This window comes from Bacillus sp. CPT56D-587-MTF (genome assembly GCF_058792335.1).
The window spans coordinates 4,348,221-4,405,891 of the sequence record NZ_JBYTEF010000001.1; the positions used below are offsets into that span (position 1 = coordinate 4,348,221).

Genomic DNA, 57,671 nt, shown 5'->3' on the forward strand with positions numbered 1-57,671 from the left:
ACAATATGTAGGAGAATGTGTAATCGTATGATCTGGAGTCGCTGTCAAACCAAGAGTATGTCCCTTGTGGCCCAACTGGCCACCCGTTTGACGATGAGACGGTTTGCGCAAACTTTTTGTAACGGGCTTACCCAAACCATCTGTAGAAGGTGGCTTATGACTATTTTTGGAGTTTTTTTTTGAAGCATTTTCTAGTTCTTGTATACGTTTTTCTAACTTAGAAAATGTTTCTTCAAATAAAGAAATAACAGCTTCAGGTCCTTTTTTATATGTATCTAAAATAATTTTTCGATCGACCATAAGATTCACCTCCCCTGTTTGATATACTCAGTATTTACAAATGGGAGGCATATGAAACTAGTAAAATTTAAAAAAGACACCGAAAGGTGGCTGAGTAGTTACAGTTTTTCTTTTGTTTTTTCAAAAAAATTTGCAGGAATTTGGCGTTTTACGTAGAATTTTATGTGTTAGTTGACTGACCATATATACAATGTCAACTACCAATATTTTTCTATATGAATATTTGTTAAATTTCTGTAAAATTTAAGTAGATTAAAGCATGAATTTTATCATGTAGAGTACAATGGTAGTAACGACCTTCTTTCCTGAATGGGGTCAAAAAAACTAGTAGAGGAGTGGTTTTCTCTTGAAACCTACAACTACTCGTATGCTAACACGCATTAAATCAATTTATATGTACATCAATGAAAACGGAACGGTAACGACGAAAGACCTTGTAGATGAGTTCGGGATCACACCGCGAACGATACAACGTGATCTAAATGTGTTGCAGTTTAATGAACTCGTGTATAGCCCTTGCCGCGGTAAGTGGACAACAACAGGAAAGAAAGTGAGAATGACCTCATAACGAAAAATAATTGTATGGTAAATAAATACATACCCCTTTCTAATAATTAGAAAGGGGTCTTTTCTGCGCCTATAAAGGTACTACTTTTCAGTATCTACTTGATATGTTTTTAACATTTCTACTTCTTCATCTGTTAGCTCTCGGTATTGTCCAAGTTCTAGTTCTTCATCTAATACTAACGGACCCATCTCTGTTCTCTTTAGGTAGACTACTTTTTTTCCTACCGCTTCAAACATACGCTTCACTTGATGGAATTTCCCTTCCGTAATCACAAGCTCAATTTCAGAAATATCATCGCTTTTCAATATTGTAAGTGCACCTGGCTTTGTTTCATAGCCATCGTCTAAAATAACACCTTTAGCAAATTCTTTTACATCCTCTTCTGTTACTACTCCTGCAACGTGTGCATAATATTTTTTCGGCACATGCTTTTTCGGAGATAATAATTGATGTGATAACTTCCCATCATTTGTTATCAATAAGAAGCCTTCCGTATCGATATCAAGTCGTCCAACTGGGAACGGATCAAAGATTGCATCTTCTAATTCTAATAAATCTATTACTGTTTCATGATTATCATCTTCCGTCGCTGAAATAACACCTTGTGGTTTATGCATCATTAAGTAAACAAATTCTTTGTATTCCACAACTTCACCGTGAATCATAACTTCTTGCTCTTCTACATTTACATGAACTTTCGCATCTTTTACTGGCGTTCCATCAATTTTCACAACGCCATCTTTCAATAATTTCTTTACTTCTTTTCTACTTCCATATCCCATATTTGCTAATAATTTATCTAATCTCACGTTTTTCACCTTCTTTATTTATCATAGAAAAGGGGACGTAATTACGCCCCTCTTGATTTCAACTTTATTTTAAATCTACTACCAAGTTTACGTTGAATTTTATCTAATGCTTCTCCACCAAATACTCTTTCAAGTACTCCTGTGCGAATTGCTAACAATCCGTAAACAAGACCGCCAATACCTGCACAAATCGCAACTGTTATAAGAGCACCAATACGGCCATCAGGCGAAATCATGAAGGATAGAATCCATTGTGATAGTTTTACAGCAACGACCATTATAAGTGTCAGTACTGCAATTTGGAATGTTCTTTTATATACAACACCGAATGAATAGTGTGCGTATTTTTTAATTTGTTGATTTGTGTACCAAACAGAAGCTAAGAAACCAACTGCTGTCGCTAGAATTGCTCCTACTGTACCGAAATAACGAATAAAGATTACGTTACATACAAATTTCAAAATAACGCCCATTATAAGCGCAATAATCGCATGCTTCTGCTGGTTAATACCTTGCAGGATTGCTGCTGTTACTGTAAATAAAGCGAATAACAACGCAACTGGTGCATACCACATTAATACTTGTCCACCTAGTGGATCTGAATCGTAAAACGCAGTATAAATTGGATATGCAAGTGAAGAAATACCGACAACTGCTGGCAATGTTAAAAACATATTTGCCTGGAATGTTTGTGTAATTTGTAATTTCAAATAGCGGTATTGTTTTTCAGTAAATGATTTTGTGATTGCTGGTACAAGCGTTAAACTAAACGCTGTTGCAAGTGATACAGGAATCATAATTAACTTATGCGTCCACATTGTGAAAATACCGAGAGCTCGCTCTGCGATATCACCTTGACCAATCGCCTGCATAATTGAGTTAAATGTCAATGTATCAATTTGTTGATATAAAGGAATTGTTAACCCAATTACAACGTAAGGAATCGCATATGCAAATAACTCTTTAAACAATTGAACGGTGCTTACTGTTGATTCTGGTACAGTTTGTTCAATTAAATATTGATCCAAATATTTTTTACGTTTTAGCCAGTACCAAATTAACACACCGAGTGCTCCAACCGCTGAAACGAACGCAGCAAATGTCGCTACTCCAACTGCTGTTGCAACTGTACCGCCAAGTACTTTAATAACGATAAAACTACCTGCTAATAAAAAGACGATACGAATAATTTGTTCAATAATTTGTGAAACGGTAGTTGGTCCCATAGACTGGTGACCTTGGAAATAACCACGAATTAAACTCGCTGCTGGTACAACAATAAGCGCGAAGCTTACAAGACGAATGATCGTCGTAACTTCTCCTACATTATTGTGTATACTTTGTTTACCAAGCATCGCTTCTGCAAACAATGGCGCCGTCATGTACAGCACTAGGAACGAAAGAACTCCTGTTACTATCATCATAACCATTCCCGAGCGGAACATTCTCCGGCTCGTTTTATAATCGCCAAGCGCATTATATTTGGAAACAAATTTTGAAACAGCAAGTGGCACACCTGCCGTTGCGATACTTAAAAAGATCGTATATGGAATGTATCCATATGTATAGAGCGTTCCGCCTTCTGTTCCTACTAATGCATGAAACGGAAAGACGTAAATCATGCCTAAGAACTTTACTAAAAATGTCCCTAGCGTAACAATAAGCGTTCCGCGCAGAAATTTCGAATCGGACATACAAAAATCCTCCTACATCTACATAAAGTGAAACTATAATTAGTTGGAGACTTCTCTCCTACTCCTTATTAGTTGAACCATTCGAGCATTTACAGGCTAACAGACTCCCTATTTACTTCTCCTAAATCTTGAGGTTTTAGTCTTATCGCCTACAAATGGCAGGATAGTGCTGAACTCTAACTTTTGTATTGTACCACAATTCTCTCATTAAGCAGTACTTCACTCTATTTTTCTTTTAAGGGAAAACATGCTATTCTTTTAGGCAGGAAATGTAGAAAATGAGGTCGATATATTATGCATTATGATGTTATTGTCATCGGCGGCGGTCCTTCTGGGCTAATGGCTGCAATTGGTGCTGCAGAAGAAGGCGCAAATGTCTTACTTCTTGATAAAGGAAATAAACTTGGGCGTAAACTTGCAATTTCTGGTGGCGGACGCTGTAACGTAACGAACCGTCTACCACTTGATGAAATTGTTAAACATATACCAGGAAACGGTCGCTTCTTATACAGCGCTTTTTCTATTTTTAATAATGAAGATATTATTACATTCTTCGAAAATCTCGGTGTTAAATTGAAAGAAGAAGACCACGGTCGCATGTTCCCTGTGTCAAACAAAGCACAATCTGTTGTAGACGCACTTTTAACACGATTAAAAGACTTAGGTGTAAAAATTCGTACAAATACGCCTGTTGAAACGATTGAATATGAAAATGGTCAAACAAAAGCAGTTATACTGCAAACAGGCGAAGTGTTAGAAACAAATCACGTCGTTATCGCTGTTGGCGGAAAATCAGTTCCTCAAACTGGATCTACTGGAGACGGATATGCTTGGGCTGAAAAAGCGGGTCATACAATCACAGAATTATTCCCAACAGAAGTACCTATCCTTTCAAACGAGCCGTTTATACGTGACCGCTCATTACAAGGTCTTGCTTTACGTGATATAAACTTAAGTGTATTAAATCCGAAAGGAAAAGCTATCATTTCTCACAAAATGGACATGCTCTTCACTCATTTCGGCCTATCTGGACCTGCTGCTCTTCGCTGTAGCCAATTCGTCGTGAAAGCACTGAAAAAGTTTAAAACGAATACAATACAAATGAGTATTGATGCATTGCCAGAGGAAAATAGTGAACAACTATTTCAGCGCATGCTGAAACAAATGAAAGAAGATCCGAAAAAAGGAATTAAAAACGTTTTAAAAGGTTATGTTCCTGAACGTTACTTCCTATTCTTATTAGAAAAAAATGAAATTGACGGCAGCGAACAAGCTGGACAAGTTTCTCACGAAAAGATTCGTGCACTTGTGAAAGACTTTAAAGAGTTTACTGTGAATGTAAATGGTACGCAGTCAATTGAAAAAGCATTCGTTACTGGCGGAGGTGTATCCGTGAAAGAAATTAATCCGAAAGAAATGTCTTCTAAATTTACGAACGGCTTATATTTCTGCGGAGAAGTTCTTGATATTCATGGTTATACTGGTGGCTATAATATTACATCAGCCCTTGTTACTGGTAGAATTGCCGGAACGACAGCTGGAGAAAACGCGAAAATGCAGTATTAAAAAAAGAAACAGGGATTCCTGTTTCTTTTTTTTATAGGTACATGAAATTATATGAGCGATTCCACAAATATATCAGCGATTCCGCAACTTATATCGGCTATTTTCCAAATTTATCAGCGATTCTGCAACTTATATCGGCGATTTCCCAAATATATCGACTTACCGACAAGAAACGACAAATATAGGCTCCACTTAACTTCCCATTGCTTTTTTGTTGCTTTATATACCTTAGTACCTTTATATTTTATATTGTTGAATATTTAAAAAAGGGTAAGGGGAAAACAAATGAGAAAAAAAGTCATGATGTCTTTAATGTTAATGACGTTTCTTTCTGCGGTAGAAGGAACGATTGTTAGTACAGCAATCCCTCGTATAACGAGTGATTTGTCAGGCGTCGAACTTGTTAGTTGGGTATATGCAATTTATATGCTTGCAACAGCTGTTTCGACTCCAATATACGGAAAGCTCGCTGATTTATTTGGCCGTAAAAAAGTTTTACTGATCGGAGCTACAATCTTTTTAGTCGGTTCTGCACTTTGCGGAGTCGTTACATCGATGGAACAATTAATCTTCTTCCGCGCGCTTCAAGGTATCGGTGCTGGTGCTGTTATGCCAATCACAATGACGATTATTGGAGACTTATATAGCGAAGCGAAAGACCGCGCGAAAGCACAAGGTTGGATGAGTGCCGTTTGGGGTGTATCCGGTGTTATCGGACCGTTAGTAGGTGGATTTTTAGTTGATTCCCTTTCTTGGCGTTATATTTTCTTCCTAAACGTTCCATTCGGAATTATCGCTTGCTTAATGATTGCAATTTACTACAAAGAATCTATTAAACCTGCTAAGCATCATATCGATTATCTTGGTGCAACAGTCTTCTCATTAAGTACAATCGCTCTACTATATGCATTATTAACAGGTAGCAGTAAGCAAAACTGGGGAGACATGACAATTATCGGCCTATTAATCTTTGCCGCTATTTCATTTATTATTTTCTTATTCATCGAGAAGAAATCTCCGGAACCATTAATTCCGCTAGCACTTTTCTCTAACCGTACATTATCTACGATAAATATATTAACTCTTATTGCTGGCGCAATGATTATTAGTATTACAATGTACCTTCCAATTTGGAGCCAAGGTGTATTAGGGAAAAACGCTACAGAAGCTGGACTTATTTTAATGCCAATTCCTGTTATGTGGACATTTGGCGCTATTTTCTCTGGTAACTTAGTAGGCAAATTAAAAACGAAACAAATCATTTTACTTGGAGCTAGCATTTTATCAGTCGCTACGTTCTTATTATTTACACTATCAACAAATTCACCATCGTTCCTTATTTATGTAGCAGTCGGATTATTCGGCTTAGGAATGGGGCTTGTGACACCGATTTACATGGTAACAATTCAAGCAGCTGTACCAGCTCATACACGCGGAACAGCTGTTGGTTTAAACACATTTATTAATACATTTAGTCAAACGTTAGGTGCTGCAATATTCGGTACAATCTTCAATACGATGATTCACACACGTGGTATTAAAAACCTTGATCTTGTATCTGGGGGACACGGCGGTACTACAGCAAACGTAGTAACCGAATCGCAATCTGCATTAGCATCAAGCGTACACGTCATTTATATGAGCACTTTCGTATTAGCAGTATTTACATTAATTATCGCTTGGCTCTTATTAAAGCCAGCTACACAAACAAGTGAGCAACAATAAAAGGATGACCATTTTGGTCATCCTTTTTATTCTTCATTCTCCACAATATGTTTCAGCATGGATAATTTATTATCCCAAAAACGTTCATAATACGAGAGCCATTGTTGTAATTCTTCTAATGGTTCTGGATGCAAACGATATATCTTCTCTCTTCCGCTTTTTCTTCCACTTACTAAATTCGCTTCTGAAAGAATATGAAGGTGCTTTACAACCGCAGTACGACTCATCGGAAAATGATCCGTTATTTTGGAAATCGGTAACTCTTTGTCACTTAATAACCGTATTACTTCTCGGCGGGTTGGATCAGCAATTGCTTGAAATACATCATATTTCGCTGCTGACGAGGACACTTAGCCTTCGACAACCTTTTTCAGTTTTTCATTTACAATCGCTACCCAACCACCGCTCATTCTATCGCGAATAATAGAGCTCTTCGCATTTGCTTTCGGAAGAATTTCATCAGGATGTTTCCAGCCGCCGTGAATTAACGTAAATTCTGTTTTGTTATCTCCTAAGTCTTTCAAATCAAATGAAACAACCCAGCCATCTGTATCCCATGAGAAAGATAAATGGTTTGGTTCATCAATTTCTAATACTTTACATGGTGATGGCCCAAATGGTGATTGCACATGAAATTCATGTCCTACCTCTAATACAAAATCATTTGGCATAAACCATGACGCAATCCCTTCTGCAGTTGATACTACACTCCATACCTTTTGAATAGACGCGTTAAAAACGATTGTTTGTTTAATATCATTTAATGTATTTTGTTGTTCCATTTTCATTCTCCTTTACTCGGCGTTACAACATAACACCTTTTGGTTATACTTTGATAATATAACACCTTTTAGTTTCATGTCAACGCTAATTCTTTTACTGTTGAGAAATTCTCAACATTTTTTCAACAGGACAAACACCCTCTTAGCATTTCCTCATAATATACTCACAAAGGCAATACAAAATAAAAACTTCTCTCAACATGAAACTCCATCATTCATATTGAAAGAAGCGCCTTACTTATATCATGCGTACTTCGTCTCTCCTCCTTCCCTCAGGGACAATACGCGAGATATGACAAATCAGAAGGAATATGCCCACCATTTGAGTAGGTAGTTATTTCTCTTCTCCTCAACATTTCCTTAGGAGCGAAATGACTACCGACTCACTTTTTTCAAACAAAATAAAAAGGGGTTGAACGCTATGTTCTATTGCATTAACTGCTCTGATATTCACCATGAAAAACATCCAAATGATAAAGTATTCAAAAACGGTTTTTATATTGATCCATTTTTAGGTGATCGTTATCACCTTGGTATGTGTAAAGATGCCCAAAACCATGAAACAGGGGAGCCTCTTTTAACGACAAAGAAATTAGGCACAACCCAATCTATTATGAACGTATTACCGACACATGTTGTCCCAACATAAAACATAAAAAAGAGCTGGGTGAGCCAGCTCTTTTTTATGCTTTATAAACGATCATTGCTGAAAAACAATAAATTTGGTTTTCATCGTCGTTAATAGAAACACCAACTTGATACTTAATATCTACAAAGTTGCTATCATCAATCTTTTTCAAAAACACATTCACAGCGTCTTCTAAGTCTTTTTCGTGACTTTCATCAAATACTTTCACACGAATCATGTTAACACCGTCCTAGATCGCAGCCCTCGACCGCTTGATTATTGCCACGGTGCGTATCTATGATGCGATAAAACTTTCCATTCTCATATATATATCCGTCTTCTAACACATATTCTTTATCTTCAGTATAGACATAAAACTTACCTATCATAAATTTACTCGTATATAATTCCAAATAATTTTGTCTAAATTTAGCTACAACTTTATTTGTAATATCAATTTTTATTGTGCGCCCCACCTTCTCTCCCTCCTTTGCAAAGAACGGATTTAGGTATATTGTATTAGCGCTTTTACATTTTATGCTTAAAAATAAGTGGATATGCCTTCTTTCTTCACCTGTACTATTTTTCTAAAAAAATCACGATAAATAAGGTCCCAAAAAAAAACATAAAAAAGCACTTTACCTTATTGACTCGAATATAAATATTATGTTATTATATAAAATTGACATTTTTACATACGTATACTATCATTAAAAGTGGTGACCACATATGGAGGTGGATGATTTGTTTCAAATTGGTGATAAAATCGTTTATCCAATGCACGGTGCAGGAATCATTGAAGCAATTGAAGAGAAAGAAATATTAGGTACTTCACGTCAATATTGTGTGATACGCATCATTAGTAAAGATATGCAAGTAATGCTTCCGATGGATCAATTAAAAAAATCGGGTATTCGTTATATCGTTGATCGAGGTACGTTAGATGATATACTTCTTGAATTTCAAAACGGGGAGTCAGACCCATCACTCTCATGGAAACAAAGATATACAATGAATATGGAAAAAATGAAAAACGGCAATTTACAAGATAGTGCAGAAGTTGTTCGGGATTTACTTCGCCGCAATAAAGAGAGAGCATTAAATGCGAGCGAAAAACAAATGCTAGATAATGCACGAAAAATGATGATTAGCGAAGTCGCGCTCGTACAAAATGTTACTGAACATCAAGCAACAGAATTTCTTCAAGATACAATTAATCACTAAATTTAAAATAGCTGGCCGCTATTTTTTTTGTAAAAAAAGGACGAAGAGTTTTATCTCTTCGTCCTTTTATATTACCCACGCCCAGCTTGAAACGATGGATATAACGTCATTCCACCATCTGCAAATAGCGTAATGCCCGTTACATAACTCGCCTCTGAAGAAGCGAGCCAAGTTGCTACTGCTGCAATTTCTTCAGGGTTTCCAATATAGCCCATCGGTATCATACTTTCTACGTCAGCACGTTTTTTAGGATCAGCAAACTTTTCTGCATTAATCGGCGTATTAATTGCACCTGGTCCAATATTATTTACTCGAATACCTTTTGGCGCATATTCTAGCGCTAACGTTTCTGTCATCAGTTTAATACCCCCCTTACTCGCTGCATAGTGCACAAATAGTGGCCACGGAATTTTCTCATGAACACTAGACATATTAATGACAGAACCTTTAATATCATGTTCTACAAAATATTTAATCGCTTCACGACTTCCTAAAAAAGCACCTGTTAAATTTGTATTAATTACCCTATTCCAATCTTCAAGCGGCATTTCATGCGACGGTACCGCGTTTTCTATCCCTGCATTATTAATCATAACGTCAAGCGTACCAAACTCTTTCACAGCAGATTGAATGAGATTCACAACATCTGATTCGACGGTTACATCACCTTTTACAGCAATCGCTTCGCCGCCTACCTTTTTAATTTCTTCTAACACATCATTCGCTTCTGATTCTCGTGAGCGATAATTAATAACCACTTTCGCTTTTTCCTTAGCAAACCTCACTCCCATCGCTCTTCCAAGACCAGTTGCTGATCCTGTAATAACGACAACTTTCCCTGCTAAATCACTATACATTTCCATACCTCCTTTAACTTTTGGCTATACCTAACATAATTCCGGCTGCGATAATAAAAACAATACCGACAACGATACCCGTTAATTGACGTTTCGTTTTCTTTTCACCTAATATAAGGATCCCACCAAGCGTGGAAATAATAATTCCCATTTGCGATAGCGAGAAACTTGTTGCGACTCCAACACGCGGCTGCGAAATGAATAAAAACATATTTCCAGCTGCCCAAATTAATCCTGGAATAATATTTCGGATTGCATATTTATTAAATGGATGATGTTTAAAGGTAAGCAAAATCCCACCTAACACCATACCAACTGCTTGTGGCAACAAAGCTGACCAACCATCTACGTTAAATAGTCTAATCACTACTACGTAAACTAAATAGCCGACTGTTGAAATTAATAAAATTACGATACCTCTTTTAAAGTTTGCTGCTTGCTCTGCATTCTTTTCTTCTTCACTTTGAAGCGATGTTAAAATAACACCGATAATAATACAAACGAGCGCTAAAATCCCAAGGACGACCGATATTGTCGTGGACCATTCATGAAATACGATAACGCCAAATAAAGTCGTCGCGACTAATTGAAGTCCTGTTGAAATTGGCATCGTCCTCGAAACACCCATTAAATCAATACTTTTCAATTGATTTGCCTGACCAAGCGCCCAAAATAAACCTGACACAACTCCAACTCCGATAACGGTAGGTGTTAATACTGGCTTCATAAAAATATAAACAACAATTGAGAAAATAAGTGCTCCAAACGTTGTTCCGAGCGTTTGACTATACGGTCCCCCGCCCAGTTTTACGTTAAATAGCACAATACTTCCCCAAAATATAGCTGGTAAAATCGCTAAAAATATATCCATCACTCATTACCTTTCTTTACTAAATGCATAGGTTATCACTCTAAGTCATTAGAGTGAGCTTTTATTTTTTCTTTTTCCCGTTCACAAACTTTTTCTGCAATAGCGTCAGAAACATTCTTTTCTCGCTCCACTTTCTTTATCTTTACGTGATCTAAATGGTCTTCCAAAGTAAGCGTAACTTTATCGTTCGGGGGATTATGCGCTCCTTGAAATGTAAGAAATTGTAGCTTCACTTCATACCTAGGAACAAATTCATCTTTCTTGCCGAGACGCTTTATATTTATGACTGAAGCACATTCATATTGATCTTCTGTCACTTGTCTAATAACTGAATAGTACCTATTTGATAATGCACTCTCTAAAAGCTGTTCTCTTGATTCTTTCGCGAAAGAATCACTTGGAGAAGAGAAAAAAGACGCACATAGCATTGTCATAACTACACATATTTTTTTCATAATTCCCTCCTTGTTCTATAGATTAGTGTTCTCAAAACTGCCATAAAAAAACGACTTTCCCTATATAGGAAAGTCGTTTTAATGAATCCAATATTAACCACCGCTCACTGGTGGGATTAGTGCAACAACATCACCAGATTGGACCCTGTCATCTTCATTTGCATATTCTTCATTAATCGCAACCATAATTGGCTCTGAAACTGGTACATTATATTCGTTCGCAACAACATCTTTTAACTGTGCAACCGTAATATTTTCTTTCTCTATTTGTAATTCACTTGTCCCTGCTTCTTCTTGCAAGTGCGCAAATAACAATACTCGAATCATACTTATAGCTCCTTCCCAGGCTCTCCCGCCGGATATGGTGTTTTTTCTAATTGATCACCAATCCATGAGTCACCATCTTCCCAAAACTCCTTTTTCCAAATCGGAACAATTTGTTTTATGCGTTCCATAATATATTCGTTCGCTTCATAAGCCGCTTTACGGTGTGGTGTTGAAACAGCAACAACAACCGCTATATCAGAAATTTGCAACGTACCGATGCGATGTGTAATCGCAACGTGTGTACCTGGCCATTTCTCTTTCACTTCTAATCCGATTTTCTCTAGCATCTTTTCTGCCATCGTTTTATAAGCGACATATTCTAAGTATAATGTACGACGCCCTTTCGTAAACTCTCTAACCGTTCCAATAAATGTTGTAACAGCACCGCATTCACGTCGAATTACTTTCTTCGTTACCTCTTCAATCGAGATTTCTGTATCAATTACTTCATAATATGTATTTGTCATTTCGCACTCCTAACCGTTTGTAAAAACCAGTCTATGTACAACTCTTCTTCTGTTATATGAAATACTTTATATTCTTCTCGTATATTTACTGGGACATCATACCACGTAATAACCGCCACTATATTTTCTACTTTATGTAAAAGCTCAGCATCTTCCGCAGAACGAAGTAACACTACTTTCGGGTAGTTCTCTTTTTTATAGCCCTCTATTAAAATTGTATCCACTTTAAAAAACTCATATAAGCGAATAATTTCTTGCAAGGACCATTTCTTTCTTAGTGAAGAAAGTGAAAGTAATCCAGCACCTTCTACACTACTTACGACAGCACCAGCTTTACGGTGTCTTTCGCTATCTTTTTGCGCTACTTCTGGAAAACCTCCGTGCCCGTGATGTTTAATTGTAGCAACTTTCATTTCGCTTTCGGCTAATGCATGCACAATTTTCTCTACAAGTGTCGTTTTTCCGCTATTTTGATACCCTACTATTTGTAAGATTGAAGGGGCTCCGCCCATGGCCACTCACATCCCTCAGAGTGCTCTAACAATAATACGGATACTTTCATTCCGGTCTCAAATCCTCTCGTTCCTCCGGGTAACACGATAAAAGCATTCGCATCTGCAAGTGAAGATACCGCACTCGATTTATCTAAACCAACCGGCATCGCTTGTAACGCCCCATCCACAATTGTTACGTTCGCTCTTACGAAACGAGTAAATGGATTTGGCTTCGGAAAATCTTTTTGTAAAATAGCATCCGCTCTATATACGTGAGGTTCCTTCGCATACAAATACGTTTTTATAATTGGATGCACAAATAATTCAAAGCCTACATAACAAGCAGACGGATTTCCTGATAAACCAAAGAGTAACTTTCCATCAACTTCAGCTACTGTCGTTACACTTCCGGGCCTCATGGCTATCTTATTAAAGAGTACATTTGCCTGTAATCTTTCATAAATAGCTGGTAAGTAGTCATAATCTCCTACTGATACACCGCCTGTTGTAATTAAAATGTCGACCTCATCCATCGCTGATTGAACAGCTGTAAAACATGCATCTAACTCATCCGCGAGTTGACCATAATAACGAACTTTCCCGCCAGCTTTCATAATTTGAGCTGCGATCATATACGAGTTACTATTTCTAATTTTCCCCGGTTCTAACGGCTCATGTACTTCTAATAATTCACTTCCTGTCGTTACAATACCGACAACAGGCTGTTTTACAACTTTCACCGTGCTATATCCAAACGTTGCTAGTAAGGCCGCAACACCTGGATTAATTGCAACACCTTTCTTAACGAGAACTTGATTTTGTTTTATATCTTCTCCTTTAAACGACACATTGTCACCGTTATTAAAAGGGCGTTTTAACTTCATATATGTTTTCCCGTTCTTCTCAAACCCTTCTGTCAGCTCTAGCATTACGACTGCATTGCAATCTTCTGGAATAGCTGCTCCTGTCATAATGCGAATTGCTTCAAAAGCTCCTACTTCCTCTAAAAAAACGGAACCCGCCCCGATTTCTCCTATTACTTCAAATTCAACTGGATTCTCTTGAGTTGCTTCTTTCGTATCTTCTGCTCGAATGGCGAAACCATCGTAAGGGGAACGATCAAAATGAGGAACGTCATGATCTGAGACAACATCTTCCCCGAGAATTCTCCCGTAACTTTCCGTAATAGAAATTTCTTCTACTTCACCATGCTTCGCATATTTCATTACCCGTTCTACTGCCTCAGCAACTTGAATTGGAATTCGTTTTTCTACCATCGTTTCTCACCTCATATTTGCAATTTTTTTTATCTCGATTAAACTTTATATATTCAATAGAAATTACTTCAAGGAGGAATTCCATGTCTTCATTTACACATTTCAATGACCAAGGACGCGCAAAAATGGTTGATATAAGCGACAAAAAAGCAACCGTTCGAACAGCAATTGCGTGCTCTAGCATTGTCGTTACGAAAGAAATTTACGATAAAATCTCTCACAATGAAATTGGGAAAGGTGACGTATTAGCAGTTGCGCAAATCGCAGGCATTATGGCTGCGAAACGTACTTCTGATATTATCCCAATGTGCCACCCTTTATTATTAAAAGGTGTTGACGTTTCTTTCGATTGGAAACAATCAGAAGAACAATATCGTTTACTCATTGAAGTAAAAGTTAAAACAGAAGGTAGCACCGGTGTTGAAATGGAAGCTTTAACAGCTGCTTCCGCTACCGCTCTTACTGTGTATGATATGTGTAAAGCTGTCGATAAAGGTATGATTATCGGTGAAACGTACTTACTTGAAAAAACAGGTGGAAAAAGTGGAGATTATACGAGAAATTCATAATCCTCTCTCCGTTGAGCCTAAAGGGTTTCCTTTAGGTTCAACCTATATATCTTGCATATAAACTTTTCGCTACATTCATATCATTCGTCCCATGAATGAACGCCCTGCCATCTGTAAATAAAACAAAACGATATTCTTCTACCGGAAATGATAATAAATAAGGTGTCGCCTTTATCTCTACGCTTCTTTGTAAGCGTTTTTTAATTTCTTCTAAATTAAAATTCTTCCGCACACCCGGGCGAATTTGTACTGTATTCCGCCCACATAACACTTCTGTTTTCGTTTGTCCTTCAAATGTTAAACTCGGATATGTACGTAACCTTCCGCAAGATAAACAAGTATCTTTTTTCTGCCTATTCACTTTAAATGCCATCTGTTGATTATTCCAAAGATCAAACGATAACATCGTTTCACGAAGCGCACCAAAGTCTTCTACTAATATTTTCAGCGCTTCCGTAATTTGATGCGCAACTACTAATTGTACTGCCGGTTGTATAATACCAGCTGTGTCACATGTTGCACCGCTCGCTGGATGCTCCATTAAACAGCGAAAACACGGTGTTTTCCCTGGTAAAATTGTATACGTTACTCCGTAGCTTCCGACACACCCACCATATATCCACGGAATATTATACTTTTGTGAAATATCATTAATAAGAAGACGCGTTTCAAAATTATCTGTCGCATCTAATATTAAATCTACATCATTCACTAATTCTTCCATTTCTTGCACCGTTACATCCGTCACAACCGGATTTATTTCCACCTCAGAATTAATCGCTTTTAAATGTTCTGCAGCCGCTATCGCCTTCGGTTTATACTGCTTTGCATCTTCTTCTGTATATAGTTGTTGTCTTTGTAAATTACTCCATTCTACATAATCACGGTCAGCAATCGTTACTTTTCCAACACCTGCTCTAACAATCGCTTCTGCATTTGCCGCACCGAGAGCACCAGCACCAATAATAAGCACATGCTTCTCTCTTATTTTTCTCTGTCCTTCTTCTCCAACACCAGAAAATAATATTTGTCTTGAATATCGCTCCTGCATGCGATAGCCCCCTTTCTTATCCTCCTATATAAGACATTTCGATTTTCGGACGATTTTTTGCACTTTCTTCTGTTCGTTCATCCGAATACCTATCTTTTCTATTCATCCATACATCTTGTATAACACTTAATAACTCCTCATCCGAAAGATTTCCTCTAAGAAGTTCTCTTACATCCAAACCCTCTGTCGCAAATAAGCACGTATAAAACTTTCCATCTGCCGAAATTCTCGCCCTCGTACAAGAGACACAAAATGACTCAGAAACAGATGTAATAAAACCAACTTCAACATTTGTTCCAACGTACCGATATCGCTTCGCAACTTCACCAAAGTAATGCGCTTCAGCTGGCTCAAGTGGATCCATCTTATGAATCATCTCAATCAATTCTCGTTTTGTAACGACTTGATCAAAATTCCACCCATTTGTACTACCAACATCCATAAACTCAATAAACCGAAGCGTGATTCCTTGCTCTTTAAAATACGCAGCCATCGGAAGTACTTGATGATCGTTCATCCCTTTTTTCACAACCATATTTACCTTTACTTCCAGCCCCGCCTCTTTAGCTGCTATAATTCCCTTAATTACCGGTTTCGTATTAATATTTCGACCATTAATATTCTTAAATATGTCGTCATCTATTGCATCTAAACTAACATTCACTCTATGTAATCCAGCTTCTTTTAATGCCTTCGCTTGTTTCGTTAAATGTACGGCATTTGTCGTTAACCCTATATCTATTAGCCCATCAATTTTCACAAGACGTGCAATAAGTTTTGTTAAATCTTTACGAAGTAGTGGCTCACCGCCAGTAATTCTAATTTTTCGTACACCAATGTTAACAAATAATTTTGCCAAACGCTCAATTTCATCAAAAGTTAGTAAAAACTCATCTTTCAAAAAAGCATAATCTGACCCAAATATTTCCGCTGGCATACAATATGTACATCTAAAATTGCAACGATCAATGACAGATATACGTAAATCTTGAATTGGGCGTCCAAAAAAATCTTTAACCATCTCCTGCATCGCCACCCTCCCTTTCTGCCAAATTTCTTTCTTTTCATTCTATTATAATATATTTTCGAACTGCGATGTTTTTGCTCAAGAGAATAATGTGAAACTTTAAATAATTAGAGGGGATCCACTCCCCTGGTTAACGAGGTTTACTTACAAATACAAAGATAAAAAAACCTTGAAACATAAAAGTTTCAAGGTTTTCTGCTTATTAACTTAATCTAATAATAGTTAGGGTAGCCCCTGGCGTTGCTGTAGATAATGTAGCTACTGCAACTACTCCAAATAACTGTAAGCTAACAGCGGCTCCAGCAGGCAAGTTAGCGATTATTGTTGCACTAAATGAACCAGTAGCCACTGTCGGGGCATTTATCGTTCCCGCAAGCGGACTGCCATTTACAGTTATACGAGAACTTACAAGTAAACCTGCCGTTAAATTAATTGTATAGGCTATATAATAGTTTCCTGCATTCGCAACTGTAAATACAGTATTTCCACCACTAACGGTTATTCCTGGTCCAATATTTTGATTGTTCGGTAACGGTACGTTCGTACCCCCTAATAAAACGGAAATAGCGGTTCCTGATGTATTATTCGCAAACGCATACGTTGCAGTTGTACTAACTCCAGTCGCCCCGGTCGCTCCAGTGGCTCCAGCTCCGGTTGGACCTGTATCTCCAGTTGGACCTTGTGAACCGGTTGCTCCTGTAGCCCCCGTTGGACCTTGGATTCCTTGCGGGCCTTGAATTCCTTGGGGACCTTGAATCCCTTGTGGACCTGTCGCTCCGGTTGCTCCTGTAGCTCCCGTTGGACCTTGAATTCCTTGCGGGCCTTGAATTCCTTGTGGACCTGTTGCTCCTGTAACTCCCGTTGGACCTTGAATTCCTTGCGGGCCTTGAATTCCTTGGGGACCTTGAATCCCTTGTGGACCTGTCGCTCCAGTTGCTCCTGTAGCTCCCGTTGGACCTTGAATTCCTTGCGGGCCTTGAATTCCTTGTGGGCCTTGTGGGCCGGTCGGACCTATCTCTCCTTGCGGACCTTGGATTCCCTGTGGGCCTTGTGCCCCGGTTGCCCCTGTCGCTCCTTGGATTCCTTGAGGACCTTGTGGACCTTGAATTCCTTGGGAGCCGGTTGGACCTATGTCGCCTTGTGGGCCTTGAATTCCTTGGGGACCTTGTGCTCCGGTTGCCCCCGTTACTCCTTGGATTCCTTGGGGACCTTGAATACCCTGTGGACCGGTTGGACCTATCTCTCCTTGAACACCTTGGATTCCTTGCGGGCCCTGTAAACCCGTCACTCCGGTTGCTCCCGTTGCTCCTGTTGCTCCTGTCACTCCAGTTGAGCCTGTCGCCCCGGTATCTCCTGTTACTCCTGTCGCACCTGTTGCTCCTGTCGGGCCAGGTGGTCCACCTGATGGACCTGTCACTCCTGCCGGACCTGATGGCCCCGTTGGGCCGGTCGGTCCTGCTGGTCCTCCTGACGGGCCAGTCACCCCTGTTGGACCGGTTACTCCTGTTGGACCGGTAGTTCCTTCTCCCGTCGCTCCGGTTGCCCCCGTATCTCCTGTTGCTCCCGTCGGACCTTGCACTCCTTGAATTCCTTGTGGTCCTTGCACTCCTTGTGCACCTGTTGCTCCTTGAATCCCTTGTATTCCCTGCACTCCTTGTGCGCCCATCGGACCTGTTGGACCAATCGCCCCTTGTATTCCTTGCACTCCTTGGGGCCCCTCTGGACCGGTTGCTCCTATTTCCCCTTGTATCCCTTGAATTCCAGTTGCTCCTTGTGCTCCAGTTGCTCCCGTTATCCCTTGCACACCTTGTATTCCCTGTATTCCTTGTGGACCTTGTGGGCCGGTTGCTCCTTGCACTCCTTGAATGCCTTGTATTCCCTGAGGACCCTCTGGACCCGTTGCTCCAACTGGCCCTTGAACACCTTGTATTCCTTGCGGGCCCTGCAGTCCCTCTGGGCCTTCTGGGCCGGTTGGACCTATCTCTCCTTGTATCCCTTGGATTCCAGTTGGACCTTGTGACCCAGTCGGACCTATGTCACCTTGCGGACCTTGGATTCCCTGTGGGCCTTGTGCTCCTGTTCCCCCTGTCGCTCCTTGGATTCCTTGAGAACCTTGTGGGCCTTGAATTCCTTGGGGGCCAGTTGGACCTATGTCGCCTTGTGGGCCTTGAATCCCTTGCGGACCTTGATCTCCTGTGGCCCCCGTTACTCCTTGAATTCCTTGGGGACCTTGAACACCTTGTGGCCCTGTTGGACCTATCTCTCCCTGCACACCTTGGATTCCTTGCGGACCCTGTAAACCCGTCACTCCGGTTGCTCCCGTTTCTCCTGTCGCTCCTGTCACTCCAGTTGAGCCTGTCGCCCCAGTATCTCCTGTTACTCCTGTCGCCCCGGTTGCTCCTGTCGGGCCAGGTGGTCCACCTGATGGACCAGTTACTCCCGCCGGACCTGATGGCCCCGTTGGGCCGGTCGGTCCTGCTGGTCCTCCAGACGGGCCTGTTACCCCTGTTGGACCAGTTACTCCTGTTGGGCCTGTAGTGCCTTCCCCTGTCGCCCCAGTTGCTCCCATATCTCCTGTTGCCCCCGTCGGACCTTGGATTCCTTGAATTCCTTGTGGACCTTGCACTCCTTGTGCACCCGTCGCTCCTTGAATTCCTTGTACTCCTTGCACTCCTTGTGGCCCCATCGGACCGGTTGGACCAATCGCCCCTTGAGCACCTTGCACTCCTTGTGGCCCCTCTGGACCCGTTGCTCCTATTTCCCCTTGTATCCCTTGAATTCCAGTTGCTCCTTGTACTCCTGTTGCTCCCGTTATCCCTTGCACACCTTGTATTCCCTGAATTCCTTGTGGGCCTTGTGGGCCTGTTGCTCCTACCGGTCCTTGAATGCCTTGTATCCCCTGTGGACCCTCTGGACCCGTCGCTCCAACTGGCCCTGGCACACCTTGTATTCCTTGCGGGCCCTGCAGTCCCTCTGGGCCTTCTGGACCTGTTGGTCCTATATCACCCATCGGACCTTGTATCCCTTGAACTCCCTGTGGCCCTGTTTCTCCTGATGGCCCTGGTACTCCTTGTATACCTTGTGGACCTTGATCTCCTGTGGCCCCTGTTACCCCTTGTGGCCCTATAACCCCCTGTATACCTTGTGGACCTTGATCTCCTGTTGCTCCCGTTGCCCCTTGAATACCTTGAACTCCTTGTATTCCTTGTTCACCAGTTACTCCCGTCGGACCAGGAATACCTTGAATACCCTGCGAACCTTCTGGACCTGTTGGCCCAATTGGTCCTTGAATCCCTTGGATTCCTTGCAAGCCCTGTGCTCCCGTACTTCCAGTCGGACCTGTACTTCCCGTTGCTCCTGTTACCCCTGTATTTCCTGTAGCCCCAGTATTCCCCGTTGCTCCAGTCGCACCTGTACTTCCACTCGGTCCACCACCTGGACCTGTCGCACCAGTCGGCCCCGTCGGACCAGGAGGTCCTCCAGATGGTCCAGTTATTCCAGTTGGACCTGTTATTCCAGTCGGGCCTGTTATTCCAGTCGGGCCTGTTATCCCCTGACCAGTTGCTCCAGTCGCTCCGGTTGCACCTGTATTTCCACTCGGTCCTGGTGTTCCTTGTATCCCTTGTGCTCCTTGTATTCCTTGTGGACCAGTTGCACCCGGTAACCCTTGGACGCCTTGAATTCCTTGAGATCCCTCAGGTCCCGTCGCTCCAATTGGCCCCTGTAATCCCTGTATCCCTTGTATACCTTGTGCCCCAGTCGCTCCCGTTGGACCAATCGGACCTTGTAGCCCTTGCACACCCCCCGGTCCTGTCGCTCCAGTTTCTCCTTGTGGTCCTCTCAATCCTTGTGGCCCCTGCTGTCCTTCTGGTCCAGTTGCACCTATTGGACCAACTGATCCTTGTATCCCTTGCACACCTTGAGGTCCTGTCGGGCCCATCTCCCCCATCGGACCTTGTAATCCTCTTGGTCCTTGAGGTCCTGTTGGGCCTTGTGGACCGGTTGGACCAGTAATCCCTATACCTGTAAATCCAGTTGGAACAGGGGGGAAAGTAGGCCCAATAAGTTCTGGTGGAATTCTAAAATTAGAGCTTAACGAATTTTGCTTCCGATTATTATCACGATTCTTCACACTTTCACCACCTACAAACCGTCTTTTTCATAATAAATAAGCCTCTTCTTAATCTATTTACAAAAATAATTTCCAAGACTATTTTTATTTTAAATAATAAAAACTCCCTTAATTCCTTAAGGGAGTCCTGCAATTGAATCCATATTATCTGTATTAGGGACAGCTTGTGCTATACCCGATGTATTTACACTTTGCCCCATATTTGTTCCTGTTACAGTACCAGCAGGAGTGCCTCTTGTATATGTTGTCGTCACCGAATCACCTGGCTGTAAACAAAGCTTCGTCTCCGTCCCTATTACTGTAACAACATCAACCCAAGTGCACCCCATTGAACCACTATATGATTTCGAAGCAGTAAATGAAGTATCACTCAAATTATCACCGGTAAATATATTCCCAGTGTTATTCACAATAACAAATTCTTTTATATGAGCAGGCATAATTACACTCTACCTTTCCTCTATGAACCTAATGTACGTGTACTTGTTGCTAACGGCGGAAGAAACACTGATGTTCTAATGACTGCTTCTGGCTGTCTTTTCCCATTTAAAAAAACAGCCGCACTCGACCCTCCAGCACCTGCATATACTTTTGCTACAGCTAAAGGCGAGATATCATAACAGTCGCCGACATTAACAGCTCCTGTATTATTCATAATTTTTACTTTACGCAAATTAATCCCCATTTACCCCTCCTCCTTTTTATACTGTATGCAAAAGAAAAAAACTTGAAACAGACTCGTTTCAAGTTTTTAACTATTAACTATTTCGTTTCACCTTCATATTGAAGCATACCGCCAACCATATTCACTGTTTTAAATCCTTGCTCATTTAAATAATGACATACATTTTCACTGCGCATTCCTGAACGACAAATAAAGATATATTCATTCTCTTTATTAAAGAAATCTACTTTATGTGGGATATCGCCCATTTTAATATGTACAGCTTCTGGAATCTTTCCTGCCGCTACTTCTTCATCTTCTCTTACGTCTACTAAAAATAACGTTTCTCCATTTTCTAAACGCTCTTGTACCTCTTCTGTAGTAATTGTTTTAACTTCTGTCATATGTAGTTCCTCCTTATATACAATAAAACCTTTAGTTTCTTTTTCACAAACATTCTCTACCAATTTTAGCACGCAAAAGAAAGAACGCAAAGAATCGAAAAACTATTTCTCAATTTTCTCGCAAAACTTATTCTTTACAAACATAACTCTTGCATTGTATCCTCAATATACTTGTCTTATGAAAGGAGCCAATGAAAATGACACTTTCCCTTTTCATAATGGGCATCATTTTCTTAATCGCTGCAATTATTACTCTTAGTATGAAAAATACTAAAAAAATAAAATCACCCCAAGAAATGTCATTCTTATTTCTATTGCTTAGTATCGCATTCTTCGGTATAGCAATTGCCACATATATTTTCCGTCTACAAATCATGTAAAAAAAGGTGCCTACTACAAACATTGCACCTTTTCCCCATCATTTGTCTTCTAAACAAAACTAGATACTTTCCGATTTAAAAATTCATAAACTTTCTTTTCAAATAAATGAATATCAAATGCTCCCGCCATATGCCCATTTATACTTTCTATCTCATACAATTCCGCATACTTCCCTTGTTTTTGCAAAATATCTACCATTTTATAGTTGTAACGAGACGGCTGAAGCAAATCTTGTTTACATGGAATCATAAGTACATTCGCTTCTATGTTAGAAAGAGATTCTTCTAATGAAGAAAAACCATGTGCAATATCATGCAATAAAACTGCCTTTGCAGTATACATCCATGAATTTGCATCTACTAACTCTATACTTCTATATGTCGCTTTATTTATCTCTTTTTCAAATGATGTTAGTGTAGAAAACTTTTCATAAGGTTCTATCTCTATACTATTACGAGGAAATGCCATTTCATAAAAACGCTCATCAAACGCGTTCATAAACATCATTCTATTTGCTAAATGAAGCCCCTTTATCGGCTGCTCTTCTCCATATTTTCCACCTTTCCAACTTGGATCCAGTTGAATTGCTTCAATCGCATTTTGCGCTACGTTTACTGACGTAATAATTGGATTTTGTGGGTTCGTAATAACGCCAATCATCCGCTCTACCATATGTGGATAGTGAACCGCCCATTGTTGTGCAATCATTCCCCCTGCCGACGGTCCAATTACAGCGTTTAACCTTGAAATTCCCATACCTTTTATTAACTCATATTGCATACGAGCTACATCAAGAAATGTAAAAACCGGAAAATCCATAGCATATTCTTCTCCAGTTTCTGGATTAATCGATTTCGGTCCTGTTGTAATCACATATGGATTTCTCACCTGCACATTACAAAGATTATCTGTACATATAACAAAATACTTATTTGTATCAATTGCTTTTCCAGGTCCAATGAGCCCATCCCACCAACCAGACTCCTCATCATGCACTGTATATTTTCCTGCCGCATGACTTGTTGCACTAAAATAATGACAAACCAAAATCACATTTGACCTTTCTCTATTTAACGTACCATATGTCTCGTATCCCATTTGAACAGGAATTTCCCTGCCATTTTCAAACGTAAACCCTTTTAAAACAAACTTCTCCTTTTTTACAATTTGCACAGATTCTCCCTCTTCCCGTTATAGTATGAACTGCTTACTAAAGATTTTTTTCCATGCAAACTAATCTCCTTCTTCTTTTCATAAATAAATGAATAATATACAAAATTAGCCACAAAATAGCACTATATTACAAGATTAAAGAGGGTATACACATGATTTGGAATTGGTTACGTAAGAAAAAAAAATCAAATAAACCAGAAGCAAACGAAACAGATAATCAGGAGCAGCATTCTAACAATGAAGAGGATGATAACAAAGAACAGACTAGAAGTATGAAACATAATAAAGGTAAAAATCACGAACAAAAAGATTCTTCTCAGGATAAGCAACAAAGTCCTAAACAAGAGGATTCCTCTCAGGATAAGCAACAAAACTCTAAACAGGATGATTCCTCTCAAGATAAGCAACAAAGTCCTAAACAAGAGGATTCCTCTCAGGATAAGCAACAAAGTCCTAAACAAAAAGATTCTTCTCAGGATAAGCAACAAAGTCCTAAACAAGAGGATTCCTCTCAGGATAAGCAACAAAGCGCTAAACAAGATGAACCTTCTCAGGATAAGCAACAAAACTCTAAACAGGATGATTCCTCTCAAGATAAGCAACAAAACTCTAAACAAGATGACTCTTCTCAGGATAAGCAACAAAACTCTAAGCAGGATGATTCCTCTCAAGATAAGCAACAAAGTACTAAACAAGAGGATTCCTCTCAAGATAAACAACAAGGTGCTAAACAAGGTGATTCGTCTCAAGATAAACAACAAAACGCTAAGCAAGATGAACCTTCTCAAAGTAAGCAACAGCACTCTAAAGGTAATAGTATTTATGATTTTACGAAACCAGAAAAAGACCGTATCCATTCTTTACAAAATTTAATAGAGAAGCTGAAAAAATCTAGTGATTTTGTGAATTATCATACATCCGACGATGAAACGATGCCTTATTGGATTTCTTACTATCGTCCTTCGCTTGATGGAGAGAAATTACAAAAATATTTAATGCCTACTCTTTTGGAACGACCTAATGCTTCACTAGAAGAGCTGAAAGAACATATTCCAATGAGCGGCATTACAATTACGAACGACTTACAAAAAATTGAGGATATGGTTTTAAAGGGGCATGCGATTATTCAATTGAATCAGCAAGATCAAAAATGTATGCTTGCAAACATTGCAATTGATAATTATCGTGCACCAACCCCTCCTTTAAACGAATCAACTGTTATTGGTCCGCAAGAAGGTTTCGTAGAAGATATTGATACAAACATTAATTTAGTTCGAAAACGTCTTCCTGTTTTAGATTTACAAACAAAAGAAATGATTATCGGCGAGTTTTCCAAAACAAAAGTTGTCATGATGTATTTAGACAACCTCGCTGAAAAAGATAATGTAGATTTTCTCGAGGAATCATTACGCGCTCTTGAATATGATCAAATTAATGATAGTGCTTATATACAAGAATTGATGGGTGAAAAATCGATTTTCCCTCTCTATATCAATACAGAACGCACTGATAGAGTTACAAAAGCACTAATTGATGGAAAAATCGCTATTTTCGTTGATGGTTCTCCAAGTGTTTTACTAACACCTGTATCCTATTTCGATTTTTTCATTTCACCAGAAGACTATAACGTCTCCTGGATGTACGCTACATTTTCAAGGATTTTAAGATTAATTGCCGTTCTATTTTCAATTTGCGCTACACCGTTATACGTTGCAGTTTTAAATTATCATTATGAACTTATTCCAAGTGATTTACTTGAAACTTTAATTTTATCAAGGGCACAAGTACCATTCCCACCTTTAATTGAAGCGCTCTTTTTAGAACTTGCAATTGATTTATTAAGAGAAGCCGGCGCAAGGTTACCGATGAAAGTCGGGCAAACACTTGGTATTGTAGGCGGTATCGTAATCGGGCAAGCATCTGTACAAGCTGGGTTAACGAGTAACATTTTATTAATTATCGTTGCACTATCAGCACTCGCTTCCTTTATTACACCTATTTATAAAATGGGTAATGCCGTTCGATTACTACGCTTCCCGTTTCTCATATTTGCAGAAATAGGTGGATTGTTCGGTATTTCTCTTGGATTTATCTTTTTATTTACTCATCTATTTAGACTTACTTCCTTACGTAAGCCGTACGCTTTGTTTTACCCGACAAGGCAACCATCAGTTAAAGATTCTTGGATCCGTTTTCCATTAACAATGATTGATACAAGAGATGTGCAAGCAAGACCACAACATGTAAAAAAAGCTGCGAAAGGAATTTCAACAAAACATAGATCGGATTTTGATGATTAAGAAACGAGGTGCATTGATGAGTAAAGTTCAAGAAAAATATCAAATATCTCCTATCTTTGTTTTCTTCTTAATTCACGGTGCACAGTTTGGTGCTGGAGTTCTTGGATTCGCTCGAATTATCGCAAAAGCTGCTGGATACGACGGCTGGATGGGGGTTATAATCACAGGAATTTTCATCCATATTCTTATATGGATGATGTATGTCTTATTAAAAGAAACAAATGGGAATTTAGTTGATTTACATCGGCAAACATTTGGAAAATGGCTAGGAAATGGCATTAGCATCATCTTTATGGCTTATTTTTTAATCGTCAGTATTTCGGTCATTCGAACATACGTTGAAATTATTCAAGTATGGATGTTTCCTACCGCTTCCACCTTTATGTTAACACTCTTTTTATGCTTAGTTAGTTATTACATTATTTCTTCTGGATTTCGTGTAATTACCGGTATTTGCGTCATCTCTGTTGGTGGTACATTAGGATATTTATTTCTAAGCTTATTCGTTTTGAAATATTCACATTGGGATAATTTACTACCTATATTCACACATTCTTTTTCAGACATTTTAAAATCCGCTCAACTGTCAATCTACAGTATGACCGGTTTTGAGATTTACCTCATGGTGTATCCATTTGTGAAAAAACCTATGCAATCTCATAAATTTGCTCAATACGGGGCACTATTTTCAAATCTTCTATATCTATTTAGCACCCTTTTAGCCTTTGCATTTTTTAGTGAAAAACAATTGTTAAAAACGATATGGCCCCAACTTTCTATGACCCAAGTCATTCAATTGCCATTCATAGAAAGACTCGAATATCTTGCAATTTCCGCTTATGCACTCGTTATTATTTCAAGTTTTATCCTCCCTTTATGGGCGTCAATGAGAGGAACTCATGAAATATTCCGTGTAAAACAAAGGGGTGTTTTAATTGCTTTTATCTTTATCACTCTCATTGTTTCGCAACTTTTAACAAACAGACACGATATTAATAACTTTATTAGTAATGTATCAAAAGTTAGTTTTTGGCTCATTTATGTATACATCCCAATTCTATTTATTATTGTGTGGGTGAAAAGAAAATGGAAAAAATCAAAAGCACAAGCAAATTAATACTTATTTCTTGTATAACATTATTCAGTCTAACTGGATGTTTACAAAAAAATATTATCGATGATGTACAACTTATTCAAGGAAGCGTTTTTGATGTCGCAAAAGATAATAAAGTAAAAGTGACATTCGTTTGTCCCATTCAGAAAAAAGGAAATAAAGTTCAAGTTTTTGAAGGCAGTGCAAATGCGGTAAAACAAGTAAAAGCAGACACATCTTTAGAGTCTTCTCAACCATTTGCTAGCGGACAAATGCGTGTCGCTCTATATACAATAAGACTTGCCAAAACAGGAATGTCTACTTCATTCGATACATTACTTCGAGATGTGAATATAGGGAACGCTTTATATGCTGCTTTATTAGATGGGAATGGTACTGAACTTTTAAAAGGCAAATATTCGACTTCATACAACGTTGCAATTTATATAAAAAAATTGCTAGAACATAACATGGAGACCGGATCTTTACCAGCGGATAATCTACATATAGGAGCATTTCGCTATTATCAAGAAGGAAAAGACTACTATATTCCCATTCTAAAGAAGCATGGTGATAAAATAAAAATTACCGGAATTGGCCTTTTTAAAAAAGATAAATATATCGGTAAAATTGCGGAAAAAGATATGTTCATATTTAAAGGACTATTAGAGAAACATAAATTAGATTCACATGAATTTAAAACAGATTCTGCGTACGTAATGATTAATAATATTCGTTCTGTTCCAACTTACGATATAAAAATTAAAAACGGAAAGCCTTCTTTTTTCATTCACGTTCGTCTTGATGCACGTATTCAAGAACTATCAAAACAAATTAACTTAGAAAATAACAAGAACACACAAAACATTGAAAAAGATATCCAAAAACAATTAGATAAACAAGCTACTAAGTTAATTAAGCAACTTAAATCTTTAGGCGTCGATCCTCTCGGGCTAGGTGCAAAGTATAAACAACATTATCGCCCATTCAAATTAGAAGAATGGAGACAAATGTATAAAGATGTTCCGGTTCATATAAAATACACCGTAAATATTACAAATTCTGGTGTCATTGAATGAGAAATGATTGAACTCCTCTCTCTAGCATGATACAACGGAGAGAGGAGTTTTTTTATTATCAAATAGAGAGAGAAGATATTTATGGGGGAGCTTATGTCTAAAAAATTAGTAAAGCCTATTTTAAATGGTATTTTATTTCTCGGCGTCTTTTTATTTGCTCATACATACTTAAAAAATGTTTCCTTCACACGTTACTTGCTTGTCGTTATACCAATGTTACTGGTCGGTATTTTTGGCATCGATCTTATTTCATCCCTTTTAATAAAAAAAGAAGAATAACGAGCGAACATCTTATTTCGATAAGATGTTCTTTTCATTTCATAATCACCTTATGTTACAATAAACTTCGGCATAACGTAAGAAAGGATGAAACAACATGACAAACGAAAAAGGTTTAGATAAAGGGTACGAACTTGTCGCGAAAATGCATGAAGTATTCGGACATCCTGTGACAAATACTCCAACAAAATTAACAGAAGAACGTGCAAAAATCCGTGCGAGTTTTATGCAAGAAGAGCTAGAAGAATTTCTAGAAGCAACGACTGTTGAAGATCAATATGATGCACTGATTGACCTTATTTACTTTGCATTCGGCACGTTTGCCGAAATGGGCGTACGTCCTGATAAAGGATTCGAAATTGTAAATAACGCAAACATGGCAAAACTATTCCCTGACGGGAAACCTCGATTCCGCGAAGGTGACGGTAAAATTCTAAAACCTGAAGGCTGGCAAGCACCAGAACCACAACTTCGTGCTGAAATCGAACGTCAACGCCAAGAAGCTGAAAAAAACTGCTAGGATTTCCTAGCAGTTTTTTATTATGTCTTTTTTTCTGGCAATCATTAATGACCCACGTGTCCCGCATGTCCTGCAGCTCCACTAATGCTAGCCGCTCCTGCTGCTGCCCCCGCTCCTCCTGCTCCAATTCCACCTGTCCAAGGAGAAGATTGTTGTTATTGATACTGTTGGTGTTGTTGGTGTTGTTGGCCTTGGTAACCTTGATGACCATGTTGACCTTGGTGACCGTGGTGGCCGTGGTGATGTACTTGTTGTTGATGATGTCCATGATGACCGTGGTGACCTTGGTGGTGATGGTGGCCATGATGACCATGTTGACCTTGGTGGCCGTGGTGACCATGGTGATCTTGATGAATTTGATAAAGGACAGCCTGTGGATGTATATGATGGTGGCCGTGGTGATGTACTTGTTGTTGATGATGTCCATGATGACCGTGGTGACCTTGGTGGTGATGGTGGCCTTGATGGCCATGGTGTCCTTGGTGGTGATGGTGGCCTTGATGGCCATGGTGGCCTTGGTGGTGATGATGTCCATGATGGCCATGATGACCTTGATGATGGTGTCCATGATGACCGTCGTGGTGGCCATGGTGACCGTAAAAACCTTGTGGATAACCACCTACTCCTCCAACGAAAGATGGGAATGTAGTTGGTACGCCTACTGGTACTCCTCCCGCTGCTCCGCCTACAAATGTTGGGATTCCTGTTTGCACTCCAGCTACTGATGATGGAAATCCTCCTGTTAATGTTGGAATTCCAGTTTGTGCTCCAGCTACTGATGTGGAAAATCCTCCAGGTGTTCCACCCATCCAGCTCGGAATTCCGCCATATCCTTGTTGTCCGCCTCCCATTAACATCATTTGTTCATAACTATCCGATCCACCTCCGAAAAAGCCATGTGGTGCATTATTGTCCATCCCTTTCATTCCTTTCACCTCTTCTACTCAATTTAGCCTACCTTTTTTATCATATTTCCTATAGAAAAATAGGTGTTTGTCTGTATTGGAATTCCGCTCTTTTATTTGTACGTATTGGAATAATTGAAAACTTAGACTAGGGTGATCCAGAGATTATTTTCTACACAAAAAAGCTCAGAGTATACATACTCTGAGCTTTTATTTAGAATAAATTAATTTGCAACAACATTAACAAGTTTTCCAGGAACAACAATTACTTTACGAACTGTTTTCCCTTCAATTTGGTCTTGAATTGCTTCAAGTGCAAGTTGTTCCATTTCTTCTTTTGATGCGTCTTTACTCATTGTTAGTTTTGCGCGAACTTTACCCATAACTTGAACAACAATTTCAACTTCATCTTCTACAAGTTTAGACTCATCAAATGTTGGCCAGCTTGCATATGTGATTGTTTCATTGTATCCAAGTTTGCTCCATAGCTCTTCCCCGATATGAGGTGCAACTGGTGCAATCATTTTTACGAAACCTTCTACATATTCTCTTGGAAGTGTTTCAGCTTTGTATGCATCGTTGATGAATACCATCATTTGAGAAATCGCTGTGTTGAAGCGAAGCTCTGCATAGTCTTCTGTTACTTTCTTCACTGTTTGATGGTAAGCTTTTTCAAGCTCTTTATTTGGTGCGTCAGTAATTTTCTCACTTAATTCACCGTTATCTTGAACGAATAGACGCCATACGCGGTCTAGGAAACGACGAGCTCCGTCAAGACCATTTTCAGACCAAGCAATTGAAGCATCTAATGGCCCCATGAACATTTCGTATAGACGAAGTGTATCTGCACCGTGGCTTGCTACGATATCATCAGGATTTACAACGTTACCTTTTGATTTACTCATTTTCTCGTTGTTTTCACCTAGAATCATACCTTGGTTGAATAATTGTTGGAATGGCTCTTTCGTTGGAACTACACCGATATCGTATAATACTTTATGCCAGAAACGAGCATATAGTAAGTGAAGTACAGCATGTTCTGCACCACCGATATAAATATCAACTGGAAGCCATTGTTTTACTTTTTCAGGATCTACAAGTGCTTCGCTATTGTTTGGATCGATGTAACGTAGGTAGTACCAGCAGCTACCAGCCCATTGCGGCATTGTGTTCGTTTCACGACGACCTTTTTTACCAGTCTCAGGATCAACAACATTTACCCACTCGTCAATGTTAGCAAGTGGTGATTCACCTGTACCTGAAGGACGGATGTTTTCTGTTTTCGGAAGAACTAATGGTAATTCCTCTTCTTTCACAGCTGTCATTGTACCATCTTCCCAGTGAATTACTGGAATTGGTTCACCCCAGTAACGTTGACGGCTGAATAACCAGTCACGTAGACGGTACGTTACTTTTTGATTTCCTGCGCTCGTTGCTTCAAGCCATTCAATCATTTTTGCGATTGCTTCTTCTTTATTTAATCCATCAAGGAATGCTGAGTTTACGTGTGCACCATCACCTGTGTACACTTCTTTCGTAATATCTCCGCCTTTTACAACTTCCTTCATTGGAAGATTAAATACTGATGCGAATTCATAGTCACGCTCATCGTGAGCTGGAACTGCCATTACAGCACCTGTTCCGTAAGTTGCAAGAACATAGTCAGCGATCCAGATTGGTAATTTCTCACCGTTTACTGGGTTAACTGCGTAAGCACCAGTGAATACACCAGTTTTCTCTTTCGCAAGTTCTGTACGCTCTAGGTCACTCTTCATTTTTACAGCGTTAATGTAAGCTTCTACCGCTTCTTTTTGTTCTGCTGTTGTAATTTCTGCAACAAGTGCATGTTCTGGAGCTAGTACACAGTATGTTGCACCAAATAATGTATCAGGGCGCGTTGTGAAAACTGTGAATTTCTCGTCTGTACCATCGATGTTGAAGTGTACTTCTGCACCTTCAGAACGACCGATCCAGTTACGTTGCATATCTTTTAAGCTTTCAGGCCAATCAAGCTCATCTAGATCTTCTAATAGACGATCTCCGTAAGCTGTAATTTTTAACATCCACTGTCTCATCGGACGACGCTCAACTGGATGTCCACCACGCTCACTCTTACCGTCAATGATTTCTTCGTTTGCAAGTACTGTACCAAGTGCTGGGCACCAGTTTACAGGTACTTCATCAACGTAAGCTAAGCCTTTTTCAAATAGTTTTAGGAAGATCCATTGCGTCCACTTATAGTAGTTTGGATCTGTTGTATTTACTTCACGGTCCCAATCGTAAGAGAAACCTAATGATTTAATTTGGTTACGGAACGTATTAATATTATGCTCTGTAAATTCAGCTGGGCTGTTTCCAGTATCAAGTGCATATTGCTCTGCTGGAAGACCAAATGCATCCCATCCCATTGGATGCAGAACGTTATATCCTTGCATACGCTTCATACGAGATAAAATATCTGTCGCTGTATAACCTTCTGGATGTCCTACGTGTAAGCCTGCACCTGATGGATATGGGAACATATCTAGTGCATAAAATTTTGGTTTTTCTGTCTCATCTGGCGTACGGAATGTTTTATTCTCTTCCCAGTACCCTTGCCACTTCTTCTCAATTTCTTGATGATTAAAGCTCATGAGATACCCTCCTTGAAATTCTATTTATTTTCACCGCCCAAAATACAAAAAACCTCTCATCCCTAGAAAGGGACGAGAGGTTATAGATTCCCGCGGTACCACCCTAAATTAATGTACAAATATACATTCGCTTAGATCCGTAACGTGGATTAACGGCAATTGCTACTATTAGTTTCACAACTGCAACTCAAAGGCGAGTTCATAACGAAACGTGGATTGACTTGCACCGACCGTCAACTCTCTAAACCAGCTTCTATTACTACTACTCCTTCTCACTGTTATTACACATATAAGTTAAGTGAACTATCCTTCACCTAGTATCTCTTAAGAGCTTACTTAAAGCGAGGACTTCTCGGTTAATCGTTACTCTTAATAACTAACGAATTCATCTTAAGACAGCCGAGCTATCTCCCTTGTTCTAAAGGTTGTTTTATTTAAATATATTCTAAAACATGTTACATGTTCCGTCAAACTAAACTGCAATTTTTTCTTCAACTGTTTCTTCTACTTTTACTCGTTTATCATAAATGCTCGTTGCTATAAGCGCTACTACAAGCATTACCATGATTGCTATAAACAATACTTCCATATTGTATAAATCCACAATTGCTCCGCCAACGACCGGTCCGAACATTTTCCCTACAGTCGCCGCACTATTTACGACACCTTGATAAAATCCTAATTTATCTTTTGGTGCAAGTATATTTGCAATCGTTGGAACCGCAGGCCATACAAATAACTCACCAATTGTTAATGTTACCATCGCAACGAGGAACATCGTAAATTGCTGCGCTTGACTTAACACAATGAATGACGCCGCAAAAATGAAGATTCCAATCATAATTTGTTGTTTTAAAGAACGCTTCATCCAACGAATTAGCATACTAACAAGTGGTTGCGCACAAACAATCATCGCTCCGTTTATCGTCCATAGTAAACTATAGTGACGAAGGCTAATATTCAATTCTTGCATATGTGTTGCAATCGCTCCTTGCCACTGTACGTATGTAACCCAGCATAAAGCATATGCTACACACACGATAAGAAGTGCTTTAAATCCAGGTGTAAGTGACCACCCTTTTTTCGTTTCGACTTCTTTTTGCACTCCTGGCTCTTTCTTGTCTTCCATACCGCGGAATCCAATAAAAGCAATTAAAAAGAAAACAAAGTATAAAATAAAATTCGCTAAGAAAATATAATCAAAACGATACGATGCAACTAATCCACCACATGCTGTTCCGATCGCAATACCAACATTTTGTCCAACGTACATCGCATTAAATGCCCGTCTTCCGCCTTCTGGCCAAACCGTACCAACCATCGCATACATCGATGGGAAGACCATTCCAGAACCGAAGCCGATTAACGCTAGCCATACAACATATAACGGCCAACCGTGGAAGAACACAAGACCTAAAATCGATACAAGTGTAATCACAATCCCTACTAAAGTTGATTTATAACCGCCCCATTTATCAAATAAAACACCGCCGAGCAAGTTTCCGATTACACCAGTAAGCGAATTGATCATTAATACCATTCCGGCCACAGATAAAGATTTTCCTAGGTGATCATGCAAATAAATTGTATTAAAAGGCCATAAAAAAGAAGCACCCGTGACATTAATAATCATCCCAGCTACTAATAGCCATACTTTCCTTGGCATAGTTTCCCCTCCTATTCTATTTTTTTCGTTCATATATATAACAGTAAAATTGTAGTCGTTTTTAAATAGGAAGGCAACTGATTAATAGTTGATGAAATTCAGATAATGGTTCGACGGTAAATGAAATTATACTGATTGCTTCTTGGATTATATCAGCGATTATTAAAATATATCGACTTACCGACAAAAAATTACAACAGTAACAATGTATAAAGAGGCTGTATGAACTTCATGCAGCCTCTTTATACTATCCAACTTCCTTTTCTCGCTTCGCACTTTCTTTAGCGCTCCATTTAAATATTTTATCTAATAAGGAATATATTCTCCCAGATTCTTTCGTTAACAAAGGTCCTAACGATGCTAATATTAAAACATACAAAGCTGAGAATGGTTTAATAGTTGCCATTAAGCCGCCCGCAATTCCAATATTCGCGACGATAATGGAAAATTCTCCGCGTGATACAAGTGTTAAACCGATATTCGTAGAAGCCTTATGCGATAACCCAGCTTTACGCCCCGCAACCATTCCAGCAGTAAAATTACCGATAAGAGTAATGAAAACTGCTCCTAATGCCAACCACACTGCTCCTCCAAGTGAAAATGGGTCTATACTTAAACCGAAGCTGAAAAAGAATATAGCTCCAAAGAAATCACGAAACGGAACAACGAGCTGTTCAATTCGATCACTATGCTCTGTTTCAGAAAAGACGAGCCCCAATAATAATGCTCCAATCGCCTCCGCGACATGAATCGTTTCTGAAAATCCTGCTACAAAGAACAAAATAGCGAATATTACGATAATAAAAATTTCATTGGACGAAATATCTAACATTTTATTTAAAAATCGTGTAGCTTTTCTAGCAACTACAAAGAATAGTAGCATATACCCTACTGCGATTAAAATAGATGTAAGAGCTCCTACAAGTGACGTTGCCCCTCCGAGTACTAATCCTGAAACGACTGATAAATATACGGCTAAAAAGATATCATCAAACATAATGATTCCTAAAATTAGCTCCGTCTCTTTATTACCAGATCTTCTTAAATCAACAATTACTTTCGCAACAATTGCACTCGATGAAATTGTTATAATCCCAGCAATAATTAATGTTTCTAATAAGGGGAAACCCATTATATATCCGTAAAGTAAACCTAATATAAAATTAAGCGATATATGAACAGTTCCCCCAAAAGCAATTGATTTTCCTGATTTAATTAATTTTTTAATTGAGAATTCTAAGCCTAAATAGAATAAGAGGAATATAACGCCAACACGGCCGAGGAAGGAAATAACTTCTCCGCTTTCAATAAATCTTAAATCGATAAGCCCTAAATCTGGCGCATGTGGCCCCACTAGCATACCGAGTATAATGAGAAACGGAATAATCGAGAACTTTAACTTTGCAGCGAGAATAGCTGCAAAAGCGACTAATACTAACGCAGTCCCAACTTCAAAGATTAAAGTATCCATCGATTATGAATCCCCTCCTACTGAAAGCAACTCATTAATAATTCTTTTTACTTCATGTCTTTCACCTGATAGTACGAGCATATCGCCAGCTTCAATGATAGAATCTGGGCCTGGATTAAAGAACTTCTTCATATTCTTTTTCAAAATGGCAATAATCGTTACGTTATATGTGTTTCGGACATGTAAACTACCAATTGTTTTTTGTACGACTGGTGCATTATTTTCCACCTTAAACCACTCAATTGATAATCCTTCAAAGGCCATTTCAATCGTATCTAAAGCTTGTGGTCTATATACCATTCCGCCCAATATAGCTGCAATTTGTCTCGCTTCGGAATCACGAAGAGAGACGCTTGAAATACTCTCCTCATGATCAGCATCAAAATGGTACATTTCTCTTCGGCCATCATCATGAATAACGATAACCATCTTTTCATTACCTTTTGTAATCACTTCAAACTTACATCCAATACCCGGCAGTTCACTCTCTCTAATATTCATATTTTCCGCCTCCTAATTCTTTTAGTTACGGCTTTTATAAATCGACATCAATCTCCGTTTTAAAGGTCTCATCCTTTGAAATACCTAAATATTTTAGCGTCTCTGATGGAGTCGCGTGATGAAAATGTTTTTGTAACAGCGCAATCGCTATCCCTCTTTTGTACGCATGAAATCCGAACGTTTTTCGCATTGAATTCGTTCCGATCTTACCAACAACTCCAACTGCTTCTGCAGCATTATGAATTACACGATACGCTTGTTGGCGCGTAATTGAATTTGGCGTTTTATTAGATTGAAATACGTAATTTTCTCTTTTAATGCCAATAGATTGTACGTAATCTAAAAGCGCTTCTTTTACTTTTGTATTTAAATAAATATCTTGTTTAAATTTTTCATCTTTCACAGGAAGAGTATAAAACTCTTTAACAGTCCCATCTTCATTTAATACATCTTCAAATTTCATGCTAAGTAATTCTGTAATTTTTAATCCTGTGTTAATTCCAATAACAAATAAAAGATAATCTCGCTGGGAGTGCTCTTTTAAATATTTTTTCATAGCCTCAATTTGGCTTATATCTTTTAATGCCTCTACAACTTCCATACATGTATTCTCCTCATCTTATGAACGGTAATTTTCTCATTATGTTGTCCATTTTACCTTATCATGCTATGAGATTTCCATGTGTTATCCATTATTTTCACAATATACTCAGGTGGTTCTGAAAACTTTCAATGTGGAAACTTACGATTGTATAAATACGTTGCGGTAAAAAATGTGGGGATAAAAGCTTAGCTTCTTTCTACAGATTGGATTCCTCCTTTCCTTATACAGCTACTTCTACTTTTATATTACGTTACTTACTTACATTATATTATACATTTCAGTAACATTAAAGCGTTTTTTCTGAAAATAATAAAAACCGAGCGTTTTTGCTCGGTTTTTATTATTAATCTTCTTTCGGAAGAACAATTCCTTTATACAATTGAACTGTAATAAGGTAATAAATCGTGTAAATAACTACGAAAATTACGATTGGTACCCAAATACGGAAGTACGGATCAAGTAAAATAAATCCGAAAATATTCATACCAACTAATACGTGAGCAATACCTACAATTGCTGGGAATAGGAATACTAAGAATAACTCTTTATAAATTGATTTTGTTAATAATTCACGGCGCACCCCGATTTTACGAAGCATTTGATAACGTGTAATATCTTTTGATGCACCAGAAAGAATTTTGAACATTAAACAACTTGCCATCATTGCTAAGAAAGCAATTCCAAGGAAGAAGCCCATAAACACTGTTCCGCTCGCAACACCATAGAACATGTCGTAAGATTGATATTTACTGTTCATTCTTTCAGCTGTTACATTTTTATATTTATCTAATTGCAACTCGTCAAGTTTTTTCCATTCTTTTGTATATGTTAAGAAATCATCTGCTTTTCCGATAAATGCTATACCTTCTTTACCACTTATCCCATCGTACATTTTTTGATCTACAATTTTAATTGCATGATCTTCGTATATATAATATGGATGAATTGTGCTAAAAGCATCTACCCATTCTTCTGGAAGTTCTTTAGCGTTCGCATCTTTTTCATTCATTTCTCTAGAAACTGCACCTACTGGTAATTCCTGTGAAGCCTTCTTCGTATTTACTAAATCCTTCATCGACTTCATATTTTCCATATCTTTTACTAAAGGACGATTTTTCTCTAAATCTTCTTTTACATAGTAAACGTATTTATCATCTACTTTGTAACGATATTCGCTTTTCTCTTTAAATGTAATACCGTTTAAAATTTTCGTAACTACTCAGCTTCTTCAAATAAAAAAACAGGCCAAATACATGTTTCCGATTCGAAAACATGAAAAGAAAATACTCCAATCAGAGAAAGAATCTATGCCAAATAGAGAAATTCTCTTATGAAGTCGTGTTATTCCAAGGAACCGTTCTAGTTTCTATGACTTGGTTTATCGCTTGTAAGACCGATTGTTTTTGTTTTTTCATGGTACTCATAAAGCTTCGTATCTGACAAAAAGATTCTGCGCCTTTCTTACTTCGGAAAGTCCCAGACACTTTCTGTTTTACTTTCGTCATCCGAATATCCCGTTCTGCTTGATTGTTATCAAATGGAATGGCTGGATGTTCTAAAAACGCTAGAATTCTGTCAGAATACTTGACGAAGCGATTCCATAAATTTTGAGAAGGCGTCTGCTTTCCTTTCTTCTTTTGTTTCGTGGAAAGAATCTGTTGTTCTTTCAATATGGATTGATACATAATAAACAGATTCTTTTGCGTCGCTTTTGGCATGGTACCTTCGGATTGCTTTTTCATCGTCAACGCTTGCGTTAGAAATTTCTGCATCTGTTGTGCCCATTGTTCTCCAGTACTATCTATAATTCCTTGTAAATCTCGTAAGAGATGGGCATTACATAAAACGTGACGACAATCTGTATACGCATCATACGATTTCCAACCATCATGCATCGCAATTCCAGAAAAAGATGGCAAGATTTCTCCAGCATCCATTGCTTCTTTTCCACGTTTTTGATGAATATGTTGCAATGTCACCTCCGGTGTACTGGCAGTATGTAACCATTGTGTTTTGTTTTCTACACGCATACCAGTTTCATCAAAATGGACAACAGGAGACTGCAGAATCTTTTCCTTTACTTCTTTTATGAATGGCTGCAATTGAGAAGCGAAAGCCTGTGTATGATTTACCAGGGTTCCTTCGCTTATAGAATGTCCAAAACAATCCTGAAAGAATTCTTTTGTTCGCTTCAAAGAAATGCATTGATAATGCGTTAAATAGGGAATCAGTCTTTTTATATTTGGACCATATTGAACAGGACGAGATACTGTCGAAGGAAATTGGGCTTCTTGGATAGAATGGCAATGTGGGCATTCTTTCTGTTCTACTTTATGTTCTGTCACTTCGATCTGAATAGGTGGTAAGTCATACACTTGGCGAATGCGATACCCTTTTACAGGCTCGTGGTTCAAGGAAGTATGACAACAAGTACAATATGTAGGAGAATGTGTAATCGTATGATCTGGAGTCGCTGTCAAACCAAGAGTATGTCCCTTGTGGCCCAACTGGCCACCCGTTTGACGATGAGACGGTTTGCGCAAACTTTTTGTAACGGGCTTACCCAAACCATCTGTAGAAGGTGGCTTATGACTATTTTTGGAGTTTTTTTTTGAAGCATTTTCTAGTTCTTGTATACGTTTTTCTAACTTAGAAAATGTTTCTTCGAATAAAGAAATAACAGCTTCAGGTCCTTTTTTATATGTATCTAAAATAATTTTTCGATCGACCATAAGATTCACCTCCCCTGTTTGATATACTCAGTATTTACAAATGGGAGGCATATGAAACTAGTAAAATTTAAAAAAGACACCGAAAGGTGGCTGAGTAGTTACAAATTTTCTTTTCTTCAGCTGTCGGATTATGAACTACTGAATCATAGATTACTAAACCATCAACCATTTTTATAACGTTATTTTTAAACGCCATCCCCCCTGAAATTGCACCAGCTCCAAGAGCAACTAACATCGCTACTGTTGCAAGTACTTTCGTTAAGCTATTAATACGGAAATTTAATTGTGCAAATGTAAAAGCGTTAAGTCCTTTTTCACTACGCTTTTTATTACTTTTTAACTTTTTAATAATAACTGGAAGAAGTGATCCAAATAACATGTAAGTACCAGCTGTTGTTGTAATTAATGCAATAAGGATTCCCATCTCTCTTAATTTTTCCATATAAATCATTGATGCATAGCCAATTCCTAATAAAATAACCGCAAGGAAGGCAACTAAACTTGTCATTTTCCCTTTTACTGCAACACGTTCTGTTTGTGCATCTGCATGTACAAGTTGCAATACAGAAATACGTGATAATTTAATACTGTTCATAATTGCTGATAGTACAAATAATGCAAAGAAGAAGATGCAAGTAACAGTCATAGATGGGAGGTAAAATGCTTTATAGCCTTCACCAGCAAATTCTAATTGTTTCATTAATAATTGACCGATACCTTCTGCAAGTCCTACACCAACTGCAATTCCAATTGCAAGAGACGCGGCGCCTAATACAATTGTCTCAATAAACATAAGTAATGTAACTTTATGCTTTTTTGCTCCTAACATCATATACATACCAAACTCTTTTTGACGAAGAGATAGTAAGAAAGAGTTCGCATATAAAATATAGAAGAACGTTATGATTGCTAATAAAAATGAACCTGCTTGGAATACAAATCCGATTGATTTAATCACTGAATTAGATTCAAGAAATGATTCATTTAGTGCTAACGTTTGAAACATATAAAAAATTGAGATCGACATGACAAGACCAACAAGTAAGACGATATAATCTTTTAGCTTACTCTTTAGCCCTGACATGGAAAGTTTGAATAACATGCTCTAGAACCTCCTTTCTTACGCTTTTTGTGTGCCTAAGTCCGCAAGCACATCTAAAATTTCTTTATAAAACTCTTCACGTGTACCGCCGCGGTGAATTTCTTTATATAGCTCACCATCTTGAATGAATAAAATACGCTGACAGTAACTTGCACTGTACGGATCATGTGTAACCATCATAATAGATACGCCTTGATCTTTATTTAAGTTTGTCATCGCATCAAGTAAACTCGTTGCATTTTTAGAATCAAGCGCTCCTGTTGGCTCGTCCCCTAAAATAATTGCCGGCTCATGCACTAAAGCACGCGCTGCTGCCGAACGTTGCTTTTGCCCACCAGATACTTCAGATGGGTACTTTTGAAGTATTTCTGTAATCCCTAACATATCCGCTACTTTCTCGACTTTTGGTCCAATGTTACGTGATGGAACACCTTGCAAGGAAAGTGGAAGTGCAATGTTTTCATAAATAGATAAGTTTTCTAACAAATTAAAATCTTGGAAGATGAATCCTAATTTTTGTGAACGGAAATCAGAAAGCTCACCTTGCTTCATTTTTGTAATATCCGTACCCGCAATTTCAACAACGCCGCCCGTTGCTTTATCTAATGTTGAAATTACATTTAATAATGTCGTTTTACCAGAACCAGATGGTCCCATAATTCCAACAAACTCGCCCTCTTGAATTGAGAATGACACACCTTTTAACGCGTGTGATTGGTTCTCACCTTTTTTACCGTACACTTTTTGAACGTTTTTTACGTCTACAACTGGTTTCGTCATATATATCCTCCTACGCTTGTTTTTCCATTACCTATTTTGCGCTTTTTAGAGGCGAACTGCTATTTGTTAACATTACATTTACCTTACACTTTTGTAATATAAAAAAGATAAGTGTGTAAGGTTCGTTGATAAATGAAATTTTATTAGCGATTTCCAATATATATCGGCGATTCGCGAAGGAATATCAACTTTCCGAAAAAGATGAAAATAAAAATGGGCTGTTCCACAAAAAAGGAACAGCCCACTTCTCTCTTTATTTCTTTAAAGGTGTTACCGTCCAATACGTAACAACTCGCCAAATCCATTCTAATGGACCCATTTTAAAGATTTTCATCCAAATTACACTAAACACAATTTGAATTGCATAAATTGCGATACATACATATAACGTCTGCATGTATGTCAAGTTTCCTGCAAAGTTAAATACGCTACCGGCAATTAAAATCATTGCAGTTTGTCCAATATAATTCGTTAACGCCATACGACCGTAGTATTTCAGTGGCGCTAACAATGTTTGAACTGGTTTTAATTGAAGTAATAAAATTAATGCTCCGACATAGAAAGCTGAAATAATTGGTCCCACTGTAACACCAATTTTTAAAAATTGGCTTGCAGCGTCCATTGTTCCATCCTCATTCATAAGTATCATATTTACAAATGGATCAGCAGGAACGTGCCCATATTGATACCATACAGCTATGACACTTAAAACAAACATAATGCCTGTAAAAATAGCGACTTGCTTTATGTTTTTTGAAAGATTTTCAAATACACGATATTGTCCTGCAGCAAGTCCTAATAAAATTAAACCAAGTGGTAATAGTTCTTTAACTCCCATTACACTGAAGGCAATTGTCAAAATAAGTCCTAGTACTAGGTTCACTTCTTTTTTCGCTTTATAAAACGGTAAAACGATTAACCCGCAAATTGCGTATAACGCTAGTGCTTCTCCAGGCTGAAACATTTGATGAATTAAACCAAAAATAAATAGTGCAACTAAGCGGCGTAAAAATAAAACATAGCCATTTTTCCCTTTCGCAATCGCTCTTGAAATAAAGATATAGAATCCCACTCCAAATAAGAATGAGAAGATTGAGAAGAAACGACCTTCTACAAATAAGTATAAAAATCTTTGATAGCTAGCATCCACTGTGCTAGGATCTGGAATTTTAATGTTAAGTAGTGCGAGAATATTTACTAAAATAATCCCTAGTAGTGCAAAGCCACGAATGTAATCTAACTCATCAATTCGCTTGTTTATAATATTGTTCCCCATAAAGCAACTCCTTGTATAAAACTTAATCCTTTCTTACTCTACTGGAGAAAGCTGCTCACAACTATCGACAAACCTTACATAAATCTTACATTATTGTCATATAGCAAAATAAAACCAGGTCATATTGCGACCTGGTCTACTCTGATTGTTTCGATTTTTGAGGTTGTCCTTTTTTACTATTACGCTGTTTTACTTGAACAATCGGATCAAGTTCATTCGAAAACTCAGCGTTATGCCCATTTTGCGTTTTTTGTTCTGGGTTATTTTGATCTGAACGTTTCGCCATTACATTCACTCCTTATTAGTGCGGTGTAATAATCATTTGATGTTGCAATTGGCGAATTGCCATACGTGCTCTATTTAACTGCTCACGTTGCTCATCATTCGCATGTTGTTGCATCGTTTGTAAATCGTTATACGCTTGTTCTAATTGTAACTGCGCATCTGAATACTCCATCGTATTATAATGCTCTTGTCTCATACCAAGATCTAATTGTTCTTTCGCATATTCCACCGCTTGTTCCGCTTGTGTAATATAAGATTCAAGTGATTGACGCTCTGCCATAATTGTCCCTCCTTGCTTCAATTCCCCTTTAGTGTGTCCCTTCCATCTGAACCTTATGAGTATGTTATAATGGATTTTGTTTCATTTTGACTCGGCTTAGGAGGGAAAGTAATGAAGGTTCAAAACCCTTTTCCATATACAAACGACAATAAACGTTATCATACATGGAATTATCATTTACGAAATGAATTTGGTGAAAAAATCTTTAAAGTTTCATTAGATGCTGGCTTCGATTGCCCGAACCGTGACGGTACAGTTGCTTATGGCGGTTGTACATTTTGCAGTGCTGCTGGATCTGGTGACTTCGCTGGCGATCGCCGCGATGATGTTATAACGCAATATCATGAAATGAAAGAAAAAATGCGCTCAAAGTGGAAAGATGGAAAATGTATCGCTTATTTCCAGGCGTACACAAATACACATGCACCACTTGAAGTGTTAAAAGAAAAATTCGAACCGCTTCTAGCAGAAAAAGACGTTGTCGGTCTTTCTATTGCGACTCGTCCAGATTGTTTACCGGACGATGTCGTTGAATATTTAGCGGACTTAAATAAACGCACTTACCTTTGGGTTGAACTCGGACTACAAACCGTCCATGAACGTACTGCAAATCTTATTAATCGTGCTCACGATTATCCTTCTTACGTTGAAGGTGTAAATAAATTACGTAAGCACGGCATTAAAGTTTGTTCTCATATTATTAACGGCCTTCCACTTGAAGATTACGACATGATGATGGAAACAGCTCGTGAAGTAGCGAAGCTTGATGTACAAGGAATTAAAATCCACTTACTTCACTTATTAAAAGGAACGCCAATGGTGAAGCAATATGAAAAAGGACAACTCGAGTTCCTTTCTCTTGAGGATTACGTAAGTCTCGTTGTTGACCAACTTGAAATGATTCCAGAAGACGTAATTGTGCACCGTATCACAGGTGACGGTCCGCCTGATTTAATGATTGGTCCAATGTGGAGCTTAAATAAATGGGAAGTATTAAATTCCATTGATGCAGAATTTGTACGCCGCGGAAGCTGGCAAGGAAAATATGCAAATGAGGAGAAACAAAAATGAAATTAGAACGTGTATTACCGTTTGCTCGCTCGCTTCTGCAAACGGCAGTAAAAGAAGGCGATTACGCTGTAGATGCAACTTTAGGAAACGGCCATGACACTTGCTTCCTAGCTGAAATCGTTGGAGATAACGGAAAAGTATTTGGATTTGATATTCAAAAAGAGGCAATTGAAAGCTCAACAACTCGTCTAAAAGAAAAAGAACTTTTCGAACGTACTGTTTTAGTTCACGATAGTCACGATACACTTCTATCCATATTACCAGAAGATGCAAAAGGAAAAGTAACAGGCGCAATTTTCAACTTAGGTTACCTTCCAGGCGGAGACAAGCATATCGTTACAAAACCGAACTCAACAATCTCAGCGATCGAACAATTATTAGAAGTAATGGCACCTGAAGGTATCATCGTCCTTGTTATTTACCACGGACACCCAGAAGGACAAGTAGAACGGGACGCTGTTCTCAAATTTGCCGAAGAATTATACCAAAAACAAGCACACGTACTGCGCTACGGCTTCATTAACCAGCAAAATAACCCACCATTTATTGTGGCGATTGAGAAGCGATAAAGTGAAACTTTAATCAGTGGGGGCATCCCCACTGATTATTAGTTGAACCAATCGGGCATTTATGGGCAGTTTATCTCCCACCTAACCTCTTTGCTCCAGGCGAATTTTAAGGTGGGAGTTTTACTGCCCAATATATCAACGATTTTTCAATTATATCTATCGTAACTCGGGATATATCAACGATTTTTTCGATATATCTATCATAACTTACAATATATCAACGATTTCTCGGATATATTGATTGTTCGACAAAACATAACAAAAAAAGACGTGCACTCATTGCACGTCTTTTTGTTATTCTCCTATATAATGGATATATACTATATTTGAAGAAAGAAGGATAGAACTTTGTTAGTAGAACTAAGGGGAATTCAAAAGAAGTATGGCAAATCACTTATACTAGACAACATTGATTTATCCATTCCAGAAGGAGAAGCACTCGCCATTATTGGCGGGAACGGGACTGGAAAAAGTACTCTACTCAAAATAATTGCAGGCTTTATTTCACATACGGCAGGGACAATTCAAAGGAAAGAACATATACAAATCGGCTATGTACCTGAACATTTTCCTGAAGGGATTCGTTTTACATTAGAGGATTATCTATTTCATCTCGGCCGCATTCACGGTTTATCAACAAAATATGTAAAAGATAAAATTCCGCTGCTTCTTGAAAGGTTTCATTTACTTCATGCAAGACATTCCGTTGTACGAAACTTTTCAAAAGGTATGAAACAAAAAACAGGCATTATGCAAGCGTTACTTACGGACGTACATTTATTAATTTTAGACGAACCGCTTTCTGGGCTCGATCCTAACTCTCAGCAAGAATTAGAACATATTTTACTCTCATTAAAACAACAAGGTATATCCGTGTTATTTACATGTCACGAAACATTTTCAGCGATAGAACTACAAAAACAATCCGGTTTTATACACGTTGCACACAATTCAAATCAAAACCTTATTCAATTGCACATCGAAAAAGAATATACAAATGACATACTTCAGTTTTTATTACATAAAAAAGCATCTATCACACTGCTACAACCTAATTTTTAAATCGAAAGAAGGTTTATTATGTTCGCGCTTATTCGTTACCATTTTCTCGACTATACAAAATCGTATAAGTACGTCCCTCCTATTGCGATGTACTTTGTGAGCTTACTTTTTGTATATACATATAAACCGACTCCTATTGTACCGACATATTTAGAAACAGCTCTCGCGCTTTATTTATTATCTGCCTGGATTACAATCACAATTTTTCATACGGAAGACCCTATACAAGAGCAAATTACTATTTCTCACACAAATAATATTTCCGCACTATATGTTGGTAAATATATTACAGCTCTTCTCATTTGTACTGTGTTATCTTTTATATCCGTACTCTACCCAATTATTTTGCAAATGTTTAATGAAAAAATAACAGTTTCTTTATTTCTAGTCGGATTTCTCGCTCACATGTCTTTCTCTATACTAGGAATTTCAATCGCAACATTATTTACTAGAAATATAATTCAAAAAGCAGGCACTGCTTGGCTTAGCCTTACATTCATATTACTTATAACGATTGCTTCTATCCAATTTAAAAAAGAGTTACTATGGTTTTTACCACCTGTCGAAAGCTTTCTCATGCTTGGACAATACAACTATAATATACTGACTCACACACTATGGCTCACAGCTTGGGCTATCGTATATTCATTTTTATTATTTACCTTATTTCTTTTTATCGTTCGCAAAAAGCGTTTTTAATTACATATTAAAGGAGACGAAATAATGATCGGAATACTAGCAGGAATGGGGCCAAAATCAACTGGACCATTCATCGATACAGTTGTAGCAGAGTGCCAAACAATATACGGAGCAAAGCATGATATGGACTTTCCTCATATGATGATTTACTCGTGCCCAACACCGTTTTATATGGATCGCCCTATTGATCACGAAGCGATGAAAAAAGCGATTATTGAAGGGGCACAAAAACTCGAGAGTACTGGCGCAAGCTTTATCGCTATGCCGTGCAATACGGCGCATCTTTATTTTGAAGAATTACAGGACTCTCTTTCTATTCCTATTTTGCATATAGTTGATGAAACGTTACAAGCGATTCCTGAAACTGCAAAAAGAGTCGCTCTTCTCGCAACGGAAGCAACTGTTCAAGCTGATATTTACCAAGATGGGATTGCAAAGCGGAATATAGAATACATTCATCATGAAACATGGCAGGAAATGATTAATCAAATTATTACTTGTATTAAATCTGGAGAGATTGAAAAAGCTCACGAATTGTGGAATGCGCTCGTTTTACAATTGAGAGAGGAAGTTGATACCGCCATTATCGCATGTACCGATTTGAATGTGGTGGCGAGTGAGAATTTTGTTGATTCTTCTCAATGTCTTGCGAAAGCGGTTGTTAGGATGTATCTATCAAATACAAAGAAATCTTCATAAACATAGAAAACATCCCTTTTGAAATGTGTTTTATGTTTTATGAAAATCATCCTAAAAACTTTTAACTTTCTTCACAATTCTTTCAAAGTAATCACACTTAATCTCGCTATATTAAATAAGTAGTTATTCATATAGGGAAGGTTAGGGGAACTGAAAGTATGAAAGTAAATCGTAACTACTCAGCCACCTTTCGGTGTCTTTTTTAAATTTTACTAGTTTCATATGCCTCCCATTTGTAAATACTGAGTATATCAAACAGGGGAGGTGAATCTTATGGTCGATCGAAAAATTATTTTAGATACATATAAAAAAGGACCTGAAGCTGTTATTTCTTTATTTGAAGAAACATTTTCTAAGTTAGAAAAACGTATACAAGAACTAGAAAATGCTTCAAAAAAAAACTCCAAAAATAGTCATAAGCCACCTTCTACAGATAGTTTGGGTAAGCCCGTTACAAAAAGTTTGCGCAAACCGTCTCATCGTCAAACGGGTGGCCAGTTGGGCCACAAGGGACATACTCTTGGTTTGACAGCGACTCCAGATCATACGATTACACATTCTCCTACATATTGTACTTGTTGTCATACTTCCTTGAACCACGAGCCTGTAAAAGGGTATCGCATTCGCCAAGTGTATGACTTACCACCTATTCAGATCGAAGTGACAGAACATAAAGTAGAACAGAAAGAATGCCCACATTGCCATTCTATCCAAGAAGCCCAATTTCCTTCGACAGTATCTCGTCCTGTTCAATATGGTCCAAATATAAAAAGACTGATTCCCTATTTAACGCATTATCAATGCATTTCTTTGAAGCGAACAAAAGAATTCTTTCAGGATTGTTTTGGACATTCTATAAGCGAAGGAACCCTGGTAAATCATACACAGGCTTTCGCTTCTCAATTGCAGCCATTCATAAAAGAAGTAAAGGAAAAGATTCTGCAGTCTCCTGTTGTCCATTTTGATGAAACTGGTATGCGTGTAGAAAACAAAACACAATGGTTACATACTGCCAGTACACCGGAGGTGACATTGCAACATATTCATCAAAAACGTGGAAAAGAAGCAATGGATGCTGGAGAAATCTTGCCATCTTTTTCTGGAATTGCGATGCATGATGGTTGGAAATCGTATGATGCGTATACAGATTGTCGTCACGTTTTATGTAATGCCCATCTCTTACGAGATTTACAAGGAATTATAGATAGTACTGGAGAACAATGGGCACAACAGATGCAGAAATTTCTAACGCAAGCGTTGACGATGAAAAAGCAATCCGAAGGTACCATGCCAAAAGCGACGCAAAAGAATCTGTTTATTATGTATCAATCCATATTGAAAGAACAACAGATTCTTTCCACGAAACAAAAGAAGAAAGGAAAGCAGACGCCTTCTCAAAATTTATGGAATCGCTTCGTCAAGTATTCTGACAGAATTCTAGCGTTTTTAGAACATCCAGCCATTCCATTTGATAACAATCAAGCAGAACGGGATATTCGGATGACGAAAGTAAAACAGAAAGTGTCTGGGACTTTCCGAAGTAAGAAAGGCGCAGAATCTTTTTGTCAGATACGAAGCTTTATGAGTACCATGAAAAAACAAAAACAATCGGTCTTACAAGCGATAAACCAAGTCATAGAAACTAGAACGGTTCCTTGGAATAACACGACTTCATAAGAGAATTTCTCTATTTGGCATAGATTCTTTCCCTGATTGGAGTATTTTCTTTTCATGTTTTCGAATCGGAAACATGTATTTGGCCTGTTTTTTTATTTGAAGAAGCTGAGTAGTTACAGTAAATCGTTCGCTTCATTACATTTTTTGGCGTTGGCATTTTTATGCTGGGCTTTTTATTACGCCGCTTCTTATTACATTGTCACTAAGCGGAATTGGGTATTTATTTCGGGAAGAGGTTGAGGATTTCATCTATAAAGATTTATATTTTGGGAAGAGCGCTCAAACGGAATCTATTTCGATGTCTGATTCTATTTCCTTAACAGAGAAAAAATATCCACATTATAGCGTGGCGAAAATTAGTGAGTTTAATGGGGATTATAATACGAGACTTACGATTGCAAATGAGTATACTGGGCAACAAAAATATGTGTATTTAGATAGTAATAATCAAATTGTTGGGGATCAAAACGCAAGTGAAACGTTTGCTAATATAATGAGGGAATTACATAGTTCTCTTTTAGTTGGTGGCACTGTCGTAAACTATACTGTAGAACTCGCGGCATGCTGGACAATCTTTTTAATCGTAACCGGATTGTACATGAGTATACGACAATTCAAAAACACACCATCATCCAATAAGCGAGAAAAAGCAAAAAGACGTCATTCTATTATCGGTATTATATTTACAATTCCTCTCTTTCTGCTAGTCGCATCTGGATTGCCATGGTCAGGATTTATGGGGAACCAAATTTATAAAATCGCATCGTCAAATGAATCACTCGGATATCCAAAATTGTACATGGCTCCACCTGAATCAAAGGTAAAAGAATTGCCGTGGGCAACAAGAAAAGAAGCTCCGCCTGAATCAAATTTAAATGAACCGAAAGCAATTTCTGTCGATGAATTACAAAAAGGAATTGAAATAAAGAAGCCATATGTTATTTCACTACCAGCTGATCCGAAAGGTGTATTCACTGTTTCGAAATCGAGCGGTTCTGGTATTACAGGTATGCATGTTGCACCAAATGAAGAGATAACAGCTTACTTTGACCAATATAGCGGGGAGCTCATTTCAAAAACGGACTATCGTGATTATGGATTACTTGCACAATGGTTCACTTACGGTATCCCGCTTCATGAAGGACATTTATTCGGATGGCCAAATAAAATATTATGCTTACTAACGACATTATCTCTACTACTTCTCATTTATTACGGAATAAAAATGTGGTTAGCAAGAAAGCCGAAAGGAAAATTAGCAGCACCTCCAAAACAAAGAGATAAGAAAAGTATATTCGTTTTCTTTATCATGATGGTAATACTAGGCGCTGTCATGCCTTTATTTGGACTATCTGTTTTAGTTATTTTAGCGATTGAACTTCTTATATATGTATTTTCAAAAATACGATCATAATGAAAAGAAAACCACTCTACATGAGTGGTTTTCTTCATCACTGCGCTGTTTTCTTTCGGTACATCTTCCCGTTCCAATAGAAGAATCGTGAAGTGAGGCCTCCGTACTTTACAATGCGCCGTGCCATTTTGTGCATATTCTTTTGTGCTGATACTTTTTGATCTGATAAATAAATACCAAGTAACCCTCGGCTTATGAGACGATGAAACTTCGCATGAGGCAAATCACCAATGCTCTTCTCTGCTTCTTCTACAAAGTGTTTCATCCGATCTAATATCGCTTGCTCGTTTTCGTAATAACTACAGAAATTCAAATCTCCGCCTATACGGTCTTCTTCTTGATCAATGAAATAATCAAGCAAAATATGAAGTCCTTGTACGTAAGGGAAGTACCCTTGTCTAATTTTCGCAATATCTTCATCATGTAACTCATCATGAAATGCATATGCTACAAGACAGAAAATTCCAAGTGTAGAACCGGCACATGCTGAAAATTCAAACCAACTCATCTCAGGTAAGTTTTCTTTATGTGCTTCAAACCAATTTTTCAAGCGCGGCTCTCTTTCTTCTAATTTCACGTGTTTATGAATTTGCAAATCACAATAATAACAAGCAAGTTCATGAAGAACAGGAGCAATTTTGTCATAGTGCTTCGTTTTCTTTAAAACATCTTGGCATGTTTCAACAAGTTCATCTAAATAACCACCATCATCTTGATCATCACGATAACGATAATAATTACCGCCACCTTCTACTTCAGGTGATAATGCCATTAACATCGATTCATGCAGTGCGGCAAAATCATTTGGATCAAGTGATGTACTGCGATCACATAAATTATCTAAATAGTCGCTGATCGTTTGATACGCTACGATAAAACGAATACATTCTTCTCGGTGTTCATTTGCTAGCAGAGCTAAAATGCCACCGCCCTCACAATGAAACGTTTTATGCTCAATACTTGCGATTGCCTGACTATGAAGCTCATCATTCGGAATATGGTAGGCACGCTCTTTCCACATCGCTAGCTCATGGTGTACAACCGGAAACACATCACGGTATACTTTCGCCATGAGCGTTATGGGATTACTCGGTACGTTCACTTCTTCCTTCATCTCCTCTATTAAATGTACAAATAATGATTTATTTGTTTGTTTTTACTATATTATTGACATGCATTTCAGTAAATGACTGAATATAACTCAAAATTTCATCACGCTCATACTCATTTAATAACTCGTGATAACAATTCGGCCATTCTTTAAAAGCCTTATCACTTATTTTAACATTATCAAACCAAGTGCGGACACGTGTTTTATCTACAAGTTTATCCTCACAAGCTTGCATTAGCAAGAGCGGAACATCTGGAAAATCATCTATTTTTTTATGAGCAATTTCGATAGACTTAATCAATTCACTATACCAACGTACTGATACTTTGCGCAAGAACAAAGAATCATTCTCCATTGCATCTCTCACTTCGTGGTTACGTGTTGACATTTCCACCGTAAGATTCGTTGCAAATTGCAATTTTGGAGCCACAACATTTAATATTTTTGAAGCAAATTGAAGCGGAGCAGAGGGTCCAGTCACTACCCCTAAACAAGGCGAACTCAAAATAATACCCTCTACATCTTCTCTCTTCGTTTCTTGCATCATACGAATGACAATAAGACCACCCATACTATGACCGAATAGAAAAATAGGTAACCTATACTTTCTTGCTTCTTTCACCCATAGTTTAACTTCCTCTATGTATTCATCAAATGAATCAATATGTCCTCTATTTCTTGAAGTCGTTCCATGTGATGGAAGATCCCCCATCACGACGTGGTAGCCGATATGATTCCACATTTCCGCAACGGCTTCGTAACGTCCGTGATATTCCATTGCGCCGTGCACAATAACAATGACAGCCTTTGCTTCCTCCGCTTCATAATTCCACATACGGCTCTCCTCCATTTCACTCTTTCTCATAATTTGATACACTAAAACTAGTCTCTAGGAAAGGAAGACTTTACATGATATATCCTTACAAAGAAAAAAAACCGAAAATTGCGAGTAGTGCTTTTATCGCTGACTATGTTACGATTACAGGCGATGTTTACGTTGGCGAGGAATCAAGTATTTGGTTTAATACAGTCATCCGTGGTGATGTGTCACCAACGATCATTGGAGACCGAGTAAATGTACAAGACCAATGTACACTCCACCAAAGCCCTCAGTATCCTCTTATCTTAGAAGATGATGTTACAGTTGGGCATCAAGTTATTTTACATAGTTGTCATATTAAAAAAGATGCTTTAATTGGAATGGGATCCATTATATTAGATGGTGCTGAAATTGGCGAAGGAGCTTTTATCGGCGCTGGAAGCCTCGTTTCACAAGGAAAGAAAATTCCACCAAACACGTTAGCTTTCGGTCGTCCCGCGAAAGTCATTCGTGAATTAACAGCAGAAGACCGTAAAGATATGGAGCGTATTCGCACGCAATACGTTGAAAAAGGTCAATATTATAAATCATTACAGAAGTAAATTTCCGCTGCCATAAGATTGGCAGCTTTTTTTATATAAAAACTAACTTTTTCTTTACAAAACATTATTACTCCCTCAACAAAATCTTATTAAAATAAAAGCTAATATCTCCATATATATGTAAACGAGGGAGGAGAATTTTCATGAAGGTCAGTGGATTATATAAAATAGAATGTTACATTTTCAAAGGAATTAATCGCTACTTTGATCAAAAAACATTAAATATCTTTTTCAGCAATATTACTCATATCGGTGGCGCGACTTTCTCCATCGCACTCACACTTTTCTTTTTAATTTTTGCAAAAGGTACTTTACATCAAGCAGCAATTGCAACTGCTATTTCTTTAGCAATTAGCCATATTCCTGTACAAATATTAAAAAGATGGTATCCACGAAAACGTCCTTATTTAACAATTCAGGATGCAAAATATCCAGTCCATCCATTAAAAGACCACTCTTTCCCGTCTGGTCATACAACAGCCGTTTTCTCTGTCTTCATTCCATTTATTTGCTATAATCCAAGCTTACTTGCTTTCCTATTACCGTTAGCATTATGCGTCGGTATTTCACGTATTTATTTAGGACTTCACTATCCGTCAGATGTATTCGTCGGTATGTGCCTTGGCACTTGCTCTGGCATCATCTCTTTTTATCAATTCATCCCACTTTTCACATAAAGGAGTGATATGATGAGAGTCGCCATTTTTACCGATACTTTTACGCCACAAGTTAACGGGGTTGCGAAAACGTTAGAGCGATTAACACGATATTTTCAGAAAGAACAGATCGCCTATTCTGTTTTCGCCCCTCAGCATACAGCTGAAGATAATTTTGTAGCGAATGTGAATAAGATGAGAAGTATCCCGTTAACAATATTATATCCAGAATGTCGTTTTTCTTTTCCTACTCCGCGTATTAAACGGGAACTACTTTCCTTTAAACCTGACATTATTCACATTGCCACACCTTTCAACATGGGACTTTGTGGATTGTATTATGCAAAAAAGTTAAACATCCCAGTTGTCGGTTCTTATCATACTGATTTCGATGCCTATTTACGTTATTACAAAATCGAATTCCTCTCCAATATGCTTTGGAACTATTTAAAATGGTTTCATAGTCATATGCAAAAAAATTTTGTACCTTCCTTTGAAACATTACATCAATTAAAAAATAAAGGCTTTCAGACCCTCTCTATATGGGGACGTGGTGTAGATTGCACACTCTTTCATCCAGCTTACAATACAGACCTATTCCGAAAAAAATATAATATTACAGCGAAGTATGTCCTTTCCTATGTTGGACGAATTGCTCCTGAAAAAGATATTGATACGCTGCAACATCTTATCGTTAAAACAGCACATACTCGAAACGATATTCATTGGCTCATCGCAGGAGACGGTCCTCTAGCAACAAGTTTACGTGAAGCTGTTCCGAAAACAAATATCACTTTTACTGGCTATTTACAAGGCGGGGATTTAGCTGAAGCATATGCTTGTTCTAACATAATGGTGTTTCCATCAGCTACTGAAACATTCGGAAATGTCGTACTTGAATCACTCGCATGCGGTACACCTGTTATTGGTGCAAATAGTGGCGGGGTTAAAAATATTATTACAGATGGAAAAACGGGAGTTCTTTGTCCGCCTAAAAATGAAGATGCATTTCTATCATCCATTTATTTTTTATTACAAAATGAAGAAAAACTTGAGCAGATGGGAATAGAATCTTCCTCTTTTGCGAAATCAAAGAGCTGGGATGAGGTCTTTCGTGGCTTGCTTAACCAATATGAAGAAGTCCTTCAGCATAACGCATCAGAGTTGCTTGCTTAAATAGAAAAACTCCCTTCAAAAAACGAAGGGAGTTTATTACATGGTCATAAATTTTAGTTTAATAAATGATACATAAGGTTAAGCATTGTTTTATTTCTATATTAATTATATCAAAAATAAACATAACTAAACAGACTTGTAATAAAAACCCATAAAAATTAATATATGGTTATACAGTGTTTTAACTGTATAATGATTTTAAGAATTCCCCTTAAAATCAACTCACTCACATACCTTTATACAGCAATTGTTCCCCAATTCTGTATATCAAAAAAACCTTTCATTCATTTGAAAGGTCTTTTTGAGCCTGCACATATTCTTCTTTCGTATTTACATTTATAAACCAATCCGCATTCGCTTGTACATCTTCTCCAGAAACATACTTCACATTACATTGTGATAAAAGCTGCCCCATACTTCTTTTTTCTTCCTGAAGTAAAGCATAAATCTTTTCTTTCACGCGGTTATGATACGCCGCAAGTAGCGGTTGTTTTCTTCCATTAATAATAGGTACAACCGCATCATATTCATTGTTCGTTTGCTCTAGTAAAATGGTAAACCATTCATGCGACACGTTTGGTGCATCGCAAGGCATAATAGCGTACCAATCTGCTTCTATGTATTCCATTCCTGATACAATGCCGGCCAGCGGTCCATTCCCTTTATAGTGCGGAATGTCTTCTATAACAGGTACTTGTACGAATTGCTCTACTCGCTCTTTTATATCAGTATGGCTAATTACTACAATGTCTTGCAAAGTATTTCCCATCACTTTCACAATATGCTCAACAAAAGTAGTTTCCTTCCAAATTGCTAACGCTTTCGGCTCACCGAATCTACTCGACATACCACCTGCTAATACAATTCCAGCATACTTACTCATTGGCGATGCAGCTCAAATGTAATATGACCTAATTCCGGTAAAATTAATTTATTCATCGCAAGGCGAACCGCTCCGCTAGACCCTGGCATCGAGAAGACTACTTTGCGCCCAATTGTACCACCAATCGCTCTACTTAACATTGCGCTGCTTCCGATATCTTCTAAATAACTAATCATACGGAACAGCTCACCAAATCCAACAATTTCTTTATCTAATAACGCTGATACTGCTTCAATTGTGACATCGCGTTTCGTAATACCAGTACCGCCATTTGTTAATACAACATCTACATCTTCCTTATGATAACCAGCTAACACTGCTTGCTGAATACTTTCTTTATCATCTTTTACAATTTCATAAGAAGTTACTTTATGTCCCGCTTCTTTTAACAATTCATGTAATAGTTGTCCGCTCTTATCTGTTTCTTCCGTACGTGTATCGGAAATCGTAACAATCTTGCAACGCACTTCTTTTGGAGCTTGTTTTTTATGTTCAGTTACACTCATTTTTTATCTTTCCTTTCTTAAAAACTTTTCTTCATTTTATCATACATATCTTTACACAATTATGTATGAAGCCAATAATGCGCCATGATACAATATAAGTATACTAACCCACAAAAAGGAAAGTGCCCTTTCTTATACTCCTAGACTACACATCTTTAGCTACTCTTTATATTTTCTACATAATAGAATTCAATTTTAAAACTTGTACTAAAAAATAAATCGGAGGTCTACCTATTATGGAACTATACAAAAAATTAACAACAACATTCATCCTCTTATTCGTCGCTTCCATCACTGTCGGTTTTTCTCTAAAAGGCGCAATTCCATACGCTACATTAGTAAGTATTATATTCGCAACGCTATTTTTACTAAGCAGTGCATTTTGCGCAGGTAAAGCACGTCAAATGAAAGGTTGATTACATATGTTCCAGAAGAAATCAATCCTTTGTAAATCATGTGAAAAGGAAATACAAAAGGAGGACTTACATTGTTTGAATCAAACCGTATCCAGTTACGAAAGTTTTCCGAAGATGATATTCTAACATATTATAAATGGCATAATGATATAGACGTTATGAGTTCAACTACTCTCACTCTTGATAAATATTCCCTTCAAGACACAGAAAAACTTTGCCAGCAATTTATTCATTCTTCGGACTCTAAGAGCTATATCATTGAAGAAAAATCTACGCATCTTTCAATTGGTATTACTTCTTTAATTCATATTGATTCGTATAATCGAAACGCTGAATGTATTATTGATATTGGTAACAAGGATTACTGGGGGCAAGGTTATGGGAAGGAAGCTTTCACCTTATTATTGGATTATGCATTTTTAGAATTAAATTTACATCGCCTTTCTTTACGAGTATTTTCTTTTAACGATAGAGCAATTAAATTATATAAATCACTCGGTTTTCAACATGAAGGAACTTGTAAAGAAGCTATATTCCGCAATGGCAATTGGCATGACATTGAACTCTTCGCTTTATTCCAACGTAATTATAAATAAAAAAAGCTTTGCGCTCACCGCGCAAAGCTTTTTTTCATATATTATAGACCAGCTTGCTCTTTTAAAGCTGCTGCTTTGTCTGTACGTTCCCATGATAGATCTACATCAGTACGTCCAAAGTGGCCGTAAGCTGCTGTTTGTTTGTAAATTGGGCGACGTAAGTCTAGCATTTTAATAATACCAGCTGGGCGAAGATCGAAGTTGTTACGAACTAGCTCTACTAGTACGTCTTCAGATACTTTACCAGTGCCGAATGTATCAACTGAAATTGATACTGGTTGTGCTACACCGATTGCGTATGCAAGTTGTACTTCTGCTTTTTCAGCAAAACCAGCTGCTACGATGTTTTTCGCAACATAACGAGCTGCATATGCTGCAGAACGGTCAACTTTCGTTGCATCTTTACCAGAGAATGCACCGCCACCGTGGCGAGCGTATCCACCGTAAGTATCAACGATGATTTTACGTCCTGTTAAACCAGCATCACCTTGTGGTCCACCAATTACGAAGCGGCCAGTTGGGTTAATGAAGAATTTCGTTTCTCCATCCATTAATTCTGCTGGTACTACAGCTTTAATTACGTGCTCTTTTAAGTCGCGATCGATTTCTTCCCATGTAACATCTGGGTGATGTTGTGTAGAAATTACGATAGTATCAACACGTACTGGTTTACCATTTTCATCATACTCAACTGTAACTTGCGTTTTTCCATCCGGACGTAAGTATGATAATGTATCATCTTTACGTACTTCAGTTAAACGGC

60 protein-coding genes, 3 pseudogenes and 1 other annotated feature (2 of these 64 cut by a window edge) are annotated in these 57,671 nt (G+C 38.1%); of the genes and pseudogenes, 24 read left to right on the forward strand and 39 right to left on the reverse strand.

Features of this window, described 5'->3' with window-relative positions; genetic code table 11:
• On the reverse strand, positions 1–300 hold the 5' end (the start) of the coding sequence (gene tnpC, locus AC3WVZ_RS22415; protein WP_100910632.1) for an IS66 family transposase. 1,104 nt of this gene lie to the left of the window's left edge; 300 of the gene's 1,404 nt are visible here — the first part of the coding sequence; the start codon lies at positions 298–300; its stop codon lies off the left edge, out of view.
• 346 nt (positions 301–646) lie between these two features.
• On the opposite strand from tnpC (AC3WVZ_RS22415), the gene AC3WVZ_RS22420 reads away from it, so the two are divergent.
• Positions 647–868, forward strand: a complete 222-nt coding sequence (locus tag AC3WVZ_RS22420) for a DeoR family transcriptional regulator (RefSeq protein ID WP_000805512.1) — start codon at positions 647–649, stop codon at positions 866–868.
• A gap of 80 nt (positions 869–948) precedes the next feature.
• On the opposite strand, the gene AC3WVZ_RS22425 is transcribed toward AC3WVZ_RS22420, so the two are convergent.
• Positions 949–1,677 (reverse strand): pseudouridine synthase, encoded by a 729-nt coding sequence (locus AC3WVZ_RS22425; RefSeq protein ID WP_001234947.1) that lies wholly within the window; start codon positions 1,675–1,677, stop codon positions 949–951.
• Between the two features lie 41 nt (positions 1,678–1,718).
• Positions 1,719–3,371: a putative polysaccharide biosynthesis protein gene (locus AC3WVZ_RS22430; RefSeq protein ID WP_001284028.1), complete on the reverse strand. Its 1,653-nt coding sequence runs from the start codon at positions 3,369–3,371 to the stop codon at positions 1,719–1,721.
• A 294-nt stretch (positions 3,372–3,665) separates the two neighbouring features.
• Between AC3WVZ_RS22430 and AC3WVZ_RS22435 the strand changes: the two genes are divergently transcribed.
• On the forward strand, positions 3,666–4,937 hold the full coding sequence (locus AC3WVZ_RS22435) for a BaiN/RdsA family NAD(P)/FAD-dependent oxidoreductase (protein WP_000558859.1): 1,272 nt from the start codon (positions 3,666–3,668) through the stop codon (positions 4,935–4,937).
• Between the two features lie 285 nt (positions 4,938–5,222).
• On the forward strand, positions 5,223–6,662 hold the full coding sequence (locus AC3WVZ_RS22440; protein ID WP_065382065.1) for an MDR family MFS transporter: 1,440 nt from the start codon (positions 5,223–5,225) through the stop codon (positions 6,660–6,662).
• Positions 6,663–6,688: 26 nt separating this feature from the next.
• Here the strand turns inward: AC3WVZ_RS22440 and AC3WVZ_RS22445 are convergent, their stop codons facing one another.
• Both AC3WVZ_RS22445 and AC3WVZ_RS22450 read right to left on the reverse strand, forming a co-directional pair.
• Positions 6,689–7,012, reverse strand: a complete 324-nt coding sequence (locus AC3WVZ_RS22445; RefSeq protein ID WP_000098837.1) for an ArsR/SmtB family transcription factor — start codon at positions 7,010–7,012, stop codon at positions 6,689–6,691.
• Positions 7,013–7,444: an SRPBCC family protein gene (locus tag AC3WVZ_RS22450; protein WP_000437765.1), complete on the reverse strand. Its 432-nt coding sequence runs from the start codon at positions 7,442–7,444 to the stop codon at positions 7,013–7,015. It lies immediately after the preceding gene.
• 421 nt (positions 7,445–7,865) lie between these two features.
• Here AC3WVZ_RS22450 and AC3WVZ_RS22455 point away from each other — a divergent pair, with 421 nt between their 5' ends.
• The gene (locus tag AC3WVZ_RS22455) at positions 7,866–8,093 is read left to right on the forward strand and encodes a DUF3973 domain-containing protein (protein WP_000498989.1); all 228 of its coding nucleotides are present in this window, start codon (positions 7,866–7,868) and stop codon (positions 8,091–8,093) included.
• Between the two features lie 34 nt (positions 8,094–8,127).
• Here the strand turns inward: AC3WVZ_RS22455 and AC3WVZ_RS22460 are convergent, their stop codons facing one another.
• Both AC3WVZ_RS22460 and AC3WVZ_RS22465 read right to left on the reverse strand, forming a co-directional pair.
• A complete protein-coding gene (locus tag AC3WVZ_RS22460; protein ID WP_000621751.1) occupies positions 8,128–8,310 on the reverse strand; it encodes a sporulation protein Cse60 in 183 nt (60 codons plus the stop codon).
• A gap of 1 nt (position 8,311) precedes the next feature.
• Complete coding sequence (locus tag AC3WVZ_RS22465) at positions 8,312–8,548, reverse strand: DUF2553 family protein (RefSeq protein WP_233935425.1); 237 nt, start codon at positions 8,546–8,548, stop codon at positions 8,312–8,314.
• A 253-nt stretch (positions 8,549–8,801) separates the two neighbouring features.
• On the opposite strand from AC3WVZ_RS22465, the gene AC3WVZ_RS22470 reads away from it, so the two are divergent.
• A complete protein-coding gene (locus AC3WVZ_RS22470; protein ID WP_000451442.1) occupies positions 8,802–9,296 on the forward strand; it encodes a CarD family transcriptional regulator in 495 nt (164 codons plus the stop codon).
• 71 nt (positions 9,297–9,367) lie between these two features.
• On the opposite strand, the gene AC3WVZ_RS22475 is transcribed toward AC3WVZ_RS22470, so the two are convergent.
• The 7 genes from AC3WVZ_RS22475 to AC3WVZ_RS22505 form a co-directional block, all read right to left on the reverse strand.
• On the reverse strand, positions 9,368–10,153 hold the full coding sequence (locus AC3WVZ_RS22475) for a glucose 1-dehydrogenase (protein ID WP_000286674.1): 786 nt from the start codon (positions 10,151–10,153) through the stop codon (positions 9,368–9,370).
• Positions 10,154–10,166: 13 nt separating this feature from the next.
• Positions 10,167–11,024, reverse strand: coding sequence for a glucose uptake protein GlcU (gene glcU, locus AC3WVZ_RS22480; protein ID WP_000350861.1), 858 nt, complete (start codon positions 11,022–11,024; stop codon positions 10,167–10,169).
• 35 nt (positions 11,025–11,059) lie between these two features.
• On the reverse strand, positions 11,060–11,479 hold the full coding sequence (locus tag AC3WVZ_RS22485; RefSeq protein ID WP_000717684.1) for a DUF3888 domain-containing protein: 420 nt from the start codon (positions 11,477–11,479) through the stop codon (positions 11,060–11,062).
• A gap of 93 nt (positions 11,480–11,572) precedes the next feature.
• A complete protein-coding gene (gene moaD, locus AC3WVZ_RS22490; RefSeq protein WP_000621778.1) occupies positions 11,573–11,806 on the reverse strand; it encodes a molybdopterin converting factor subunit 1 in 234 nt (77 codons plus the stop codon).
• Positions 11,807–11,808: 2 nt separating this feature from the next.
• Complete coding sequence (gene moaE / locus AC3WVZ_RS22495; RefSeq protein WP_000185942.1) at positions 11,809–12,273, reverse strand: molybdopterin synthase catalytic subunit MoaE; 465 nt, start codon at positions 12,271–12,273, stop codon at positions 11,809–11,811.
• Complete coding sequence (mobB, locus tag AC3WVZ_RS22500; protein ID WP_100651155.1) at positions 12,270–12,785, reverse strand: molybdopterin-guanine dinucleotide biosynthesis protein B; 516 nt, start codon at positions 12,783–12,785, stop codon at positions 12,270–12,272. The genes moaE and mobB overlap by 4 nt, the downstream gene beginning before the upstream one ends.
• Positions 12,755–14,044: a molybdopterin molybdotransferase MoeA gene (locus AC3WVZ_RS22505; protein WP_100651157.1), complete on the reverse strand. Its 1,290-nt coding sequence runs from the start codon at positions 14,042–14,044 to the stop codon at positions 12,755–12,757. Before AC3WVZ_RS22505 ends, mobB begins: the two co-directional genes overlap by 31 nt.
• 83 nt (positions 14,045–14,127) lie before the next feature.
• Between AC3WVZ_RS22505 and moaC the strand changes: the two genes are divergently transcribed.
• A complete protein-coding gene (gene moaC / locus AC3WVZ_RS22510) occupies positions 14,128–14,613 on the forward strand; it encodes a cyclic pyranopterin monophosphate synthase MoaC (RefSeq protein WP_000094146.1) in 486 nt (161 codons plus the stop codon).
• Positions 14,614–14,650: 37 nt separating this feature from the next.
• On the opposite strand, the gene AC3WVZ_RS22515 is transcribed toward moaC, so the two are convergent.
• From AC3WVZ_RS22515 to AC3WVZ_RS22540, 6 genes are all read right to left on the reverse strand, one after another.
• A complete protein-coding gene (locus AC3WVZ_RS22515; protein WP_001158098.1) occupies positions 14,651–15,664 on the reverse strand; it encodes a molybdopterin-synthase adenylyltransferase MoeB in 1,014 nt (337 codons plus the stop codon).
• Positions 15,665–15,680: 16 nt separating this feature from the next.
• A complete protein-coding gene (gene moaA / locus AC3WVZ_RS22520) occupies positions 15,681–16,694 on the reverse strand; it encodes a GTP 3',8-cyclase MoaA (protein ID WP_100651161.1) in 1,014 nt (337 codons plus the stop codon).
• Positions 16,695–16,893: 199 nt separating this feature from the next.
• Positions 16,894–20,823: a BclA-related collagen-like exosporium protein gene (locus AC3WVZ_RS22525; RefSeq protein WP_233935426.1), complete on the reverse strand. Its 3,930-nt coding sequence runs from the start codon at positions 20,821–20,823 to the stop codon at positions 16,894–16,896.
• A 116-nt stretch (positions 20,824–20,939) separates the two neighbouring features.
• Positions 20,940–21,263 carry a hypothetical protein gene (locus AC3WVZ_RS22530; protein WP_001110858.1) on the reverse strand — a complete coding sequence of 108 codons (324 nt, stop codon included), beginning with the start codon at positions 21,261–21,263 and terminating at the stop codon, positions 20,940–20,942.
• 20 nt (positions 21,264–21,283) lie between these two features.
• A complete protein-coding gene (locus AC3WVZ_RS22535; RefSeq protein WP_000512470.1) occupies positions 21,284–21,508 on the reverse strand; it encodes a spore germination protein in 225 nt (74 codons plus the stop codon).
• A 77-nt stretch (positions 21,509–21,585) separates the two neighbouring features.
• Positions 21,586–21,891 carry a rhodanese-like domain-containing protein gene (locus AC3WVZ_RS22540; RefSeq protein WP_000141207.1) on the reverse strand — a complete coding sequence of 102 codons (306 nt, stop codon included), beginning with the start codon at positions 21,889–21,891 and terminating at the stop codon, positions 21,586–21,588.
• Between the two features lie 197 nt (positions 21,892–22,088).
• Between AC3WVZ_RS22540 and AC3WVZ_RS22545 the strand changes: the two genes are divergently transcribed.
• On the forward strand, positions 22,089–22,271 hold the full coding sequence (locus AC3WVZ_RS22545; RefSeq protein WP_000175905.1) for a hypothetical protein: 183 nt from the start codon (positions 22,089–22,091) through the stop codon (positions 22,269–22,271).
• Positions 22,272–22,320: 49 nt separating this feature from the next.
• Here AC3WVZ_RS22545 and AC3WVZ_RS22550 read toward each other — a convergent pair whose 3' ends face one another.
• A complete protein-coding gene (locus AC3WVZ_RS22550) occupies positions 22,321–23,445 on the reverse strand; it encodes a homoserine O-acetyltransferase family protein (RefSeq protein ID WP_100651165.1) in 1,125 nt (374 codons plus the stop codon).
• A gap of 152 nt (positions 23,446–23,597) precedes the next feature.
• Here AC3WVZ_RS22550 and AC3WVZ_RS22555 point away from each other — a divergent pair, with 152 nt between their 5' ends.
• From AC3WVZ_RS22555 to AC3WVZ_RS22575, 5 genes are all read left to right on the forward strand, one after another.
• A complete protein-coding gene (locus AC3WVZ_RS22555) occupies positions 23,598–25,745 on the forward strand; it encodes a spore germination protein (protein ID WP_233935429.1) in 2,148 nt (715 codons plus the stop codon).
• A gap of 16 nt (positions 25,746–25,761) precedes the next feature.
• Positions 25,762–26,862 (forward strand): spore germination protein, encoded by a 1,101-nt coding sequence (locus AC3WVZ_RS22560; RefSeq protein WP_000049052.1) that lies wholly within the window; start codon positions 25,762–25,764, stop codon positions 26,860–26,862.
• Complete coding sequence (gene gerHC, locus AC3WVZ_RS22565; RefSeq protein WP_233935430.1) at positions 26,832–27,917, forward strand: spore germination protein GerHC; 1,086 nt, start codon at positions 26,832–26,834, stop codon at positions 27,915–27,917. Before AC3WVZ_RS22560 ends, gerHC begins: the two co-directional genes overlap by 31 nt.
• A gap of 93 nt (positions 27,918–28,010) precedes the next feature.
• Complete coding sequence (locus tag AC3WVZ_RS22570) at positions 28,011–28,196, forward strand: hypothetical protein (protein ID WP_000038781.1); 186 nt, start codon at positions 28,011–28,013, stop codon at positions 28,194–28,196.
• A 97-nt stretch (positions 28,197–28,293) separates the two neighbouring features.
• On the forward strand, positions 28,294–28,716 hold the full coding sequence (locus AC3WVZ_RS22575) for a pyrophosphohydrolase domain-containing protein (RefSeq protein ID WP_000180554.1): 423 nt from the start codon (positions 28,294–28,296) through the stop codon (positions 28,714–28,716).
• Between the two features lie 44 nt (positions 28,717–28,760).
• Here AC3WVZ_RS22575 and AC3WVZ_RS22580 read toward each other — a convergent pair.
• The 13 genes and pseudogenes from AC3WVZ_RS22580 to AC3WVZ_RS22640 all read right to left on the reverse strand — a co-directional run bounded on the left by AC3WVZ_RS22580 (position 28,761) and on the right by AC3WVZ_RS22640 (position 42,951).
• Positions 28,761–29,642, reverse strand: a pseudogene (locus AC3WVZ_RS22580) (hypothetical protein).
• 203 nt (positions 29,643–29,845) lie between these two features.
• Positions 29,846–32,254 (reverse strand): leucine--tRNA ligase, encoded by a 2,409-nt coding sequence (gene leuS / locus AC3WVZ_RS22585; protein WP_000009461.1) that lies wholly within the window; start codon positions 32,252–32,254, stop codon positions 29,846–29,848.
• A gap of 65 nt (positions 32,255–32,319) precedes the next feature.
• Positions 32,320–32,539 (reverse strand) — a binding site (T-box leader).
• Between the two features lie 187 nt (positions 32,540–32,726).
• Entirely contained in the window at positions 32,727–33,920 is a 1,194-nt protein-coding gene (locus AC3WVZ_RS22590; protein ID WP_001137561.1) for an MDR family MFS transporter, read from the reverse strand.
• 247 nt (positions 33,921–34,167) lie between these two features.
• Positions 34,168–35,391 (reverse strand): cation:proton antiporter, encoded by a 1,224-nt coding sequence (locus tag AC3WVZ_RS22595; protein WP_000380179.1) that lies wholly within the window; start codon positions 35,389–35,391, stop codon positions 34,168–34,170.
• A 3-nt stretch (positions 35,392–35,394) separates the two neighbouring features.
• Positions 35,395–35,892 carry a cation:proton antiporter regulatory subunit gene (locus AC3WVZ_RS22600; protein WP_001026053.1) on the reverse strand — a complete coding sequence of 166 codons (498 nt, stop codon included), beginning with the start codon at positions 35,890–35,892 and terminating at the stop codon, positions 35,395–35,397.
• A 34-nt stretch (positions 35,893–35,926) separates the two neighbouring features.
• Positions 35,927–36,493, reverse strand: coding sequence for a tyrosine-type recombinase/integrase (locus AC3WVZ_RS22605; RefSeq protein ID WP_000454209.1), 567 nt, complete (start codon positions 36,491–36,493; stop codon positions 35,927–35,929).
• A 346-nt stretch (positions 36,494–36,839) separates the two neighbouring features.
• Positions 36,840–37,706: pseudogene (locus AC3WVZ_RS22610) on the reverse strand (ABC-2 family transporter permease); the annotation flags it as partial.
• A gap of 118 nt (positions 37,707–37,824) precedes the next feature.
• Positions 37,825–39,228, reverse strand: a complete 1,404-nt coding sequence (tnpC, locus tag AC3WVZ_RS22615; protein ID WP_100910632.1) for an IS66 family transposase — start codon at positions 39,226–39,228, stop codon at positions 37,825–37,827.
• Between the two features lie 103 nt (positions 39,229–39,331).
• Positions 39,332–40,330 (reverse strand): annotated as a pseudogene (locus tag AC3WVZ_RS22620) (FtsX-like permease family protein); the annotation flags it as partial.
• A gap of 18 nt (positions 40,331–40,348) precedes the next feature.
• Entirely contained in the window at positions 40,349–41,110 is a 762-nt protein-coding gene (locus AC3WVZ_RS22625; protein WP_000165844.1) for an ABC transporter ATP-binding protein, read from the reverse strand.
• Between the two features lie 253 nt (positions 41,111–41,363).
• Entirely contained in the window at positions 41,364–42,386 is a 1,023-nt protein-coding gene (locus AC3WVZ_RS22630; RefSeq protein ID WP_063220441.1) for a DUF418 domain-containing protein, read from the reverse strand.
• A 136-nt stretch (positions 42,387–42,522) separates the two neighbouring features.
• Complete coding sequence (locus tag AC3WVZ_RS22635; protein ID WP_001129340.1) at positions 42,523–42,672, reverse strand: hypothetical protein; 150 nt, start codon at positions 42,670–42,672, stop codon at positions 42,523–42,525.
• Between the two features lie 15 nt (positions 42,673–42,687).
• Positions 42,688–42,951, reverse strand: coding sequence for a YtzC family protein (locus AC3WVZ_RS22640; RefSeq protein ID WP_000840865.1), 264 nt, complete (start codon positions 42,949–42,951; stop codon positions 42,688–42,690).
• 111 nt (positions 42,952–43,062) lie between these two features.
• On the opposite strand from AC3WVZ_RS22640, the gene mnmL reads away from it, so the two are divergent.
• The 7 genes from mnmL (at position 43,063) to AC3WVZ_RS22675 (ending at position 50,142) form a co-directional block, all read left to right on the forward strand.
• Complete coding sequence (gene mnmL, locus AC3WVZ_RS22645) at positions 43,063–44,022, forward strand: tRNA modification radical SAM protein MnmL/YtqA (RefSeq protein WP_000868031.1); 960 nt, start codon at positions 43,063–43,065, stop codon at positions 44,020–44,022.
• Positions 44,019–44,591, forward strand: coding sequence for a tRNA 5-(aminomethyl)-2-thiouridylate-methyltransferase MnmM (mnmM, locus tag AC3WVZ_RS22650; protein ID WP_233935432.1), 573 nt, complete (start codon positions 44,019–44,021; stop codon positions 44,589–44,591). Before mnmL ends, mnmM begins: the two co-directional genes overlap by 4 nt.
• A gap of 348 nt (positions 44,592–44,939) precedes the next feature.
• A complete protein-coding gene (locus tag AC3WVZ_RS22655) occupies positions 44,940–45,653 on the forward strand; it encodes an ABC transporter ATP-binding protein (protein ID WP_233935433.1) in 714 nt (237 codons plus the stop codon).
• Positions 45,654–45,671: 18 nt separating this feature from the next.
• Positions 45,672–46,352 carry an ABC transporter permease gene (locus tag AC3WVZ_RS22660; protein ID WP_000457766.1) on the forward strand — a complete coding sequence of 227 codons (681 nt, stop codon included), beginning with the start codon at positions 45,672–45,674 and terminating at the stop codon, positions 46,350–46,352.
• A gap of 24 nt (positions 46,353–46,376) precedes the next feature.
• Entirely contained in the window at positions 46,377–47,051 is a 675-nt protein-coding gene (locus AC3WVZ_RS22665; protein ID WP_000579289.1) for an aspartate/glutamate racemase family protein, read from the forward strand.
• Between the two features lie 273 nt (positions 47,052–47,324).
• Positions 47,325–48,728, forward strand: a complete 1,404-nt coding sequence (gene tnpC / locus AC3WVZ_RS22670) for an IS66 family transposase (protein ID WP_233935435.1) — start codon at positions 47,325–47,327, stop codon at positions 48,726–48,728.
• Positions 48,729–48,867: 139 nt separating this feature from the next.
• Positions 48,868–50,142, forward strand: a complete 1,275-nt coding sequence (locus AC3WVZ_RS22675) for a PepSY-associated TM helix domain-containing protein (protein ID WP_233936594.1) — start codon at positions 48,868–48,870, stop codon at positions 50,140–50,142.
• A gap of 37 nt (positions 50,143–50,179) precedes the next feature.
• On the opposite strand, the gene AC3WVZ_RS22680 is transcribed toward AC3WVZ_RS22675, so the two are convergent.
• Positions 50,180–51,244, reverse strand: coding sequence for a tetraprenyl-beta-curcumene synthase family protein (locus tag AC3WVZ_RS22680; RefSeq protein ID WP_001102461.1), 1,065 nt, complete (start codon positions 51,242–51,244; stop codon positions 50,180–50,182).
• Positions 51,245–51,284: 40 nt separating this feature from the next.
• Positions 51,285–52,088, reverse strand: a complete 804-nt coding sequence (locus AC3WVZ_RS22685; RefSeq protein ID WP_000267421.1) for an alpha/beta hydrolase — start codon at positions 52,086–52,088, stop codon at positions 51,285–51,287.
• A 74-nt stretch (positions 52,089–52,162) separates the two neighbouring features.
• Between AC3WVZ_RS22685 and AC3WVZ_RS22690 the strand changes: the two genes are divergently transcribed.
• The 3 genes from AC3WVZ_RS22690 to AC3WVZ_RS22700 all read left to right on the forward strand — a co-directional run bounded on the left by AC3WVZ_RS22690 (position 52,163) and on the right by AC3WVZ_RS22700 (position 54,507).
• Entirely contained in the window at positions 52,163–52,675 is a 513-nt protein-coding gene (locus tag AC3WVZ_RS22690) for a gamma carbonic anhydrase (protein WP_000640188.1), read from the forward strand.
• A 143-nt stretch (positions 52,676–52,818) separates the two neighbouring features.
• On the forward strand, positions 52,819–53,352 hold the full coding sequence (locus AC3WVZ_RS22695) for a phosphatase PAP2 family protein (RefSeq protein WP_000868582.1): 534 nt from the start codon (positions 52,819–52,821) through the stop codon (positions 53,350–53,352).
• Positions 53,353–53,364: 12 nt separating this feature from the next.
• Positions 53,365–54,507, forward strand: a complete 1,143-nt coding sequence (locus tag AC3WVZ_RS22700; protein ID WP_001261642.1) for a glycosyltransferase family 4 protein — start codon at positions 53,365–53,367, stop codon at positions 54,505–54,507.
• Positions 54,508–54,787: 280 nt separating this feature from the next.
• Here the strand turns inward: AC3WVZ_RS22700 and AC3WVZ_RS22705 are convergent, their stop codons facing one another.
• Both AC3WVZ_RS22705 and AC3WVZ_RS22710 read right to left on the reverse strand, forming a co-directional pair.
• Complete coding sequence (locus AC3WVZ_RS22705; RefSeq protein WP_000049593.1) at positions 54,788–55,390, reverse strand: molybdenum cofactor guanylyltransferase; 603 nt, start codon at positions 55,388–55,390, stop codon at positions 54,788–54,790.
• Positions 55,387–55,896 carry a MogA/MoaB family molybdenum cofactor biosynthesis protein gene (locus AC3WVZ_RS22710; protein ID WP_000117124.1) on the reverse strand — a complete coding sequence of 170 codons (510 nt, stop codon included), beginning with the start codon at positions 55,894–55,896 and terminating at the stop codon, positions 55,387–55,389. Before AC3WVZ_RS22710 ends, AC3WVZ_RS22705 begins: the two co-directional genes overlap by 4 nt.
• 236 nt (positions 55,897–56,132) lie before the next feature.
• Between AC3WVZ_RS22710 and AC3WVZ_RS22715 the strand changes: the two genes are divergently transcribed.
• A complete protein-coding gene (locus tag AC3WVZ_RS22715; RefSeq protein ID WP_000424805.1) occupies positions 56,133–56,312 on the forward strand; it encodes a hypothetical protein in 180 nt (59 codons plus the stop codon).
• A gap of 71 nt (positions 56,313–56,383) precedes the next feature.
• Positions 56,384–56,908 carry a GNAT family N-acetyltransferase gene (locus AC3WVZ_RS22720; protein ID WP_000464126.1) on the forward strand — a complete coding sequence of 175 codons (525 nt, stop codon included), beginning with the start codon at positions 56,384–56,386 and terminating at the stop codon, positions 56,906–56,908.
• A gap of 41 nt (positions 56,909–56,949) precedes the next feature.
• Here the strand turns inward: AC3WVZ_RS22720 and metK are convergent, their stop codons facing one another.
• Positions 56,950–57,671: the 3' portion of a methionine adenosyltransferase gene (gene metK / locus AC3WVZ_RS22725; protein ID WP_233935437.1), read on the reverse strand. Its footprint extends 478 nt past the window's final position; 722 of the gene's 1,200 nt are visible here — the last part of the coding sequence; its start codon lies off the right edge, out of view; it ends in the stop codon at positions 56,950–56,952.

What these genes read in the sequence shown, in the direction of transcription:
- AC3WVZ_RS22450 (WP_000437765.1), bottom strand. Translation starts at nt 7,444, where the DNA reads ATGGAACAACAAAATACATTAAATGATATTAAACAAACAATCGTTTTT.
- AC3WVZ_RS22630 (WP_063220441.1), bottom strand. Translation starts at nt 42,386, where the DNA reads ATGGGGAACAATATTATAAACAAGCGAATTGATGAGTTAGATTACATT.
- AC3WVZ_RS22530 (WP_001110858.1), bottom strand. Translation starts at nt 21,263, where the DNA reads ATGCCTGCTCATATAAAAGAATTTGTTATTGTGAATAACACTGGGAAT.
- AC3WVZ_RS22660 (WP_000457766.1), top strand. Translation starts at nt 45,672, where the DNA reads ATGTTCGCGCTTATTCGTTACCATTTTCTCGACTATACAAAATCGTAT.
- AC3WVZ_RS22605 (WP_000454209.1), bottom strand. Translation starts at nt 36,493, where the DNA reads ATGGAAGTTGTAGAGGCATTAAAAGATATAAGCCAAATTGAGGCTATG.
- AC3WVZ_RS22695 (WP_000868582.1), top strand. Translation starts at nt 52,819, where the DNA reads ATGAAGGTCAGTGGATTATATAAAATAGAATGTTACATTTTCAAAGGA.
- AC3WVZ_RS22685 (WP_000267421.1), bottom strand. Translation starts at nt 52,088, where the DNA reads ATGTGGAATTATGAAGCGGAGGAAGCAAAGGCTGTCATTGTTATTGTG.
- moaA (WP_100651161.1), bottom strand. Translation starts at nt 16,694, where the DNA reads ATGCAGGAGATGGTTAAAGATTTTTTTGGACGCCCAATTCAAGATTTA.
- AC3WVZ_RS22535 (WP_000512470.1), bottom strand. Translation starts at nt 21,508, where the DNA reads ATGGGGATTAATTTGCGTAAAGTAAAAATTATGAATAATACAGGAGCT.
- AC3WVZ_RS22555 (WP_233935429.1), top strand. Translation starts at nt 23,598, where the DNA reads ATGATTTGGAATTGGTTACGTAAGAAAAAAAAATCAAATAAACCAGAA.
- AC3WVZ_RS22430 (WP_001284028.1), bottom strand. Translation starts at nt 3,371, where the DNA reads ATGTCCGATTCGAAATTTCTGCGCGGAACGCTTATTGTTACGCTAGGG.
- mobB (WP_100651155.1), bottom strand. Translation starts at nt 12,785, where the DNA reads ATGGGCGGAGCCCCTTCAATCTTACAAATAGTAGGGTATCAAAATAGC.
- moaE (WP_000185942.1), bottom strand. Translation starts at nt 12,273, where the DNA reads ATGACAAATACATATTATGAAGTAATTGATACAGAAATCTCGATTGAA.
- moaD (WP_000621778.1), bottom strand. Translation starts at nt 11,806, where the DNA reads ATGATTCGAGTATTGTTATTTGCGCACTTGCAAGAAGAAGCAGGGACA.
- AC3WVZ_RS22715 (WP_000424805.1), top strand. Translation starts at nt 56,133, where the DNA reads ATGGAACTATACAAAAAATTAACAACAACATTCATCCTCTTATTCGTC.
- gerHC (WP_233935430.1), top strand. Translation starts at nt 26,832, where the DNA reads ATGGAAAAAATCAAAAGCACAAGCAAATTAATACTTATTTCTTGTATA.
- AC3WVZ_RS22435 (WP_000558859.1), top strand. Translation starts at nt 3,666, where the DNA reads ATGCATTATGATGTTATTGTCATCGGCGGCGGTCCTTCTGGGCTAATG.
- glcU (WP_000350861.1), bottom strand. Translation starts at nt 11,024, where the DNA reads ATGGATATATTTTTAGCGATTTTACCAGCTATATTTTGGGGAAGTATT.
- AC3WVZ_RS22470 (WP_000451442.1), top strand. Translation starts at nt 8,802, where the DNA reads ATGGAGGTGGATGATTTGTTTCAAATTGGTGATAAAATCGTTTATCCA.
- AC3WVZ_RS22570 (WP_000038781.1), top strand. Translation starts at nt 28,011, where the DNA reads ATGTCTAAAAAATTAGTAAAGCCTATTTTAAATGGTATTTTATTTCTC.
- AC3WVZ_RS22625 (WP_000165844.1), bottom strand. Translation starts at nt 41,110, where the DNA reads ATGACGAAACCAGTTGTAGACGTAAAAAACGTTCAAAAAGTGTACGGT.
- AC3WVZ_RS22595 (WP_000380179.1), bottom strand. Translation starts at nt 35,391, where the DNA reads ATGGATACTTTAATCTTTGAAGTTGGGACTGCGTTAGTATTAGTCGCT.
- AC3WVZ_RS22665 (WP_000579289.1), top strand. Translation starts at nt 46,377, where the DNA reads ATGATCGGAATACTAGCAGGAATGGGGCCAAAATCAACTGGACCATTC.
- AC3WVZ_RS22545 (WP_000175905.1), top strand. Translation starts at nt 22,089, where the DNA reads ATGACACTTTCCCTTTTCATAATGGGCATCATTTTCTTAATCGCTGCA.
- mnmL (WP_000868031.1), top strand. Translation starts at nt 43,063, where the DNA reads ATGAAGGTTCAAAACCCTTTTCCATATACAAACGACAATAAACGTTAT.
- AC3WVZ_RS22440 (WP_065382065.1), top strand. Translation starts at nt 5,223, where the DNA reads ATGAGAAAAAAAGTCATGATGTCTTTAATGTTAATGACGTTTCTTTCT.
- AC3WVZ_RS22475 (WP_000286674.1), bottom strand. Translation starts at nt 10,153, where the DNA reads ATGTATAGTGATTTAGCAGGGAAAGTTGTCGTTATTACAGGATCAGCA.
- AC3WVZ_RS22700 (WP_001261642.1), top strand. Translation starts at nt 53,365, where the DNA reads ATGAGAGTCGCCATTTTTACCGATACTTTTACGCCACAAGTTAACGGG.
- tnpC (WP_100910632.1), bottom strand. Translation starts at nt 39,228, where the DNA reads ATGGTCGATCGAAAAATTATTTTAGATACATATAAAAAAGGACCTGAA.
- AC3WVZ_RS22515 (WP_001158098.1), bottom strand. Translation starts at nt 15,664, where the DNA reads ATGCAGGAGCGATATTCAAGACAAATATTATTTTCTGGTGTTGGAGAA.
- AC3WVZ_RS22635 (WP_001129340.1), bottom strand. Translation starts at nt 42,672, where the DNA reads ATGGCGAAACGTTCAGATCAAAATAACCCAGAACAAAAAACGCAAAAT.
- moaC (WP_000094146.1), top strand. Translation starts at nt 14,128, where the DNA reads ATGTCTTCATTTACACATTTCAATGACCAAGGACGCGCAAAAATGGTT.
- AC3WVZ_RS22640 (WP_000840865.1), bottom strand. Translation starts at nt 42,951, where the DNA reads ATGGCAGAGCGTCAATCACTTGAATCTTATATTACACAAGCGGAACAA.
- AC3WVZ_RS22600 (WP_001026053.1), bottom strand. Translation starts at nt 35,892, where the DNA reads ATGAATATTAGAGAGAGTGAACTGCCGGGTATTGGATGTAAGTTTGAA.
- leuS (WP_000009461.1), bottom strand. Translation starts at nt 32,254, where the DNA reads ATGAGCTTTAATCATCAAGAAATTGAGAAGAAGTGGCAAGGGTACTGG.
- AC3WVZ_RS22540 (WP_000141207.1), bottom strand. Translation starts at nt 21,891, where the DNA reads ATGACAGAAGTTAAAACAATTACTACAGAAGAGGTACAAGAGCGTTTA.
- mnmM (WP_233935432.1), top strand. Translation starts at nt 44,019, where the DNA reads ATGAAATTAGAACGTGTATTACCGTTTGCTCGCTCGCTTCTGCAAACG.
- AC3WVZ_RS22455 (WP_000498989.1), top strand. Translation starts at nt 7,866, where the DNA reads ATGTTCTATTGCATTAACTGCTCTGATATTCACCATGAAAAACATCCA.
- AC3WVZ_RS22590 (WP_001137561.1), bottom strand. Translation starts at nt 33,920, where the DNA reads ATGCCAAGGAAAGTATGGCTATTAGTAGCTGGGATGATTATTAATGTC.
- AC3WVZ_RS22560 (WP_000049052.1), top strand. Translation starts at nt 25,762, where the DNA reads ATGAGTAAAGTTCAAGAAAAATATCAAATATCTCCTATCTTTGTTTTC.
- AC3WVZ_RS22485 (WP_000717684.1), bottom strand. Translation starts at nt 11,479, where the DNA reads ATGAAAAAAATATGTGTAGTTATGACAATGCTATGTGCGTCTTTTTTC.
- AC3WVZ_RS22575 (WP_000180554.1), top strand. Translation starts at nt 28,294, where the DNA reads ATGACAAACGAAAAAGGTTTAGATAAAGGGTACGAACTTGTCGCGAAA.
- AC3WVZ_RS22710 (WP_000117124.1), bottom strand. Translation starts at nt 55,896, where the DNA reads ATGAGTGTAACTGAACATAAAAAACAAGCTCCAAAAGAAGTGCGTTGC.
- AC3WVZ_RS22690 (WP_000640188.1), top strand. Translation starts at nt 52,163, where the DNA reads ATGATATATCCTTACAAAGAAAAAAAACCGAAAATTGCGAGTAGTGCT.
- AC3WVZ_RS22505 (WP_100651157.1), bottom strand. Translation starts at nt 14,044, where the DNA reads ATGGTAGAAAAACGAATTCCAATTCAAGTTGCTGAGGCAGTAGAACGG.
- AC3WVZ_RS22460 (WP_000621751.1), bottom strand. Translation starts at nt 8,310, where the DNA reads ATGATTCGTGTGAAAGTATTTGATGAAAGTCACGAAAAAGACTTAGAA.
- tnpC (WP_233935435.1), top strand. Translation starts at nt 47,325, where the DNA reads ATGGTCGATCGAAAAATTATTTTAGATACATATAAAAAAGGACCTGAA.
- AC3WVZ_RS22705 (WP_000049593.1), bottom strand. Translation starts at nt 55,390, where the DNA reads ATGAGTAAGTATGCTGGAATTGTATTAGCAGGTGGTATGTCGAGTAGA.